The following is a 51,456-nucleotide window of genomic DNA, read 5'->3' as shown; positions in this document are numbered from 1 at the left end:
CGGCTCGTCATGACGAGCCGACCCGACACAGGGGAGGTGCTGGATCAGCTGCTCTGACGGGCGGCGCGGATCTGCTCGATGAGGATGTCTCCGTGACCGGCATGGCGGGCCAGCTCCTGGACCATGTGCACGTAGACGAAACGCAGCGTCACCTGCTTCCCGTGCCAGGGGAACTCCTCGTCCAGCTCATGTGCGGCGGCGACCTCGCGGGAGTGCTCGCAGGCGGCCAGGTAGGCGGCTCGGACGGACTCGACGGTGTCCTCCGGAGCGAGCACGAAGCTCTCGTCGACCGTGTCGGGCAGCCCGATCTCCTTGCGCGGCACGTTCGCGACGCGCGAGTGGAACCACACCTTCTCCACGAAGGTCGCGTGCTTCACCAGCCCCAGGGGCGTGGTCAGCGACGGGACCAGCTTCCGCCGCGCCTCCTCGTCGTCGAGATCCTCGAGGATGCCGCTGATCTCACCGCGCTGGAGGTCGACCATTCCTTCGAGAAGTGCGCGCTCGTCAGCTTGTCCGATGCTCATACGCGCAGGTTAGTGCCCTACCGTGAAGGTCTGAGCCGTAGCCTGATCCGATGTCGACGACCGAGGACGCCGGACCGATCTTCGATGGTGTGAAGATCGGCCGACCGGCAACAGGGGCGCTGCTGGCGGCGGGTCATCGCACGCTGTGCGATCTGCCCGAGGACCTGGACACTCTGCTGCCGCTCCACGGCGTCGGGCCCAAGGCGGTGCGCTTGCTGCGCGAGGCGCTCAGCAGCGCTTCCTGACGTACGCCGTGGCCTGTCGGCGATCCCAGCCACGCGCCTCCTCGAGCCCGCGAACGAGCATCGAGACGTACGCAGCCGACGGCAAGGTGTGCGGGACCGCGTCGAAGCCGTGCGGCGCGGTGAAGGTGAGCATCGGGAGCCCGTCGCGGCGCCCGACCTCGATCAGGGTCTCGTAGTGCCCCGGTCCCGCCTCGTGGCGGCCCTCCTCGAGCCCGTCGATGACGACCTTCTCGATCGGGTCGCCGTGGGCGGGCAGCCGGTCCATCTCCTGAGCGGCGATGTCGGCGAACTGCTCGGCGGTCATCCGGAAGGCCCGGGCAGCGGTCCACGATCCGGCCGCGTCGTGGTCGTAGAACGCCACCCCGCCGGTCCACGTCCTCGACTCGCCCGCGAAGTAGAGGCGTCCGGGAAGGTCGACGGCGACGTCGTCGACCGGCATGGCAGGCGTACGGGCCCCGACGTACGACCGCAGCGCACCCACCGGTTGGCCGCCGAGGAGGTAGGCACCGAGACGGTCGCGGCACATGTTGGATCCGTAGCTGACGTACCAGACCTGTGAACTCATCGCGGCGCAGCCTACCGAGGGCGAGGACCGAGGGGGCTGCCACCTAGAGAACGGCGAGCACCCCGTCGGCGTACTTCTCCAGCTTCGCCTCGCCGATCCCACTGATCGTCCCGAGCTCGTCGCGGCTGGCCGGCAGCCGGGTCGCGATCTCGCGGAGGGTGGCGTCGTGGAAGACGACGTACGCAGGCACGCCCTGCTCCTTGGCGACCTCGCCGCGCCATGCGCGCAGGCGCTCGAAGACCTCGGCGGCCTCCGGGGACAGGTCGGCGGCTGCCACCTTGGGCTTGCGCTCGCCGGAGCTGCCGCGTCGGGCCTGCCGCGGCGGCTCCTTGCGGAGCATCAGCTGCTGCTCCGAGCGGAGCACCGGTCCGGCGGCGTCGGTCAGTGAGAAGACGCCGTAGCGGGGGTCGACCGCGAGCATCTCCCGGGCCAGGAGCTGGCGGATGACCGAGTGCCAGTCGCTCTCGGCGATGTCGGTGCCGATGCCGAAGACCGAGAGCTCGTGGTGGCGGAACTGGCGGACCTTCTCGGTCTCCTTGCCCCGCAGGATGTCGACGATCTGCCCCGCCCCGAAGCGCTGTCCGTTGCGCTCGCGGTCGAGCCGGATGACGGTGGAGAGGACCTTCTGGGCGGGGATGGTGCCGTCCCAGGACTCCGGCGGCGTCAGACAGGTGTCGCAGTTGCCGCAGGGCTCCGTGGCCTGGCCGAAGTAGCGCAGCAGCTGCACCCGCCGGCAGTCGACTGTCTCGCACAGCGCCAGCATCGCGTTGAGGTTCTGGCCGAGCCGGTGCTTGTGGGCCCGGTCGCCCTCGGAGGTCTCGATCATCTGCCGCTGCTGGACGACGTCGGCCAGCCCGTAGGCCAGCCACGCCGTCGACGGCTGTCCGTCACGCCCGGCTCGGCCGGTCTCCTGGTAGTAGCCCTCGACCGACTTGGGCAGGTCGAGATGGGCCACGAAGCGTACGTCCGGCTTGTCGATCCCCATCCCGAAGGCGATCGTGGCGACCATGACGATGCCGTCCTCGCGCAGGAAGCGGGACTGGTTCTGCGCGCGGGTCCGGGTGTCGAGGCCTGCGTGGTAGGGGAGCGCGGGGATCCCGGCGCCGACCAGGGTCGCGGCGGTGCGCTCGACCGAGTTGCGGGAGAGGCAGTAGACGATGCCGGCCTCGCCGGGGTGCTCGGTGCGGATCAGGTCGAGGAGCTGCTTGGCGGGCTTGTCCTTCGGGGCGATCCGGTATTGGATGTTCGGCCGGTCGAAGGAGGCCACGAAGTGGCGGGCGTCCTCGAGGTTGAGCCGTTGCGCGATCTCGCGGCGGGTCTCGGCGGTGGCGGTCGCGGTCAGCGCGATCCGCGGCACATCAGGCCAGCGCTCGTGCAGGTGGGAGAGCTGCAGGTAGTCGGGCCGGAAGTCGTGACCCCACTGGGAGACGCAGTGGGCCTCGTCGATCGCGAACAGCGAGATCTTGGCCTGGTCGAGCAGTCGCCCGGTCTCGGGCACCCGCAGCCGCTCCGGGGCCAGATACAGCATGTCCAGCTCACCGGCGAGCAGTGCCTTCTCCACTTGCTGTCGCTCGTGGGGCATCTGGGTGGAGTTGAGGAAACCGGCGCGCACCCCGAGGGCCGAGAGCGCGTCGACCTGGTCCTGCATCAGCGCGATCAACGGCGAGATGACGACCCCGGTCCCGGCCCTCACCAGGGACGGGATCTGGTAGCACAGCGACTTTCCGCCACCGGTCGGCATCAGGACCAGCGCATCACCGCCGGTCGCCACGTGCGCGACGATCTCGGCCTGGTCGCCGCGGAACTCCTCGTATCCGAAGACACGGCTAAGGACATCCGAACCGACGTCGTCGCGAGGAACGAGCGACGGCGTAACGTGAGGAGGTCGAGCGAGCGCAGCGGGTGAGCCTGCGAACCCGCGAAGCGGGTCGAGACCCAGTTCAGGAGTGTTGTCGGGCACGAGGCGACCCTATCGGCCGCCACCGACGGTCCTGTGCCGCAGACTCAGACGCCGACCTTCTCGTGCTTGACCGTGGCCCCGTCGACGGCGGTGGAGCCGTGGGCGCGCTCGAGCGCGGCACCTTCGACGTCCATGTTCGGGAGGATGCGGTCGAGCCACTTCGGCAGCCACCACGCGGAGCCGCCGAGCAGATGCATCAGGGCCGGCATCAGCAGCATCCGGACGATGAAGGCGTCGAGCAGCACACCGAGGGCGAGGCCGAAGCCCATCGACCGGATCATCACCGACTCGGCGAAGACGAACCCGCCGAAGACCGAGACCATGATCAGCCCGGCCGCGATGACGACCGAACGCCCGGCGCGGAAGCCCTGGGCGACGGCGAGTCGGGCCGGCGCACCGTGGACGTACGCCTCCCGCATCCCGGAGGCCAGGAACAGCTGGTAGTCCATCGCCAGGCCGAAGAGGATCCCGACCAGCAGGATCGGCAGGAAGCTCAGGATCGGTCCGGTGCTGTCCAGGCCGATCAGCTCGGCGCCGATGCCCTTCTGGAAGACCGCGACCACCACGCCGTACGTCGCCAGCAGCGAGAGCACGAAGCCACCGGTCGCGATGAGCGGGACCAGGATCGAGCGGAAGACCAGGATCAGGATCAGCAGAGAGAGTCCTACGACGACGCCGAGGTAGGGGAGGAGTACGTCGGTGAGCCCCTGGGACACGTCGATCGCGACCGCGGTGGCGCCGGCGACGCCGAGGGTGATGTCGCCGTTGACCGCCGGCATGTCCCTGATCGCGTTGACCAGCTCGTTGGTGGAGACGCTGTTGGGGCCCTCTTCGGGAACGACCTGGAAGGCGGCCGTACGGCCGTCCTCGGAGACCGCGACAGGAGCCACGGCGCGGACGTCGTCGAGGTCAGCCAGCGTCCTGGCGACCGTCAGCTGTGCCTGCTGCACGCCGGACTCGCCGAGCCCGTCGGGCAGCTCGGCGGCGACCAGCAGCGGGCCGTTGGCGCCGGCGCCGAAGCTATCCTCGGTGATCGTGTAGGCGGTCTTGGCCGGCGAACCCTCGGGCTCCGAGCCGCCGTCGGGCAGGCCGAGGCGCATGTCGAGAGCGGGGACCGCGAGAGCGAGCAGGGCGATCACGGAGGCGACGACCGCGACCAGCGCGCGCCAGGTCGGCATCGGCTTGGCGTGGGCCTCGGCGGCGTCCTGTGCGCTGACCTTCTTCTTGGCCCGCTTGGAGACGATGCGGCCGCCGACCAGGCTGAGGATGGCCGGGGTCAGGGTGATCGCGACCAGGACGGCGATCGCGACGCAGGCGGCACCGACCGAGCCCATCAGGCCGAGGAACGGGATCCCGGTCATGTTGAGCGCGACCAGCGCGACGATCACGGTGGAGCCGGCGAAGACGACCGCGGTGCCGGCGGTGCCGTTGGCGAGCGCGATCGACTCCTTCACGTCGGAGCCGTGGAGCAGCTGCTTGCGGTGCCGGTTGAGGATGAAGAGCGAGTAGTCGATGCCGACGGCGAGACCGAGCATCAGGCCGAGGATCGGGGTCATCGAGGCCATCTGCACGACGCCGGAGAGGGAGAGCGCGCCGAGCGCACCGATGCCGACGCCGGTCAGCGCGGTGACCAGCGGGACGCCTGCGCCGATGATGGTGCCGAGCATGACCAGCAGGACGATCGCGGCGACGCCGACACCGACGATCTCGCCCGGGCCCATCGGGTTGGGTGCCTCCTGGGAGAGGTCGGCGGAGACGCCGATCTCGACCCCGTCTACGGGCGAGTCGGTGAAGTGGTCGACGGTGGCCTTCTTGGTCTCCTCGGACATCTCCAGACGGCCGACGGAGTAGGCGACGTTGGCCAGGGCGGCCGAGCCGTCCGCGGAGACCATCCGGATCTCCTCGGAGAGCTCCAGCAGCTGGGCGCCGTTCTCGGCCTCGGCGGCACTGGTCTCGAGGTCGGCGGCGCTGTCATCGAGCTTCGACTGCTGCTTGTCGAGGGCGGCCTGCTGGGCGTCGATCTGGGTGGTCGGCAGCCCGGCTGCCTCCGTCTGGGCGCGAGCCTCGTCGATGTCGGCCTGCGCCTTGTCGAGCTTCGCCTGAGCACGCTCGAGCTTGCTCAGGCCGGCCTCGATCCTGGCCTGTCCATCGGCGACCTTCTCGGCCTGCGCCTCGCGCTGGGCCTCGGTCTGGAACGGGTCGGTGACCGCAGTGACGTCGGGGAGGTCCTCGGCGCTGGTGATCAGCGCCTGGATCTCCTGCTTCTGGCTGGAGCTGAGCGGGCTGCCGTCCTCGGTCCGGAAGGCGATGGTGCCGGACCCGCCGGCCAGATCGGGCAGCCCCTCCTGGAGCTCGTCGACCACCTCGGACGAGGGCAGGCCTGGGATGTCGAAGCTGGTGGTGAGCTCGCCGGACCAGGCGACGTACGCCCCGGCGGCGCCGGACAGCGCCAGCACCCAGGCAAGGATCACCAGCCAGGCGCGGCGCGCGGCCGTCTTGCCCAATCGATACAACAGCTCCGCCATGACGGCATCCCTCCGGTAATTCGCAACGGTGCGTCCAGTTAATCACCTGTGTCCTGACGGACAAGGATCGTCGAGGGAGTGATGGGTCACATCCAAGTCTTCGCCATGGGATGGTGAAGGCTCTTAGGATGCCGTCATGCCAGCGTCAACAGGAGCTCGCCGTCGAGGCGCCGTACGCAGCGAGGAGGCTCGTCTCGCGGTGCTCGAGGCGACCGGGCGGCTCTTCGCGGCCCGGGGCTATGACCACCTCACCATCGAGGGCATCGCGGCCGAGGCGAGTGTCTCCAAGCAGACGATCTATCGCTGGTGGTCGTCCAAGAGCGCGGTCGTGGCCGACGCCCTGATCGAGGACATGCTGTTGCCTGACCGCCCGGTCGTACCTGACACGGGGGACATCCGTGCCGACTTGATCGCGTGGATGCAGGACCTGGTCGACCTCGTCGCCCAGCCCGGAAACGACGGTCTCGTCCGTTCGCTCGTCGCTGCAGCCTGCGAGAGCCCCGACATCGGCGCCCGCCTCAACGACGCCCTCGGCATCACCGCCACCGTCTCCACCCGCATCGAGGCTGCCGTCGCGGTCGGCCAGCTGCCGGCCGATCTGCCGGTCATGGAGTTCGTGCGCGCGCTCGTCGGTGGTTTCGTGCTCCACTCCCTCGAGCGCACCGAGCCCGCGCCGGATGCTGCCGAACGCCTGGTCCGGGCCCTGCTTCACTAGGAACTACCCAAGAAAGAGGGCGTGCGGGCCTTACGTCCCGGGTTACGGTGGAAGGCATGCCGAAGGTGCCTCCGCCCGTCTATGTCGCAGTGAGCCTGGCCGCCCAGCATCTGCTCGCTCCGCGCCGCCGGCCGACGCCGGTCAGATCTGTCGCCGCTGGTGCCGTCGCGGCCGGATCGGTCTATGTGGCGGTCAGCGCGGTGCGTGCGTTCAGTCGCAAGCACACCACGGTGAACCCGCTGGAACCCGAGCGCAGCACCGCCGTCGTCACCGAGGGCCCGTTCCGCTACACCCGAAACCCGATGTACGTCAGCATGGCCGGCGTCCTCACCGCCCATGCGCTGCTGCGCGGCGGCTGGCTCCCGCTGGTCCCCGCCGCCGCGTTCGTCGCCGTGATGGACCGAATCCAGATCCCCGCGGAGGAGCACGCGCTGGCGTGGAGCTTCGGCCGGACCTACGAGGACTACCTCGGCACCACGCCCCGCTGGCTCGGTCCGCCCCGGAGGTGAGGCGGGGCGGAGCTGCTCCGAACCGTCGTCGACACCACCGACGTACGCCGTCTCGCGGAGTTCTACCGCCATCTCGTCGGTCTCGTCCTGTCATGGCCTGACCGGCGTCGTGTCTCCTGAATCTTCGTCGGGTGAGACATCCCGCCCTCGCTGGTCGAGCTTGTCGAGACCCCACCTCCGCTGGTCGAGCCGCCGGAGCCGCTAGGCGGAGGCGTGTCGAGACCAACACAGCTCCTTACCGGGACGACCGGCCTCGGTGGTCGAGCTTGTCGAGACCTCCCTGCCCTCGGTGGTCGAGCCTGTCGAGACCCCCTGCCGGAACGTCCCACCCTGAGGCTGGCGTGGGCCGCCGACCCTTCTTCGAGGGTGTTCTCGACATGCCCCGGAGTCAAGGACGGCCTTCGGCCGCCGGCTTCGCCGGCCGCTTCGCGGTCCTGGACACCGGACCATGTCGAGAAAAAAGATGGCTGGCTATCGGGGCGGCGGCCCGGGTGTGGCGCAGCGGAATCTTGCTTCGGAACGGTGATGCGCGTGGGGTGAGAGGGTGGCCCTTCGGGCCACTTACCATCCACAAGTGCGGGGTCGTTCGCTCACCGCGAAAACAGTGGTTGACCTGCGAAGATAGGTGGCATAGATGCTGGTGAAAGGGGTAGAATCAGACCCATCACGACACGCCTCTGAACACACTCGGAGAGGAGGGGCGGCGATGAGTCTCGAACCCGAGATCAACCACTGGGGCACCAACCCCGGCGACCCGATCGACGCAGAGCTCGCCGCCCTCGAGTCCTCCCTCGACACCCTGCTCGCCCGAGACCCCGCCTACTGGCGCACCGGTGAGAAGAAGGACCGGTTGAAGCGGCTGGAGATCATCCAGGCCAAACAAGCCGCGCTGAGACTGCGGATCCTCGCTGTCGCCGGTGACATCGCTGAGGAGACCGGTGCGAGAGACGTCTCCGGGTGGATGTGGACCGAGCTCTTGGTCGACAAGAAGGTCGGTCGTGCCGAGGTGAAGCTCGCCGCCGGAGTCGCGAGGTACGAGCTCGTCGCCGCGGGCCTGGCTGAGGGTGTGGTGTCTCAGGACAAGGCCCGGGTGATCGTCAAGGCGCTCGAGGCGGTCGAGGCCGACCCGGTCGCCACTGCTGAGGACCTGGCCCTCGCAGAGAAGCTGCTGGTCGACTACGCCACCCAGATGAGCGCCAAGGAGCTGAAGACCATCGGGAAGCGGATCCTGTTCGAGGTCGACCCCGAACGGTTCGAGGCCGCCGAAGCCAAAGCCCTCCAACGCGAAGAAGAACGCGCCCAACGCCGCACGTTCTTCACCTCCCGTGCCAACGGTGACGGGACGGTCGACATTCACGCCCGGGTCTCGCACGCGGTCGGCCACCGTCTCCGGACCATCTTGGACTCGTTGGCGCAGCCGAGGAAGCTCTCGGCTGAGGACCGTGGCCGCAAAGCGCCCTATGACCGGTTGCTGGGCCAGGCCTTCGCCCGGGTCATCGAGACCTACGACGTCGACCAGCTCCCCCGTCATGGAGGGCATGCGACCACAGTGTTCATCACGATGAGCGTTCAGGACCTCCGCAACGACCTTGGTGCCGCCGCGTTGGGGTTCGACGGCGACAAGGTCAGCGCCGGCGAGGCCCGCCGGATGGCCTGCAACGCCGACCTGATCCCGGTAGTGCTGGGGACCGGCTCGGAGATCCTCGACTTCGGCCGCACCACAAGGCTGGCCCACCCGGTCCAACACCGTGCACTCCGGTTACGGGACAAGTGCTGCCAAGCCGAAGACTGCGACGCACCAGCAGCCTGGACCGAAGCCCATCACCTGAAACCCTGGTCGGCAGGCGGCCGAACCGATCTAGCCAACATGGTCCTGTTGTGTTCCAGCGATCATCGTCGGACCCACGACCCCAACTACGACTATGAACGCCTCCCGGACGGACGGATCCGGTTCACCCGCCGCGTCTGACCTGGCTGCGGCCTGCTCCGGCCTGCTCCGGCCCACCCCGTCTGCCGGGGTCGGCCTTGTGAAGGATTTCACGAACTCGGACCCTCTGCCATAGCCGACGACCTGTGGCCTCCGGCAAGACACGGGAGCGCTCCCTTGTGAACGATTCACAAGGTGTCATCGGCTAGTACAGCGCCCCGACGAACCTCCTCTGGCAGGACCGCTCGCCTCCGATCCCCAAGCCCGCACCCAACCCAAACTCGCTGCACCAAACCCCGCCGCCGACCCGATAACCAGCCAAATTCTCGACGGATCCCGGTGTCAAGGATCGCCGTAGGCGACCGGCGAAGCCGGCGGTCGAAGGCCGTCCTTGACTCCGGGATCCGGCGTGAACACCATCCATAACGGGTCGGCGGCCCCAACCCAACAAAGACGACCAGCAACAAAGCGCCCCTCAGTCCGCCGACAAGCGGAGAATAGGCGCGTGAGCGAGATCGAGTACGTAGACAACCCGGCCCAGCATCGTTACGAGATCCGCGACGGCGAGACCGTTGCGGGGCTGGCGGCCTATCGCCTGCCGGACGACACGCACGTGGACTTCGTGCACACCGAGGTGGACGAGGCCTACAACGGGCAGGGGCTGGCTTCGAACCTGGTGGCGTTCGCGCTGGCCGATGTGAGGGCGAAGGGGAGGCGGATCATCCCGCATTGCCCGTACGTCGCGAAGTGGCTGAAGCGGCATGGCGAGGAGTTCGCCGACATCGCCGACTGTCCGGCCTGATCAGAAGGTTCGATCACAAGGCTCGATCAGGGGGAGTCCGCCGACTTCCGCGGCTCCAGGCCGAGCTTGGCCAAGGGGGTGCGGGTCATGTGTGCGGAGGGCCAGGCCTGACCTTTGGCTGAGCCGCGGGAGTACGGCCTGGCGCCGGACTGGTAGGTCACGTAGAACTCGTCGCCGACCTCGGCGATGCCTTCGGCCAGGTTGGGCAGCCACTGCACCGCACGGGGGCGAATCGTGACCCGGTCCTGCACGATCAGCTGACTGCGTTTGGCAGGGCCGCGGGAGACGCTGAAGACGTACTCCTCCTCGCGGACCACGACGCCTTGGGTGCCGACAGGGGTGCGTACGCCGATCGGGGTCTTGATCTGCCAGCTGTCGTCCTTGCGGATGTACTTGTAGATGCGGTTGTTGGCGTGCGACCCCACGTAGAGCAGATCCTTCGTGGCTGCGAGGTAGGAACCGGCGGCGAGCGCGACCAGCGGGGAGACGGTCGAGACGGTCGAGAGCGGTTCGGCGTGGATGATCTGCGCCAGTGAGTAGCGGTAGAGGCGGGGCGGGTTGCCCTCGCGGCACACGAAGACCTCGTCGCCGATGACCGCGACGCCGCCGGCGTTGACCGGGCCGCTGACGCTGCCCTTCGGGCCGCCCAGGTAGACGGCGCTGATGAGCTCGCCCGACGGCTTGTCGATCAGCGCGAGCGCAGAGCCGAGCTTGTCGCCGTAGTAGCCCTGCAGCAGGAGCTCGGCCTCGGGCGAGTACGCCAGGCCCTGCGGGATCCAGCCGTGGTCCTCGTCCCCGATGAGCACTCCCGCGGTGGCGATGTGCGGGATCAGCGGGCCGAGGCTGCTGCCGCTACGGCTCAGCCAGGACTCGGTGCGGTCGATGCCGCGTTGGACCCACTTCTGCTGCCTCTTCGCGGTCATCTTGGGGTCGATCACGAGCAAAAAATCTATCCGCTCGGAAGCCGTTCGGCGGCGGCTTCGGGGTGCGAGTCCGACAACTGTCCACCAGGCGGAACGGTCGGGCGACAGGTTCTATGTACCCGCCGGTATAGAAGGTGGCAGGATCTGCCGACATGACCAAGCACGCCGACGTGATCGTGGTGGGAGCCGGCCTCGCCGGCCTGGCGGCAGCGGCTGAGGCGGCCGATGCAGGAAAGAGTGTTCTGCTCGTCGACCAGGAGCCGGAGCAGTCCCTCGGCGGCCAGGCCTTCTGGAGCCTCGGCGGACTCTTCCTCGTCGACAGCCCCGAGCAGCGCCGGATGGGGATCAGGGACTCACCCGAGCTGGCGCTCCAGGACTGGATGGGATCGGCTCAGTTCGACCGTGACGAGGACCTGTGGCCCCGGCGCTGGGCCGAGGCGTACCTCGACTTCGCGGCCGGCGAGAAGCGATCCTGGCTGCGCGAGATGGGCCACCGGTTCTTCCCGGTCGTCGGTTGGGCCGAACGTGGCGACGGCCGCGCCGACGGCCACGGCAACTCCGTGCCTCGCTTCCACATCACCTGGGGGACGGGGCCGGGCGTCGTCGAGCCCTTCGAGCGGCGGGTGCGCGCCCACGCGGACACCGGCCGGATCACCTTCGCCTTCCGCCACCGCGTCGACCAGGTGCTGGTCGAGGACGGCGCGGCGGTCGGCGTCAACGGCAAGGTTCTCGAGCCCAGCGACATCGAGCGTGGGCACGCCTCCTCGCGCACCGAGGTCGAGGACTTCGAGCTCCGTGGCCAGGCCGTGATCGTCACCTCCGGCGGCATCGGCGGCGACCACGACCTCGTCCGCAAGCACTGGCCGTCCCGGCTCGGCACCCCGCCCAGCTCGATGGTCTCGGGTGTGCCTGCGCACGTGGACGGCCGGATGCTCGAGATCACCGCGGCGACCGGTGCCCGGATCATCAACGACGACCGGATGTGGCACTACGTCGAGGGCATCCGCAACTGGGACTCGATCTGGGCCAACCATGGCATCCGGATCCTCCCCGGTCCCTCGTCGCTGTGGCTGGACGCGAGCGGCAAGCGGCTGCCGGCGCCGTTCTTCCCGGGGTTCGACACCCTCGGCACCCTCAAGCACCTGCGCCAGACCGGTTACGACTACTCCTGGTTCGTGCTGACCGAGAAGATCATCAAGAAGGAGTTCGCGCTCTCGGGCTCCGAGCAGAACCCCGACCTGACCGGCAAGGACTTCAAGCTTCTCGCTGAGCGCGCGCGCAAGGGGCCCGGTCCGGTGAAGAGCTTCATGGAGCACGGCGAGGACTTCGTGGTCGCCGAGAACCTCACTGCGCTCGTCCACGGCATGAACGGCCTCGCCGAGAAGGACCCGGCCGGTCCGCAGATCAACGAGGGCGAGCTGCGCCGGATCATCGAGGCCCGCGACCGCGAGATCGCCAACAACTTCACCAAGGACGCCCAGGTCACCGCGCTGTACGCCGCTCGACACTACCGCGGCGACAAGCTGCAGCGCACCGCCAAGCCGCACCGGATCCTCGACCCTGAGGCCGGTCCGCTGATCGCGGTCAAGCTGCACATCCTCTCCCGCAAGACCCTCGGTGGGCTCGAGACGGACCTGTCCGGCCGCTGCCTGACGTCGGCCGGCACCCCGCTGCCCGGGCTCTACGCGGCCGGCGAGGTCTCCGGCTTCGGCGGGGGCGGGATGATGGGCTACAACGCGCTCGAGGGAACCTTCCTCGGCGGCTGCCTGTTCTCGGGGCGTACGGCAGGACGGGCCGCGGCCGCCGCGATCTGACTCTCCCCGGTGGTCGAGCTTCAGTGAGCGCCGGAGAGGTTCAGCCCGACCACGCCGACGACGATCATCGCCAGGAAGCCGGCTTTGGCGGCGGTGAGGTGCTCCCCGAGGAACATCACGCCGATGCCCGCGACCAGGGCGGTGCCGAGGCCTGACCAGATGGCGTACGCCACCGAGACCGGCATCCGCTCCACGACGAGCGACAGCAGCCAGATCGAGGTGCCGTAGCCGGCCAGGACGGCGATCGACCAGCCGAGGTTGCGAAAACCTTCGGTTCGAGGGAGCAGTGCGGTGCTGACGACCTCGATCGCGATCGCGACGACGAGCAGCGTGGCGGCGTACATCTACGGGGCCTCCTCAGACGTGTGTAGCGACCGCTACATCTCTGAGAAATGTAGCAGTCGCTACATGGTTGGGCATAATGCTTTCCATGGATCGCAAGGAGGAGCTCCTCGAGCAGGTCGTCGCGCACGTGCTCGAGCACGGGCTGATCGGGCTGACCCTGCGTCCGCTGGCGGCCGCGATCGGCACCAGTGACCGGATGCTGATCTACCACTTCGGTGGCCGCGACGAGCTGGTCGCCGCCGTGGTGGCGCGCACCAACGAGCTCTCCGTGGCGGCGGTCGGAGCGCTGGAGCCGGCCGACGGCGTACGCGCCGGGGTCGAGGCGCTGTGGCGGGCCTACCGCACCGACCCGCTGCACAGCTGCCTGCAGATCTACCTGCAGGCGGCCGCGACCGGGTTGATCGGGATGGAGCCCTACCGCTCGGTCGTCCGAGAGACCAACGAGCTGTGGTACGCCGCGCTCCGTGAATACATCACCGGCTGTGGCGCACCCACCGAGCGTGCGGGCCGGATCGTCACGCTCGTCGACTCGTCGCTGTTCGGCTTCCACCTGGACCTGGCCACCGATCGACCGGACGAGCTCGCCGCCGGTGTGGCGGATCTCGCCGTCGCCGCGGGGGCGATCGCCGAGGGATGACTCGGGTGCGCCGCTCGATCATCTAGGGTCTGCCACGTGGAGTGCCCCAAGTTCGCGGTGAGCGTCGATCTCGTTGTGCTCACCGTCCGTGACGAGGCGCTCTGCGCCCTGGTCGTACGCCGCGGCCTCGAGCCCTATCGAGGCGCCTGGGCGCTTCCTGGAGGGTTCGTCCACGATGACGAGGGCCTCGAGGAGGCGGCAGCGCGCGAGCTCGCCGAGGAGACCGGCATGCGGCTGGGGAGCGTGCACGTCGAGCAGCTGGCGACGTACGGGGCTCCGGGGCGGGACCCACGGGCTCGGGTCGTGACGGTCGCCTATCTCGCGCTGGCGCCGGACCTTCCGGTGCCTGCCGCGGGATCGGACGCGACGGACGCGCAGTGGTGTCGGGTCGACTCGCTGCTGGCCGACGGTTCGGCCGACGGTCTGGCCTTCGACCATGCCGCGATCCTCCGCGACGGTGTCGAGCGTGCTCGCTCCAAGCTCGAGTACTCGCCCCTGGGCGCGGCCTTCTGCGCCGTGGAGTTCACCGTCGCCGAGCTGCGCCGGGTCTACGAGATCGTCTGGGGTGAGCGTCTGGACCCGCGCAACTTCCATCGCAAGGTCACCAAGACCGAGGCTTTCCTCGAGCCGACGGGCAGTACGACGACCCGCGACGGGGGTCGCCCGGCTCAGCTCTTCCGACGGGGCTCCGCCGAGCACCTGCATCCGCCGTTGCTGCGCCGTACGACCTGATCGGCCAGCCCCCGAACCCCTCGAAGGGAGCTCGTTTCCGATGTGACAGGGGTCAGAAGCCGGCAGCGACGGCGAGCAGGTCGCGGTCGCGACCGGGGGCGGCGATCAAACACAGACCGGCGGGGAGCCCGGTCGGGGTGCGGACGGGGATCGAGACGGCCGGGAGGCCGGCGATCCCGGCGATGCAGGTGAGCCGCAAGGTGTCGTCGCGGACCTCGGCCGCCTCCGCCACGGTCGGTGCCACCGACGAGGCGCTGGGGAAGGCGAGAACGCGGTCGCCGACGACGTCGAGGATCTCCGCACGGGCCTGCGCGAGCACGGCGCGCGCTTCCGCGGCCTGCTCCCGGGTCACGGCCCGAGCCATCTCGAACCGCCCGCGCACAGCCTCACCGAGGGTGTCCAGCCGAGTCTCGAGCCAGGCTCCGTGAGCCTGCCAGGCCTGGTAGGCCTGCCCGGTGACGAAGGCTTGGCACCACTCGTCCAGCGACGGCGCCCAGGCCAGCGGCTTGGCGTCGGGCAGCGCGTCGCGCACAGCGGTGGCGACGTCGTCGTCGGCGAGCCCGACCAGCGATGGCAGAAGCTGGATCTCGTCCACGGCGCCCACCGGCGACTCCGGCAGCAGTACGTCCCCCACCGCCTGCAGCAGGAATGCGGAACGCGTCATCCACCCGACGGTGTCGAAGGCCTTGGCGAGCGGGTGCAGCCCCTCACGCGAGACGGCCCCGTGGGTCGTACGGATCCCGTAGAGGCCCTGGTAGGCGGCCGGCACCCGGATCGAGCCGCCGGTGTCGGTCCCGAGCCCGATCGAGGCCTGGCCGAGCGCGACCGCGGTCGCCGACCCCGACGAGGAGCCCCCGGGGATCCGGCCGGGAGCCTTCGGGTTCGGCGGTGCCCCGTAGTGGGCGTTGAGCCCCGACAGCGAGTAGGCGAACTCCTCGGTGCGCGCGATCCCGCGGACCGATGCTCCGGCGTCCAGCAGGGAGGCGACGACGGCGGAGTGCGAGTCGGCCACCGGGGCCTGCTCCAGCCACGCCGGGCTCCCGGCGCCGACCGCGAAGCCGGCGACCGCGTAGAGGTCCTTGACCGCCACGGTCTCGCCCGAGAGCGCCCCGTCGGCGGTGTGCGAGGAGATCAGCGGGTCGCCGACGATGCGCCAGATCCGGCTGTCGAAGGCCGGCTCGGGCGCCGAGACGTGCGCCGCGGTGACCTGCCAGCCGGCGTACTCGATCCGCACCGGGTCCCGCGCCCACAGCTGCGTCTGCAGCCCGCGGCCACCGCGGTCGAGCTCCGTGACGGCGACGATGAGGGCGTGGTCCTCGTCGATCACCTGGACGTGGGTCTGCACGATGCGCCGTCTCGGCGCGCCGCCCCGCGCCGCGCGGAAGGCGGAGATCTGCTCGTGCCCGACGAGCAGCCCGGCCGCGTCGCCGCGCAGCGTGGTCGGTGAGTCGGCGAAGAGCGCGTCCAGAGCGGCGACGTCGTCCGACATCAACGCGCTCTCGTACGCCCGGAAGGCCTGCAGCAGCCCGTGTGGGACCGGCTTGAGCTGGGTCATAGGGCGAAGTCTGCCCTGCCGAGCATGACGGGCGCGCGATCGACGGGCCAGGCGGAGCCGGCCGGTGGGTCAGAGGACGAGCGAGACGCCGAGCAGCACGCCGACCAGCAGCAGCGCCCCGGCCAGTACGAACCCTGCGGTGAAGGCGGGAAGGGGGCGGTGCTCCCGCATCGCACGCTCGACCCGTGCCCAACGGGCCATCGCGAGGATCGTGCACAGGATCGCGGTGAGGACCAGCGCCACGATCAGCCCGTCGCGTACGACCTCGTTGGTGGGCACCTGGAACGAGTGCAGCGCGACCGCCCCGGCAAGCAGGCCGAGCACCGTGCGCGCCCAGGCCAGGAACGTACGCTCGTTGGCCAGCGTGAACCGAGGATCCGGCTCGTCGCCGTGGCCGTAGACCCAGCGCGGGTGACGGGGGTCTTCCGCATTCGACTCTGGCCTCGACCCTGGTTTCGACTCTGGCTCGCCCATGCCCCCATCGTCCACCACATCGAGTCCCGATCTAGATTTCTCCCATGGCTGAGAGCGCGCAGGTTTCCGAGTTCGACCGGGACATCGAGATCCGCAGGACCGACGAGAAGACGTACGCAGCCGAGCTCGCTCCCGGCTGGGTGGTCGGCGGCGGGGTCAACGGCGGCTACCTGCTCGCGGTCATCGGCAACGCGCTGCGGGCCCACCTGCCGCGTCATCCGGACCCGATCGTGCTGAGCGCCTTCTACGCCGGCGCGAGCACTCCGGGACCGGCGGAGGTCCGCATCGAGACCAAGCGCGACAAGGGTTCGCTGGCCATCGCGACCGCCGAGCTGTGGCAGGGTGACGAGCTGCGGATCACCACCACGGCGACGTACGCGGACCTGGACGGCCTCCACGCCAAGAGCAGCGGCTTCGAGCGGGTCACCGCGACCGAGCCGGAGCTGCCGCCGCTCGAGGAGTGCCTCTCCTCGACCACCGCGCCCGAGCAGGTGAAGGAGTTCGTGCCGATGCTGGACCGCTACGAGCTCTGCGTGCCGAAGGAGCAGTTCCTCTGGGGCGGCGCGAAGCCGAGCGGCGAGGCCGTCTTCACCGGCTGGTTCCGGCACCACGACCGCGAGCCCGACCCGCTCTCGCTGCTGCAGGTGCTCGACGCGCTCCCGCCGGTGACCTTCGGTCTGGAGCTCCCGGGCTGGGCGCCGACCCTCGAGCTCACCTGCCACATCCGCCACAAGCCGGCACCGGGCTGGCTCAAGGTCACCCACTTCTCCCGCAACCTCTCGGGCGGCATGTTCGAGGAGGACTGCGAGGTGTGGGACTCCGCCGGCACGCTGGTCGCGCAGGCACGGCAGCTGGCGCGTCTGCCGCGCGCCTGACGGTTCACACCGGGCGATCACATCGGCGCGCAGCGGTCCTTCCCGCCGTAGGCGTCCCAGTGCCAGGCCTCGACCGAGTACTGCTTCAGTCCGAAGGCCAGCGCCGTCTTGTTGAGGAACGACCACACCTCGCTGCTCGGCTCGGAGGCCCGTGTCCCGCAGGTCTTGCCACCGGTCACGCTGGGCTCCTCGAAGTCGATGGCGATCCCGAGCTGGTGGGACGAGTGGCCGGGCTGTGCGGTCAGCGTGTAGTCGCCGGTGGGGCAGCCGCCGGTGGCGTCCTCCTTGCACAGCGCCTTCTGCTTCTTCATCGTCCGGAACGAGCTGCTCGCGACCAGGTCGACGCCCTGCTTCTCGGCCTTGTCGACCAGCGCCGCCGCGGCCCCGGAGATGCGTGCGTTGACGATGGTCAGGCCGTCGGCGCCGTCGATGAAGTAGGGGTCGCCCTTGGTGCTCTCGGTGCCCGTGTTGGGTAGCCCCTCGACCGCGCAGAGCCGGACCGGGATCAGCTTGCCCTGGTCATAGCCCTCGCCCTCGCCCAAGTCCTTCGTCCCCGGCGAGCACACCAGCGCGGTCGAGTCGGCGCGTACGTTGCCGACGGGCCTCGTCGGTGCCGCGACCTCGAGGATCTTGCCCTCGGTCGCACCGGCGGCGCGCTGCTCGGACGCCTCCACGGCCAGCTCGGCGAGGTGACCGGTGACCCCGCCGGACTCCGCGTCGGCCTGGCCGGCGTCCGGCGCCGTCTCCGGGACGTCGTCGGGACAGGCGGTGATGGTCTCGTTGAGCGGCTTCTTGGTCCCCGCCCCGAGGGTGATGTCCGCGCACACGACGGTGGTGTGGTCGCGCTTGGCGTAGGTGTCCTGCCAGGTCCGATAGCCCGCGACGGTGAAGCCCCCGGTCGCCTCATCGGCCTGCAGCGTACGCATGCTCAGACCGTCGCCGTAGGCACCCGGCTGTTCCAGCCAGGTCCCGATGTCCGCGGCGGTGACCTCCCAACCGACGCTGCGCAGCGACGCGACGGCCACCGACAGGTCGCTGCCGACGCCGTTCATGTCGTCGGTCGCGGTCTGCTTCCACCTCTGCATCTGCTCATAGAAGTCGTACGCCCCGTAGCCACCGACTCCGACCAATGCGAGCACCAGCAGGCCGACGAGGACCTTCGGCCAGCGCCGCTTCTTCGGCGGCTCGGGGTCGAACCGGCCACGACCGGGGCCCTGGTGGTACGCCGGGGGCTGCTGGCCCGGGTAAGGCTGGCCCGGGTAAGGCTGCCCCGGGTAAGGCTGCTCGGGGTAGGGCTGTTCCGGATAGTGCTGCGCGGGGTAAGGCTGCTCCGGATAAGGCTGCTCCGGATAAGGCTCCGGATAAGGCTCCTCGCCATAGGGCCGCTGCTCCGGTGGGTAGGGCCGTTGCTCGGGGTAGCGCTGCCCGTCCGGATGGGGCCGCTGCTGACCGGGATGCGGTTGCTGACCGGGGTACGGCTGTCGGGGCCGCCCTGGCGGTGCCTGTGGTTGGTGGGGCTCCCGGGGGCCCGGGTAGGGCTGCTGACCTCGGTAGGGCGAGCGCGGCTCGCCGGGGCGCCGCGGGGGCCACTGCTGACCGCTCATGGTCGGCCCCGGGGTAGGAGCGGGCGGGTGAAGAGCAGCAGAGGGTGAGGCACGGCGTTGGAGCGTACCCAAGAGACCATGCTTTCCGGGCGTCTAGGGAAGAATCTCACACGTGAACAGCCCCAAGACCGTAGTGGCCGCGGCGATCCTCAGCGCCGACGGCAAGCAGGTGCTGGCCGCGAGGCGTACGTCCCCGCCCGAGGCCGCCGGACGCTGGGAGCTCCCCGGCGGCAAGGTCGAGGACGGGGAGACGCCCGAAGCGGCCCTCGTCCGAGAGATCGGTGAGGAGCTCGGCTGCCTAATCGAGGTGCTCGACTGGATGGAGGGGGAGTCGGCCATCGGGGTCTCGACAGGCTCGACCACCGGGGCCCGCCTGATCGCCGCGACCGCCCGGGTCGTGGCCGGTGAGCCGAGACCGCGCGAGCACGACCAGATCCTCTGGCTGGCGGCCGAGGACCTCGACTCGGTCGACTGGCTCGAGCCCGACCGCCCGTTCCTCGATGCGCTCCGTCACGTACTCGGCGTGCCCGATGGGCCCACTCTGCGCGGCATCTTCTTCGAGGAGGAGGACGCCCGGGCCGCCGCGGCGACGCTGGAGCACGAGGGCTGGACGGCCCGGATCAGCCGGGAGCGCTACCAGGGCGAGGATGACGACGAGGACCACCCGTGGTCGGTGGAGACCGACGCCCCCGAGCTGGTCTTGGAGCTGCTGGTGGACGAGCACGACGGCTGGCTCGACATCCCCGAGGACCCGCCGGACGACTCGATCGCCCCCGAGCCCGTCGACCTCCCCGACAATCCAAAGAGAATCAAGCGACCTGACTTGGGCGACTTCTAAGATCGAGCACGTGACTTCTCAGAAGAGCCTCCTGCTCGTTCATGCCCACCCCGACGACGAGACGATCGCGACTGGGGCGACGATGGCGAAGTATCTCGCCGAGGGCGCCCGCGTCACCCTGGTGACCTGCACGGCAGGAGAGATGGGCGAGATCCTGGTGCCCGGGCTGGCCCACCTCGCCGCCGATCAGGAGGACGGTCTGGGCGAGCACCGCCGCGGCGAGATCGAGAACGCGATGGCGGCGCTGAAGGCGCCCGATGGCAGCGAGGTGGACCACCGCTGGCTGGGTGGCTTCGGCAACTACCGCGACTCCGGGATGACCTGGAGCGAGGACCGCACCCATGCGCTGCCGGATCCCGACGCCCGGGAGAACGCCTTCTGGTACGCCGATCTCAACGAAGCCGCCGACCATCTCGTCACGATCATCCGCGAGGTGCGTCCCCAGGTGCTGGTCACCTACGACGAGTTCGGCAACTACGGCCACCCGGACCACATCCAGGCGCACCGGGTCGCGACGTACGCTGCCCACCTCGCCGCCGTCCCGACCTACAAGAAGGAGCTTGGCGAGGCCCACGAGATCGACCGGGTCTTCTGGACCGCGATCGCGGAGAGCTGGATCCGTGAGGGTCTGCGTGCTGCCCGGGACGCCGGCGACGGGGATGCGCTCGGCGGGATGGACCCCGAGGGGCCGCTGCCGATGGCCACGCCCGATGTCGACATCGCCGCCGCGATCGACGGCACCACGTACGCCGACCAGAAGGTCGCCGCGATGCGTGCCTATCCCACTCAGATGGACATGGAGCAGGGCATGTTCGCGATGACCAACAGCCTCGGTACGACCGCGTGGTCCCAGGAGCACTTCCGGATCGCCAAGGGGCACCTCGAGGGCACCGGTCTGACCGATCTCTTCGCCGGGTTGTGAGACCGCTCGGCGGGCTGGCTCGCTGTGGGGCCGGTCTCCTGACCGGTCTCCTCGTCGGGGTCGCGGCGGTCGCGGTCCACCCGTGGTGGTGGGGCCTGCTGCTCGCTGTGGCCGCGTCCTCGGCGACGTTGCTCGCCCTCCCACGTGGAGTCGCGCGGGTGGCGTACGCCGCGGTCTGGGGGATCGTGGTCGCGTTGGCCGCGACGCCGCGGCCGGCGGGCGGGTACGCCGTCGCGGGCGACCTCGCGGGATACCTGATGATCTTCTGGGCCGTGCTGATGATCGTGGTGGCGACGGCGACTGTGTCAAGGGCCACTTCGCGGGTCGATCGCGCCCAGCCCGACAAGTGACGAACGTCCCAAGATGGGCTACGGGTTCGGCCCAGGGGGGTATAGGTCCTAGGCTCTGCCGCATGTCCACTGAGCGTGAGGCCTCCAAGGCCCCCGAGCCTGCGATGCAAACTGACGCGGCCGGGTCCAACGCCAGCCAAGCTGGCGCGGACGATGCCGCCGTCGAGACGATCATGATCCCGCAGATCGAGATCGACGCTCGCGTTGCCGAGTCCGCAGGCGCCAAGCCGGTCGCAAATGTGCCCGACGAGCCCGACGGCGCGACCCGGCTCGTCTCCGCCGAGGCAGTCTCACCCGTTGACTTCGACGAGGATCCCGCCGAGGAGACCCTGCTGCGCAGCACGATGCTGCGCTCAGAGCTGCCGAAGCGTGCGCCACTGCCGGAGGACGACAACTACCTGTTCGTCTCGAAGAACCGCGAGTTCGCTCCTGAGCCGGACGTGGTTGCCGCTGCGCCCGACCTGGCTGACGACGCGGAGACCGAGATGGCGTTCTACCCTCCGGCCGACGCGAGCCCGGACTTCGACGAGCCGCTCGAGGAGACCGTGATCGGCGTCGGCCCGTTCGTGGTGCGCGACCCCGCGCAGGACGAGGGCGACCACTCCGCCTACCAGCCCTACGCGCAGCCCGGCGATGCCCAGCCCGGCTATGCCCAGCCAGATTACGCGCAGCCCGGCTACGCGCATCCGGACTATGCGCAGCCGGACTATGCGCAGCCGGTCGCGGCCGAGAGCAAGCCGCTCGGCACCGGGGCCAAGATCGCGGTCGCCGTCGCCGGTGGCGTCGCCATCCTGGCCTTCGCCGGCTGGGCCGCCGCGTACGCCGTCGCCGGGGAGAAGATCCCCGACGGCACCACGGTGGCCGGCGTGGACGTGGGTGGAATGACGGCCGCCGAGGCGACGCCACTGCTGGACCAGAAGTTCGCGCCTGCCCACAGCCAGCCGATCGACGTGTCCGCCGGTGACAGCAAGACCGAGGTCAACCCAGCCGAGGCGGGTCTGAGCTTCGATGCCGAGGCGACGATCGCGAAGGCCGACGCCTCGCGCAGCTGGAACCCGGTGAAGCTGTGGAAGCACTTCACCGGAGGCGGCGAGATCGAGCCCGTCATCAAGGCCGACGACAAGCTGATCGCCAAGGTCGCGGCCAAGGTGAACAAGCGCGCCGGGACCCCCTTCAAGGACGGCGACGTCGTCATCAAGCGCGGCAAGATCAAGACCACCCAGCCGGTCGCCGGTGAGGGAGTCAGCGACGAAGCGCTCCAGAGCGCACTCGCCGGTCAGCTGCTCGTAGAAGGCGACCGCAAGGCCGATGTCCCCCTCGAGGAGCTGACCCCGGACGTCGACGAGACCGACGTCAAGGAGGCCGTCGACAAGGTCGCGACCCCGGCGGTCTCCGGCCCGATCACGCTGAAGTTCGAGAAGACTCCGGTGCAGCTGTCCCCGAAGGAGTTCGGTGACGCGATCCGCTTCGACCCCAAGGACGGCGAGCTGCAGGCTTCGGTCGCGCCCAGCAAGCTGAAGAAGGTGCTGAAGAAGTCCCTCGCGGACGATGCCGCGAAGCCGGTCGACGCGACGGTCGAGATGGTCAACGGCACCCCGAAGGTGGTGCCCGCCAAGCCCGGCGTCACCTTCAACCAGAAGGACCTGGAGGCCGTCTTCCTCGACGTCGTCACCGCGCCCAAGGGTGAGCGCACCGTCGAGGTGAAGTCGAAGGTCGCCAAGCCCAAGGTCACCACCGAAGAGGCCAAGGCCTGGGGCATCAAGGAGAAGGTCTCCTCCTTCACCACCAACTTCCCCTACGCCGAATACCGCAACGTCAACATCGGCCGCGCCGCCGAGCTGATCAACGGCACCGTGCTCGCACCGGGCGACACCTTCTCGATGAACGGCATCGTCGGCGAGCGTACGGCCGGAAACGGGTTCACCAAGGGCTGGATGATCCAGAACGGGATCTTCCGTGAGGACTACGGCGGCGGTGTCTCGCAGATGGCGACGACCACGTTCAACGCGATGTTCTTCGCAGGGCTCCAAGACGTCGAGCACAAGGCGCACTCCCTCTACATCAGTCGCTACCCGATCGGTCGAGAGGCCACCGTCGCCTGGCCCTCGCTGGACCTGAAGTTCAAGAACAACACCAAGTACGGCGTGCTGATCCGCTCCTGGGTCAACCCCGCCGGTGGCAGCAGCCAGGGCTCGGTGACCGTCGAGATGTGGTCCACCAAGATCTGGGACATCAAGACCCGCACCGGTGAGCGCTACGACTTCAAGACTCCGGGCAAGCGGAAGATCACCGACGGCAACTGCGAGAACACCGTCGGCGCCAAGGGCTTCTCGATCAACGTCTGGCGCGACTTCTACAAACCCGGCACGAGCTCGAAGGTCGACACCGAGACCTTCAAGACCGTCTACAACCCGCAGGACGAGGTCGAGTGCACCGACGAGGCGGAGAAGCCGCCGCCCGCCGACCCCAACTGAGCCGAGTCGGCCGGTTCTGACCGAAATTCTCGCCGAGTCGGCGCGTTCCAACGCGCCGACTCGGCGTCGGTTTTCGTCAGGATGAGCCGACTCGGCACGAGCTGTCAGGGGGACAAGCGGTGCAGGTCCCGCGGGAACAGCGTGACCTCGCGGATGTTGGTGGCCCCGACGAGCCGCGCCACCCAGCGCTCCAGACCCAGCGCGAAGCCGCCGTGGGGCGGCATCCCGTGGGCGAAGGCCTGCAGGTACGGGGCGTACGCAGGCGGCTCCTCGCCGCGCGCCCGGAGCGCCTCCTCGTAGTCGGTGAGCCGGTGCAGGCGTTGCCCGCCGGTGACCAGCTCCAGGCCACGGAAGAGTAGGTCGAAGCTGTTGCTCCCGTCCCCTGGTGGTCGAGCCTGTCGAGACCAGGGGTGGGTGTAGAACGGCCGCTTCCGCATCGGGTAGCCCTCCACGGCCAGGAAGTCGGAGCCGTGGGTCTGCTGTGCCCACGCCCCGAGCGCGCGCTCGTGCTCGGGAGCGAGGTCGGGCTCGTCCGCGGGCGCCCCGACCAGCTTCAGCGCCTCGGCGAAGTGGATGACCGGGATCTCCTCGGGCACGACCGGCAGGTCGAGCCCGAGCCGCTCTACGGCGCCGGCGGCATGGGTCTTGATCCCCGCACGCATGCCGGCGATGACCTCGCGGAGCACCGAGAGCACGTCGCGGTGGTCGCGGACGAAGCCGAGCTCGACGTCGAGGCTGACGTACTCAGCGAGGTGTCGCACCGTGTCGTGCGGCTCGGCGCGGAAGACCGGTCCGATCTCGTAGACCCGCTCGAAGATGCCGACCAGCTGCTGCTTGTAGAACTGCGGTGACTGGGCGAGGTAGGCGGGCCGGCCGAAGTAGTCGATCTCGAAGACGTTCGCTCCGGACTCGGTCGCCGACTCCACGATCTTGGGGGAGTGGACCTCGGTGAACCCCGCGGAGTCGAGCGTCGTCCGGAAGCCGCGCAAGGATGCGGCGGCGATCTCCCAACGTGCCCGGACAGCCGGGTGACGCCAGGTCACCGGCGCGTGGTCGAGGAGCGTCGGCAACCCGGCCGCGAGCTCTGGTCGCCACAGCTCGACCGGCGCGGTGCGTGCCGGCGCGGAGAGCGCCGTGACCACAGGTGAGGTGACCTCGACCCCTCCCGGCGCCTGTGAGCTGGCGGTGGCGATGCCGACCACCTCGACCGGAGTCTCCTCGGGAGGGACCTCCTGCCCGTCGGCGGGCTTGATCACCACCTGTGCCAGGCCGCTGCGGTCACGCAGCACGAGAAAGGTGACGGCGGCGAGCTCGCGGCGCCGGTGCACGTGCCCGCAGAGTCGAACGGTCTCGCCCGGCGTGACGGCGGGAAGGTGGCCGGTCAGCGTACGGTCCATCGATTTCATCTTTTCCTCCAGGTGGCGAGGCCCTGGAGGTGTGGGCGGGGGCTAGGTCGCGGTGCCACCACACCTTCGCTGATGTGTCATCAGCCTCTCGTCGATCCGCCGTACGCGCGGGCGCCTCCCTGCCATTGGCTGAGGGTCGTCACTCCTCGGCGGTGCCGCTCACGATCGTAGATGTCGCCACGAGCCGGTAGCCAACGAGTTTTCCTCGTGACGTGGGTCACATCAGTTCGTTGACATTGTCATGCGCCCGTTCCTGCTGAGCATTCTCGCCGCCGTCGCACTCGTCCTCGTCCCGGTCTCCGCCTCCGCTGAGGGGACGAGCCGGAGCGGGATCCCGCTGCCGGGCTCGCCTCTCGGTGATCCCGTCGGCGCCAACGACTGGGCCTGCGCGCCCGCGGCTGAGCGCCCGACGCCGGTGATCCTGGTGCACGGCACCTTCGGCGACCGTCGTTCGCTGCTGGACCCGATCTCGCTGGCCATGAAGCGGGCCGGGTTCTGCGTCTACTCCCTCGACTACGGCAACCGGGCCACCGGCGACATCCGAGACTCGGCCGCCCACCTCGGTGAGTTCATCGAGCGCGTGCGCGAGGTCACCGACGCCGAGAAGGTCTCGCTCGTCGGTCACTCCCAGGGCGGGATGATGCCGCGCTACTACATCAAGAACCTCGGTGGAGCCGCCTACGTCGAGGACCTCGTCGGCCTGGCGCCGTCCAACCACGGCACCTCGATCCTGATGGACGGGGGCGCGACCGAGGCCACCGGACTCTGCGTGTCATGCGCTCAGCAGACCGCCGGCTCGCAGTTCCTCGCCGACCTGAACGCGGACGACGAGACCCCGGGCGACATCTCCTACACCCAGATCGTCACCGCCACCGACGAGGTGGTCGTGCCCTACACCTCCGGGTTCCTCGCCGAGGGCCCGAACACCACCAACGTACGCATCCAGGACGCCTGCGCGCTCGACCTCTCCGAGCACCTGCTCATCCCGATGAGCGCCTCCGCCATCAAGCTCACCCTCGACGCGCTCACTCGCGAAGGCCCCGCGACCCCAGCCCTGAAGACCTGCTGACCACCCGTCCGGGCCTACCGTTCACCCATGCACCTGGACCTGGTCACGATCGTCGTTCCCGACTACGACGAGGCGGTGGAGTTCTTCCGCGACGTGCTCGGCTTCGAGGTCACCGAGGACGCCCCGTCGACCACCAACGACGGGCGCCCGAAACGATGGGTGGTCGTGCGTCCGCCGGGCGGCGGCACCGGCTTCCTGCTCGCCCGGGCCGACGGCCCGGCGCAGACCGCGAGGGTCGGCGACCAGACCGGCGGCCGAGTGACGTTCTTCCTGCGGGTGGACGACTTCCCGGCGGCGTACGAGAGGCTGGTCGCCGCCGGGATCGAGCTCGTCGGGCCGGTGCGAGAGGAGTCCTACGGCACCCTCCAGGTCTTTCGTGACCCCTTCGGGAACCTGTGGGACCTGTTGTCAGGGTAGGCGGACGAGCGCCTGGACCGGGGTGTGGTCGCTGGGCCAGCGACCGTCCTTGGTCCAGGTGTTGATCGCGGCCGACCTCACGGTGATGTCGGGTGTCGTGAGGACCCAGTCGATGCGGGTTCCGGCCGGGTTCGGGGTGCCGTGGTTGGGGAAGGTGCCGACCTGCGGGGTCAGCTGGGTGCCCGCGAGGCTGGTGTCGACGGGCCCGCCGTCGGTCACCAGCCTCGTATAGGGAGCCGAGGCCTCGGCGATGGCATTGCAGTCTGCGGTGAACACGGCGGGGAGCCCGGTGTCGGCGATGAGAGAGCGGACGACCTCGGCGCTCCGGACCCGTGCGTTCTCGGACTGGTGGTCGAAGTGGGAGTTGACGTGCAGGAACTCGGTGCCGGTCGCCAGATCCCGGAACCGAACCCAGGTGACGATCCGGGTCCCCGAGCTGCCCCAGGTCGCCGAGCCGATCACGTCGGGGGTGTCGGAGAGCCAGAACTGGTCCCAACCACCGCGCCTCGAGCCGGGTGGCGTCGGACGGCTCTGCTACGGAGTGGGCGAGGAGTAGTAGCGACAGCGGTGGTGCTCGGTGAATCCGAGGCCTTCGTAGAGGGCATGGCCGGCATCGTTGTCGGTCTCCACGTGCAGCCAGGCGGCGCGGGCACCACGCTCGGCGCCCCACTCCAGCAGGGTGGCGAGGGCCTTGGTGGCGATCCCTTGGCGACGGTGTGGTTCGGCGACCTCGAGGTCATGGATGGCCAGCCAGTCGTTCTTCATCGTGCCCATGATCCGCGCGGTGTCGCCGAGGTTGATCAGCACCTGCGCGTCGTTCGCCTGTAGGTCGACTGCCTGTAGGTCGACGCGGGCGTCCTCGACGGGCGGAGGCAGCAGGCGCCGGGTGGCGGCGAGCCCGGCGAGCAGGAACTCGACGGTGACGTCCTCGACCCAGCCGCGCTCGACCACGGCCTCCTCGGCCGCGGACCCGACCTCGACCTTCACCCGGGGGTGCTTGTGGCGGCTCCGGTAGTAGCTCTCGACCCTGTCGAGCGCCGCCGTCGGTTCGATGCCGGGGTCACCGATCGCCAGCGCCGAGTTGGGCCGCCGACGGACCGAGACCTCGTGGTCGAAGAGCACCCACTCGCCCAAGGCCTCGGAGGTGGTGCCGGGGAAGATCGCGGCGCTGAGCAGCTCGGCCTCGCGTACGCCGATCCGCAGGCGTACGTTCGGACGCGGTGGCACCGGCTTCCCGGAGACGATCTCGGCGATCGGAACCCTCACCTGCTCCCCGGATTCACGCTCGATGACCGCGGTGCCGTCGGCCCAGGACGTACAGACGCCGAGGATGTCGGTGAAGGCGGGGCCGCCGGTGGGCCCGGTCTGACCGGGCACGAGGCGGCGGACGACGATCCGCTTGCCGACGACATGTGGTCCCAGGAGATGAGCAGGCACGTGGGGATACTAGGCTGTCCTCGGAAGGGCCAGTCGCGCCCCTCTGACTTTCGTGAAACCGCTTGGAGGAGCCCCGAATGACGTACGTCATCGCCCAGCCCTGTGTTGACGTGAAGGACAAGGCTTGCGTCGACGAATGTCCGGTGGACTGCATCTACGAGGGCAAGCGGATGCTCTACATCCACCCCGACGAGTGTGTCGACTGCGGCGCCTGCGAGCCGGTGTGCCCGCCCGAGGCGATCTTCTACGAGGACGACACCCCCGAGGAGTGGAAGGAGTACTACGACGCCAACGTCAAGTTCTTCGACGACCTCGGCTCGCCCGGTGGTGCCGCTCGCATGGGTGAGATCGACAAGGACCACCCGTTCGTCGCCGCGCTGCCCCCGCAGAACCAGGACTGATGCCGACCCCGTACGCGGCCTCGGTCCCGGTCTCGCAACGGCTGCCTGACTTCCCCTGGGACAAGCTCGCCTCGTTCAAGGAGAAGGCGTCCGCGCACGACGGTGGCCTGGTCGACCTCTCGGTCGGGACCCCGGTGGACTCGACCCCGCAGGTCGTGCAGAACGCTCTGCGGGGGGCCGCTGACTCCCCGGGCTACCCGACGACGATCGGTACGCCCGCGGTGCGTCAGGCCGCGATCGACTGGCTCGCGCGCAACCACGGGGTCGACGGCCTCGGGCTGGACAACGTGCTGCCGGTGATCGGCTCCAAGGAGCTGATCGGATCGCTGCCGCTGCACCTCGGCGTCGGGCAGGGCGACCTCGTCGCCTACCCGGAGCTGGCCTACCCGACCTACGAGGTCTCGGCGGCTCTCGTCGGTGCCGACACCGTCGCCACCGACTCGCTGGTCGCGCTGGGGCCCAGGGCGCCGAAGATCCTGTGGATCAACTCGCCTTCCAACCCGAGCGGGCGGGTGCTCCCGGTGGAGCACCTGCGCAAGACGGTCGAGTGGGCCCGCGAGCGCGGCACGCTGCTGATCTCGGACGAGTGCTACATCGAGTGCGCCTGGGAGGCCGAGCCGGTCTCGGTGCTGCATCCCGATGTCTGCGGCGGCACGTACGAGGGCATCCTCGCCGTCCACTCGCTCTCCAAGCGCTCCAATCTCGCGGGCTACCGCTGTGCCTTCGTCGCCGGAGACGCCGCCGTCCTCGGTGAGGTCCTCGCGGTCCGCAAGAATCTCGGCCTGCAGATGCCCGGCCCCCAGCAGGTCGCCATGGTGACCGCGCTGAGCGACGACCAGCACGCCAAGGAGCAGCACGCCCGCTACGCCGCCCGGCGCACCAAGCTCAAGGCCGCGCTGGAGTCGGCCGGCTTCCGCATCGATCACTCCGAGGCATCGCTCTACCTCTGGTCGTCTCGTGACGAGGACTGCTGGACCACCGTCGACTGGCTCGCCGAGCGCGGCATCCTCGCCGCCCCCGGCGCCTTCTACGGCCGCGCCGGCCGCTCCCACGTCCGGATCGCCTTCACCGCCACCGACGAGCGCGTCGACGCCGCGGTCTCCCGTTTGACCGAATAGACCCCGCCGAGACGTCACTTGCGTCGGCCGAGTGGGCATTGGATTGCCAACTCGGCCAGCGGGAGTGACGTCTCGGCTGTCAGTCGGCGACGTCGACGTGGACGTGGTCGCGGTGCTCGAGGATCGACATGTCGCCCTTGCGGGGCGGGAGGTCGTAGTCGCGCCAGCCGGCGGCGGAGCGGAGCTTGGTCCAGATGCGGTCGTCGAAGATGACGGTCTCGATGTCGAGGCGGTCGGCGTTGGCGACGAGATACTGCGCCACCGCCCAGCCCTTGATGTTGTTGCGCGCGTTGACCGGCCGGAAGAAGTAGTCGACGGCGCGGCCCTCGTAGTGGGCGGAGCCGACCATGTGCCCGGTCGAGACGCCGCCCGGCTGGAAGCCGCCTTCGGGGAGGCGGCCGAAGTCGCCGCGTACGTCCTCGCGCAATGCCTCCGCACGAGAGGTGAGTCCGGCTCCGCTGAGCTCGCCGGGGGCCTCGTCGGCGCTGCCCTTGACGACGCAGGAGAACGCCTCGGGGGTGTTGCCGGTGAGCGCGGAGGCGAGAGCCCGTGCCTCCGGCTCGGCGTCGCGGTAGGAGTCGCGGGAGCCTTCGCCGATCTGCTGGGCGACGCCCGGCACGGACTGCTGGCGATAGTCGGCGACGCCGGAGAGCCGGTCGTAGAGGGCGGACGCCTCCGAGGCCGGTCGGTCGAGATCGTGGTCGGCGAGCTCGACCGTCATCACGACGGAGGCCGCGCGGGCGGGGAGCCCGCGGCGTACGGCTTCGGCGGCGATCGCCGAGGCGTGCTCGGCCTGCTCGGTGGAGAGGTCGTAGGTCTCGCCGTCGGCGGTGACGGTGCAGCTCTCGGAGGAGAAGACCGGGATGCCGCTGATCCCGACGCCCAGCACACGCAGGCCCGCGAAGACCAGCGCGACGGCGATCACGACGCCGAGGACGATGAGGTGCTTGCGCACCGGCCGGAGCTGCTTCCTGGCAACGCGTGCAGACTTGCGCATCGCCTCGCGCGCCGGCTCCGGCAACCGCGGGGTCGAGGGCCGCCCGGGTGGGGGTGTCGCACCCGGGGGCGGACTGGTCGGCGGACCACCGGTTGCGCTCACGTCACCAATCTTCACGTACGGAGCAAGTCATGCCAGAGTGATGACGATGCGCTCGCCGCTGGCGTCGGGGGTCTTGGCCCACGTCTCTTCCTTGCCGGCCGACCAGGTGCGACCGTCGTAGGCGATGGAGGTGGCGCCGAACTCGCTCGCCCGGGCGAGTGCGTAGTGAGCGGCCGTCCAGCCGCCGCGCTGACCGGTCTTGCCGGCGTCGACCGGGATCACCACGGTCGATCCCTCCACCCGAGCCCGGCCGACCCTGCCGCCGAGCAGCTGGTTGATCTCGGTCTTGGTCGCCTGGGGCTTGCCGGACCCGGCCTCCGGCTCATCGATCCGGCAGGTCAGTGCGGCGGGGGAGTAGCCGCTGATCGCGGAAGCGATCGCGCGGCCCTCGCCCTCGTGGTCGGCGTACGCCTCGGGGAACGCCGAGCGCTGCACCTCCTGGGCCGCCTCGGTGACCACCATGTCCTCGTAGCCGTCGATCTTCACCAGTGCGTCGTAGAACTTGTTGGTGGCGTAGATCGGGTCCTGGACCTGCTCCTCGGTGCCCCAGCCCATCGAGGGACGCTGCTGGAAGAGGCCGAGCGAGTCCCGGTCACCGTGGCTGATGTTGTAGAGCTTCGACTCCTGGATGGCGGTCGCGATCGCGATCGTCGCCGCCCGCGCGGGCAGGCCCCGCTTGAAGCCGAGCGCGGTGATCACGGCCGCGTTGCCCATCTGCTCGGGGTCGAAGCGTGCCTCGTACTCGCCCGCTACCGCGGTGCAGTGCTGCAGGTCGGGCAGGAACGAGTCCAGCTTGTCCGTCGCGGCCTGGACGACCCAGTAGATGCCACCGGCGATCACGCCGAGTACCACCAGTGTGGTGACGAGCTTCTTCAACGGAGCACTCTGGTCTTCGGGGCGGGTCAGTTGGCGTGGAGGGCGGCGTTGAGCTCGATGCCCTCGCCCTTCCACGGAACGGCCTCGATGGCGCCGCTGACCGAGTTGCGGCGGAAGAGGATGTTGGACGCGCCGGAGAGCTCACCGGCCTTCTTGACGGTGCCGTCCGGGAGCGTGACCTTGGTCCCGTACGTCACGTAACACCCGGCCTCGACGACGGCGTCGTCGCCCAGGGAGATGCCGAGGCCGGAGTTGGCGCCGAGCAAGCAGCGCTTGCCGACGGAGATCACGGCCTTGCCGCCACCGGAGAGGGTGCCCATGATCGAGGCGCCGCCACCGACGTCGGAGCCGTCGCCGACGACGACCCCACCGGAGATCCGGCCCTCGACCATCGAGGCGCCGAGGGTGCCGGCGTTGAAGTTCACGAAGCCCTCGTGCATCACGGTGGTGCCGGAAGCCAGGTGGGCGCCGAGGCGGACGCGGTCGGCGTCGCCGATCCGGATGCCGCTGGGCACGACGTAGTCGACCATCCGCGGGAACTTGTCCACGCCGTAGACGGTCACGTGCTGGCCCGCGGCGCGCAGGCGTGCGCGGGTGAGCTCGAAGCCCTCGACGGCGCACGGACCGGCGCTGGTCCACACCACGTTGGTGAGCAGGCCGAAGACGCCGTCGAGGTTCTGCCCGTGCGGCTGCACGAGGCGGTGGGAGAGGAGGTGGAGCCGCAGCCAGACGTCCTCGGTCGTCTCGGGCGCGGTCTCGAGGTCCTTGACCTCGACGAGGGCGACCCGCTTGGTGACCTGACGGACCTCGTCGGTGCCCTCGAGGGCGGTGAGCTCGGCCGGCGCGGTCGCATCGGCGGGCTTCTCGCCCAGCTGGGGCGCGGAGAACCACACGTCCAGCACAGAGTTGTCGGCGGCGTACGTCACGAGGCCGAAGCCCCAAGCTGCATTCGTCACGGGGCGCAGTCTAGTGGCCGAGCCTGAGTGTCCCCTTATCGACGGGGCCCGGTGGTCGAGCTTGTCGAGACCACGAGACGTGGGAACATTCTGAGGTGAGCAAGAAGAGTGCGCCGCCGACGCCCCAGCTTCTCCAGGCCGACGACGGCACCTGGACCCTGGAGGTCCCCGGTGTGGCGACAAGCAAGGGCCACCCTGCGCCGGAGTGGGCGATGGCCAAAGGCGTCGAGGTCGTACGCCGCGCCGCCTCCGACATCGTCCGTAGCTGGATCAACGGCAAACCGGTCAGCGACGCTGAGAAGCAGGTCGTCCTGCTCGTGACCCGAGGTGACTCGCAGGTCTACGCCTGGCTCGACGCCGCCTTCGCCGACGACAACCCGCGCTGACCACCCCCTCTGCCGAGTCGGCGCGTTCTGACGAGCCGACTCGGCAGAGAATCACGTCAGGACGAGCCGACTCGGCCGGCGTCGGCGATGGCGCCGACTCCAACGGGTCCGGTGAGCGCACCGGGCAGCAGCGGGAGCTCGAGGAGTGGAGTGTCGGGAAGCGCCTCGCGCAAGGTGGCGGTCTCGGCGTCCTCCAGCCGTCGCCGCCCGGCGAGGAGCGCCCCTGCCTCGGCGGGGGAGCGGCGGTTCACGACGACACCACCCACGTCGACGCCGAGCTTCACCAGCTGCTCGTGGAGCGCGAGCGACTCCAGCACGGGCAGTCGTTCGGCGATCGTGACGACGACGAACGAGGTCAGGCCGGGATCCCGGATCGTGTCGCGCAGGGTCGCGAACCGTTCCCGGCGCCGGACGAGCACTCGTCGCAGCTCGGCGTCGCGGTCCGCACCCCGGTCCTGGCCACCGAGGCCCTGGATCGCAGCCCCGAACCTCTCCGCCCGGTCCCGGCTGGCGAGCAGGCTCTCGGTCCAGCCGGTCAGGTGTTCCGGCATCGCGAGCAGCCGCAGGGTGTGGCCGCTCGGTGCGGTGTCGTAGACGACCAGGTCGTAGTCGCTCAGCCCGGTCGCCAAGGTCTCCGCGACTCGGTCCACGATCGCCGACTCGTGGGTGCCCGGCGCCTCGCGGGCCAGCTCCAGATGGCGATCGGCGGCAGGCCACAGCCGGTCCGGCAGCATCCGGTGCATCGTCTCGCGCACCGCAGCCAGATGGGTCGACACCACGCTCTCGGGATCGATCTCGATCCCGTCGACGAGACCGGTCCCGGGAGAGGCGAGCCGGGTCGCGTCGTCGCCCACCGGGAGATCCCACAGGTGACCCAGGTTGTGGGCCGGGTCGGTCGAGACCACCAGCACCCGCGCGCCCTCCCGGGCGCGTGCCAGCGCGACGGCCGAGGCGACCGAGGTCTTGCCGACCCCGCCCTTGCCGCCGACGAAGAGGACCCTTCGCCGGCTCGTGAGACTCAGCAGCACCCGATGTGCTCCAGCGGTGAACGTTCCAGCCCGATCCGTCGGTGCCAGGCGTGGAACTCCGGATAGACCGCGGGGAGCAGGTCCGCGTTGTGGTAGGCCGCCGGATCAGGCACACCGAGCGCGTCAGCCAGCACCACCAGCATGAAGAGGTCGTCCTCCTCGCGTCGAGCGCGGGCGAACGTACGCCGGTAGGGCCCGGCGTAGAACTCCTCCAGCCCGGCGCGGAACCTGCTCCACCACGAGCTCACTTACCGACGCCCTCCTCGGCGCTGACGAGATCGGCGTCGTCCGCTTCCGGCTCGACGCGCAGCATCGCGATCACTGCCTCCACCGCGACCCACAGGGCAGCGATGATGATGACGACGTCGATGACGAGCAGCAGCCAGTCCTTGGCCTCTGCCAGGTCACCGAGCTGCACGAGCGCGGCGTAGAAGGACATCACGAACACGAAGGCCAGCGGGATGAGTGCCGGCCAGGGGTTTCGGCGCTTGCGCAGCAGCATGACTGCCACGATCGACAGCGTCAGTGAGGCCAGCAGCTGGTTGGTGGTGCCGAACAGCGGCCAGATCCGCAGACCACCCTCGCCGCCGGCCCCCTGGCTGAAGGTCAGGCCGAGCGCGATCGCCACCGCGACCAGGGTCGCGGCGATCTTCGGGATCCTCACGTTGATCAGATCGCCGGCCTCCTGGACGACGAACCGCTGCAGACGGACACCGGTGTCCATCGTGGTCGCCGCGAAGAGCACCGCCATCGTCGCCAGGATCGTGGCGCTGAGCGAGACTGGGATGCCGAGGCCCTGGTTGACCAGGTTGCCGCCGCCGGTGACGAAGGCGCCGACGCCGCCCTGGCCGAAGGCGGTGTAGACCGCCTCCCAGTCGCGTACGGTCTGGAACCCGGCCGTGGTGGCAAGGATGGCTCCCAGCGCGAGCATGCCTTCGCCGACGGCCCCGAAGTAGCCGACGAATCTCGCGTCGGTCTCCTTGTCGAGCTGCTTGGAGCTGGTGCCGGAGGAGACCATGCCGTGGAACCCGGAGATCGCACCGCAGGCGATGGTGACGAACAGCAGCGGCACCAGGCCTGGGGTGCCTTCGGGAACGGCGTCGTTGAAGGCCGGCGCGACGATCGTCGGCGACCCCAGCAGCACCGCGCCGTAGAGGATCCCCAGGCCGATGAAGAGCTGGACTCCGTTGATGTAGTCACGCGGCTGCAGCAGGATCCACACCGGCAGTGTGGAGGCGATGCCGGCGTAGACGAAGAGCGCCAGGATCCAGAAGGTGGCCGGGGACATGCCCAGGATCGGGTCGGGCAGCTCGACCGGAACGCGGTCGCCGAGGATGATCAGTCCGTAGAGCGCGGCGACGCCGAGGACCGTGGTGAGCAGCAGGTTCACCCGCCAGCGGTAGATCATCTGGCCCACGACCAGGGCGACGAGGATGGCCCCCCAGGCCGGGATCACCGCGGTCGGGGTGCCGATCAGCAGGTTCGTGATGACGACGGCGAAGGCCGCGTTGACCATCAGCAGCAGCAGGAAGATGACGACCAGGAAGAGGACGCGCCCGCGCGGACCGATGTAGCGGCCCGACAGCATCCCCATCGACTGGCCGCGGTTGCGGGCGGAGGCCCAGAGCGCTCCGAGGTCGTGCATGCCTGCGAAGAAGACCGTGCCGATCGTGACCCAGAGGAAGGCTGGGAGCCAACCCCAGATCACCGCGATCGCGGGTCCGACGATGGGCGCGGCGCCGGCGACCGAGGTGAAGTGATGACCCCACAGGACGAACTTGTTGGTCGGCACGTAGTCGACGCCGTCGCCCATGGTGTGTGACGGGGTGGAGTACGCCTCGTCCAGCTTGTAGATCCGGTTGCTCAAGAACTTTGAATAGAGCAGGTATCCGCCCGCGAACATCGCGAGCCCAAGCAGCATCAGCAGTATCGAGTTCATTCCTGCGCCCTCCTAGCCGCGGTGTGCCGAGCTGCCCGGTGGGCGGCGGGGGACGGCACACTTCGTACGCACATCCTGCTCGTGATGCTCATCACACGTCTACCCGGGGTCGGTCACTGTCCGGTACGGCCGTCGATGACCTCGCGCAGCAGGTCGGCGTGACCTGCGTGGCGGGCGTACTCCTCGATCATGTGGATCAGGATGTCGCGGATGCTGATCGGCTCGTCGCCGCGGCCGACGTCACGGGTGTCGCCGAGGATGGAGTCGTCGATGGTGTCGAGCCACTCGTCGGCCGCCCCGACCTGCGCGCGCCAACTCGCGAACGCCTCCTCGACCGACTCCTGGGTCGGTGCCACCTTGTGGAAGCCGCCGGTGGGGTCGTCTGCGTCGAGCCGCGGCAGGTCGAGGTCCTCCTTCAGCACGCGCTGAAACCAGCTGTGCTCGACCCGGGCCATGTGGCGGATCAGCCCGAGCAGGCTCAGGTCGCTCGGCGGCACGCTCTGCTTGACCAGGTCCTCCGGGCCGAGATCCTGGCACTTGAGCTCGAGGGTGAGCCGGTAGTGGCGCAGATAGTCCCGGTAGGTCGCCAGCTCGCCGACGGAGGGCTTGTCCTGGTGGCGTGGGTCCTCGCTGTCGGGAAGCCAGACGCCCTTGAAACCCACCTGCCGCTGATCGTTGCTCATGTGGCCACCCTCGCTGAGAGCCCGGCCCTTGGCCAATGATTTCAGGTGATTTCAGGAGTCGATGTCTCAGGCTCCGAAGCTCGGTCGGCGCTTCTCGAGGAAGGCGTTGATGCCCTCGCGGCCGGAGGCCGAGGCACCGAGCGCGGAGATCGACTCCGCCTCACGGCGCAGGGCCGACTCGGGGCTGGGGTCGGCGACGTCACGGACGAGGCGCTTGGTGCGGGCGAGGGCCTCGGGCGACCCGGCCAGGAGGGTCGCGACGACCTCGTCGACCGCGGCGGCGAGCTCCTCGGCAGGTACGACGCGGGCGACCAACCCGGCCTCGAGCGCCTCGGTCGCGGACAGCATGTCGCCCAGCAGGGTCAGCCGGAGCACCCGGTGCAGGCCCAGCGTGTGCACGAGGAGCGACCCACCGCCGTCGACCGAGAGCCCGACCTTGGCGTAGGCGAGGCTGAACTTCGCCTTGTCTGCGGCGATGACGATGTCGGCGGCCGCGGCCAGTGGGAATCCGACCCCGGCGGCAGTGCCTTGGACGGCGCTGACCACGATCGCGTCGCAGCGGACGAGCTCGGTGATCATCCGGTTGGCACTCTCGGCCAGCTCGAGGATGAACGGCCCCAGGTCGTCGGCGGCCGCGAACCCGGCCAGGTCGCCGCCGACGGAGAAGTACTTCCCTTCCGCCGCCAGCACGATCACCCGCGCCGAGTCGGCCTTGGCTCGCAGGATCGCCGCCAGCATCTCCTCGCCCGCCTCGGGCTTGAAGACGTTGCCCCGGTCCGGGTTGGTCATCGTGATGCGCGCGCAACCATCGGCGTACTCGTAGCGAATCAGGCTCATGCGCGCATCCTGCCAGGTGCTCCGGCCTGACTTCGCGTGCTGACGAATATCTCCTACGTCGCCGCTGCGCGCCGCTATCGTCGCGGCGTGGCGTCACCGAACGAGTTCACGATCGCCCGGGTCCCGGCCGCCGAGACCTATCCGCTGCGCGCGCTGGTGCTCCATGGCGGTGCGCCTCCCGAGGCGGCGAAGGTGGCTGGTGACGATCATCCAGAGGCGGTCACGTTTGCGGCTCGAGACGTCGACGGCGTCGTGGTCGGATGCGCGGGGCTGTTCTCAGAACCATGCCCTGACCTGCTCGATCACGGTGGCCAGGGGTGGCGCATCCGGAGGGTTGCGACCGCGTCGGAGTGGAGAGGCCGGGGCGTTGGTGCCGCCGTTCTCGGCGCGGCCATCGCCCACGCCGCAGGCCTTGGCCCGGGGCTGCTGTGGTGCAACGCGACGCCGGCCGGGTCCCGTCTCTTCGCCCGTGCTGGGTTCGAGCAGATCGGTGAGCAGTGGGTGGACCGGGAGTTCGGCGTGAACGTGCGGATGTGGCGCGCGGTCTGACGCGCGGTCCGAATCGGGTTAGCGCGGTGGGTGCCGGGCGGCGTACTCTCTTCCTTATCAGCGTTTGAGCCGTCATCAGCGGCGAGCTCCGGGAAGAACGGCTTCGGCTCACTAGACCCCGGCGGGTAGGCCCGTCACAGCCGCGAACGGAGAGGTCCGGGCACGGGCAAGCAGGGTGGTACCGCGGTCGAAAGATCGTCCCTGTGGTGAAGACAACCCACTACCACCCAGCAGGAGATGCCGCCGATGACCTATCCCAAGGTCAGCTCAGCCATAGTCCCGGCCAGCCCACGCTTCCCGGAGATCGAGACGCAGGTTCTCGACTACTGGAAGAAGGACGGGACCTTCCAGGCGAGCATCGACAACCGCGACGCCGGCAAGAACGGCGAGAACGAGTTCGTCTTCTACGACGGCCCGCCGTTCGCCAACGGCCTGCCGCACTACGGTCACCTGCTGACCGGCTACGTCAAGGACATCGTCCCGCGCTACCAGACGATGCGCGGCAAGCGCGTCGAGCGGCGCTTCGGTTGGGACACCCATGGCCTGCCCGCCGAGCTCGAGGCGATGCGCCAGCTCGGCCTGAAGACGACCGACGAGATCGCCGAGATGGGCATCGACAAGTTCAACGCGGCCAGCCGTGCGTCGGTGTTGAAGTACACCGGCGAGTGGCGCGACTACGTCACCCGCCAGGCCCGTTGGGTGGACTTCGACAACGACTACAAGACCCTCAACCCGGACTACATGGAGTCGGTGATCTGGGCGTTCAAGACGCTCTACGACAAGGGCCTGGTCTACGAGGGCTTCCGCGTCCTGCCCTACTGCTGGCAGGACGAGACCCCGCTGTCCAACCACGAGCTCCGGATGGACGACGACGTCTACAAGGAGCGTCAGGACCCGGCGGTCACGGTCGGCTATGCGCTCGACGCGACCGGGGAGGACGAGGTCCTCGACGGCGCCCACATCCTGATCTGGACCACCACGCCGTGGACTCTGCCGTCCAACCTCGCCGTCATGGTCGGCTCCGACATCGACTACGTCGTGGTCGAGGGCCCGGTCCCGGGGACTGAGGAGACGGCCAAGTACGTCCTCGCGGAGGCGCGCGTCGCGGCGTACCAGAAGGAGCTCTTCCCGGAGGCGGAGGAGGCCACGATCCTGGGCCGCTACAAGGGCGCCGAGCTGCTCGGCCGCACCTATCAGCCGCCGTTCTCCTACTACGCCGGCCACCAGAACGCCTTCCGGGTCGTGGCTGCCGACGACGCCGTGACGACCACGGACGGCACCGGGGTCGTGCACACCGCCGGCGCCTTCGGTGAGGTCGACAAGGAGGTGACCGACCGCGAGAACATCGAGGCGGTCATGCCGGTCGGCAAGGACGGCCGCTTCACCGCGCCAGTGGTCGACTACGCCGGCGTCCAGGTCTTCGACGCCAACCTGCAGATCATCGATCACCTCAAGGCGGTCACCCGCGGGGTCTCGACAGGCTCGACCACCGATATCGGGTCGGTCACCGCGGGCACGATTCTGCTGCGCCGCGAGTCCTACAACCACTCCTACCCGCACTGCTGGCGCTGCCGTCAGCCGCTCATCTACAAGGGTGTGAGCAGCTGGTTCGTCGAGGTCACCAAGATCAAGGACCGGATGCTCGAGCTCAACCAGCAGATCCGCTGGGTTCCCGAGCACATCCAGGACGGCCAGTTCGGCAAGTGGCTGGAGAACGCGCGCGACTGGTCGATCACCCGCAACCGATTCTGGGGTTCGCCGGTGCCGGTGTGGAAGTCCGACGACCCGGCCTACCCGCGCCTGGACGTCTATGGCAGCTTCGCGGAGCTCGAGCGCGACTTCGGCACGCTGCCGAAGGACGCCGAGGGCAACCCCGACCTGCACCGTCCGTACGTCGACGACCTGGTCCGTCCCAACCCGGACGACCCGACCGGCAAGTCGATGATGCGCCGGGTCTCCGACGTCCTCGACGTCTGGTTCGACTCCGGGTCGATGTCGTTCGCCCAGAACCATGTCCCGTTCGAGAACGAGGAGTGGTTCCAGCATCACTTCCCCGGCGACTTCATCGTGGAGTACATCGGCCAGACCCGCGGCTGGTTCTACACCCTGCACATCCTGGCGACCGCGCTCTTCGACCGCCCCGCGTTCTCGAGCTGCATCAGCCACGGCATCGTGCTCGGCTCCGACGGGCAGAAGATGTCCAAGAGCCTGCGCAACTACCCCGACGTCAACGAGGTCTTCGACCGCGACGGTGCCGACGCGATGCGCTGGTTCCTGATGTCCTCGCCGATCCTTCGCGGCGGCAACCTGGTCGTCACCGAGCAGGGCATCCGGGACTCCGTACGCCAGGTGATGATCCCGCTGTGGAACAGCTGGTACTTCTTCCAGCTCTACGCCAACGCGGCGGACCTGGAGACCACCGGCTCGACGGCGTCCGCGGACCCGCTCGACCGCTACGTCCTCGCCAAGCTGCGCGACTACGTCGCTGCGATGACCTCCGCGATGGACGACTACTACGTCGCCGAGGCGTGTTCGGCGACGAGTGAGTTCATCGACGTGCTCACGAACTGGTACATCCGGCGTAGCCGGGAGCGGTTCTGGAACGAGGACAAGGCCGCCTTCGACACCCTCTACACGGTGCTGGAGACGGTGACCCGCCTGGTCGCCCCGCTGCTGCCGCTGACCACCGAGGAGATCTGGCGCGGCCTGACCGGCGGTCGCTCGGTGCATCTGGCCGACTACCCGGTCGTCGAGGACCTGCCGGCCGACGGCGACCTGGTCGCCCGGATGGACGCGGTGCGCGCGGTCTGCTCCTCGACCTCCGCCCTCCGCAAGGCGCGCAAGCTCCGTAACCGGCTGCCGCTCGGCGGTCTGACCGTGGTCGGCGCCGACATCGCGGGCTTCGAGGAGATCGTCGCCGACGAGGTCAACGTCAAGTCCGTCCGGCTGCTCGCCGCCGACTCCGACGAGGCCGGGACCTACGGGATCGAGCAGCGGCTCGCCGTCAACGCCCGTGCCGCCGGCCCGCGGTTGGGCAAGGACGTCCAGAAGGCCATCAAGGGCGCCAAGTCCGGTGACTGGTCGGTGTCTGAGGCAGGTGTGGTCACCGCTGGTGGACTCGAGCTGATCGAGGGTGAGTACACCCTGGAGACCGTCGCCGGCGCCGCCACCGACGACATCGCCGTCTCGATGCTGAGCACGTCTTCGGGCGCAGGCGGCTTCATCGTCCTGGACACGGTCGTCACTCCCGACCTGGCCGCCGAAGGCCTCGCCCGCGACCTGGTCCGCGCGGTCCAGCAGGCCCGCAAGGACTCCGGCCTCAACGTCGAGGACCGCATCACCCTGTCGGTGACCGGCTCCGAGACCGTACGCCAGGCAGCCACCACCCACGCCGAGCTCATCGCCCGCGAGACCCTCGCCACTACGTACGACGTGGTGGACTCGCTGGACGGCAACCCGGTCGACCTCGGTGACGGCGAAAAGGCGCAGATCGCGGTCGCTAAGGCCTGAGGATCGTTGAACCCTAGGAGGGTGAGTCACGCTGGATGTGACTCACCCTCCTAGGGATCCTCCTGCTGTGGTCGCGCATCAGTAGCGTGTGATCGTGGCCAGCCAGAAGGACATCGACCGGCAGATCCGGGCCTACTACGGGGGCCCCGACTGGGATGAGGGAGCTCGGCTGACCAGCAGGTCGGCCCAGGGGAGCCTGGAGTTCGTGCGTACGCAGGAGCTCATCGCGGAGCGGATCCGAGCGGGATCGCAGATCGCCGATATCGGTGGCGCGACCGGGGTCCATGCCGCGGCGCTCGCGGATGCTGGGCACGAGGTCACGCTTCTGGACCCGGTCAGCGAGCAGGTCGAGCAAGCTCGGGCGTACGGGACTTTCGAGGCGCTGGTTGGCGACGCGCGTGGGCTGCCACTCGAGGACAGGAGCGTCGATGTAGCCCTGCTCCTCGGACCGCTCTACCACCTGTCCGAGCGTGAGGACCGGCTTCGGGCGCTGCGTGAGGCGATCAGGGTGGTGCGGCCGGGTGGGTGGGTCTTCGCCGCAGCGATCCCGAGACTGGCAAGGCTCGCAGCGTTGTCCGGCGGGGCCGGGATGCCGCGAGGGTGGGAGGATCTGATCGAGCATGGAACGTCGCCTGCCGGCGGACGATTCCCGGGCGGACACTTCCACACCGGTGCCGAACTGGCGGCCGAGTTGAATGAGTCTGGGTTGTTGCAGGTCGAGGTGGTGGGCGTCGAGGGACCTGCCGGCTTGGCCTTTGAACAGCTGACCGAGATCGACCCAGAGCTCTATTCGGCCGCACTGACTGTCGCGCGCGCCGTGGCCGGGCAACGGGGAGTCCAGGATCTCTCCAATCACCTACTCGCGGCCGGGAGGCGACCTTAGGAGGGTGAGCCACGGCTGGCGTCACCCTCCTAAAGTCCGGCTCCTCGGGGCCGCGGGTGCGATAACTGTGGTGTGGACATCTCGGAATCCAGGGGTGAGCGGGAGCATGCCGCGCGGCTGATGGAGGCCTGCCTCCTCTGAGTCTGCCGACGCGACGGGCCGGCACCACCTATCGTTGAGGCGTGGAAGGACCGACGCTCAAGGAGCTCGCCGTCCAGGCGCTGTCATCGGTAGAGCGCGGCTATGACCTGCTGGCGCCGAAGTTCGACGCGACGCCGTTCCGTACGCCCGAGCCGTTTCTCGCCGCCACCCGCGATGCGCTGCGGGAGCACGGGCCGTTCGAGCGTGGCCTCGACGTGTGCACCGGCACCGGCGCCGGGCTGGGGGTGCTCGCGGAGCTGACCGCGGAGCCGCCGACCGGGGTCGACTTCAGTGCCGGGATGCTCGAGCAGGCCGGCGCTGCCCATCCGGAGGCGGACCTGGTGCGGGCGGATGCTCGCGCGTTGCCGTTCGAGGCGGCGTACGACCTGGCGGTGAGCTTCGGGGCGCTGGGGCACTTCCTGCCGGAGGAGCGGCTCCCGCTCTTCGCCGGCATCCACCGGGCGCTGAGGCCGGGTGGGATCTTCGCGCTGCCGGCCGGTCAGGGGCCGAGGCCGACCCATCCGGCGTACTGGATGCTCACCGGGTTCGACCTGGCGATGCGGGTGCGCAACGCGGTGTGGCGGCCGAAGTTCGTGATGTATTACCGAACCCACCCCCGTCCGGCCCTGCTGAGGGACCTGGCGGAGGTGGGTTTCGTGGTCGGCACGACCCCGATGCCCGGGGTCGGGGAGCTGATCGTCGCTCGCCGCGGCTCGCTCAGCCCCGGCGCGGGTTCGTCTCCGACAGCCGGGCGGCGATGATCGGGACGATCACCACGGCCGCGACCAGGTGGGAGATGACCAGCATGATGTTGGTGGCGTAGGAGTCGGTGACGGCGACCAGGCTCGGGACGCACGAGAGCGCGGTCAGCGTCCAGGCGGTGCGCTTCCAGGTCGAGCGCGGACGCTTGGCGAAGCGGGCGAGGCAGACGGCGATGATGATGCCGATCAGGCCGAGCTCGGCGACGGCCCAGGCGAGCCCGGTCGCGGGGATCGCGGCGGGATCGACGCCGGTGCCGGGGAGGGCGACGTTGAACGGCACCCCGACCGCGCGGGCGGCGAACTCGAAGACGCCGGTGACCAGGGCGCCGACGAGGACGACGGCGGCGCTGACGAGCCAGACCGGCATCCGTGCGGCGAACTGGCGGGTGGTGGCGGTCGTCGTGTCCTGGGTGTAGGTGCTGGTGCTCATGGTGGTGCCTCTCGTCTCATGGTTCTCGGGGTGTTCTGTCGCGGTCCGTACGGCCGCTTCTCACCTACTCCACGAACGGTCCGACGCCGATCCGACAGCTCTCCCGAAAAATATTTCAGCCGAGTCGCCGGAAGGTGCGCATGGACAGCGGGACGAAGATCGCCAGCAGGACCGTGGGCCAGGCCAGCGCGAGCAGCATCGCGTGGTCGGCGAGCAGCCCGGAGGTGATCCCGGTCGGGTTGCCGAAGAGGTCGCGAGCGGCGGTGGCAGTGGCCGAGACCGGGTTCCAGGCGGCCAGGGTGCCGAGCCAGCCGGGCATCGTCTCTGGCGAGACGAACAGGCTCGAGCAGAATCCCAGCGGCCACACCAGCACCTGCACAATCATCAGCGCACCTTCCATCCGCAGGGTCAGGCCCAGGAAGATGCCCAGCCACAGCATCGCCAACCGCAGCCAGAGCAGGAGCCCGACCGCAGCGGCCCCCTCCAGGAACGAGCCCTCGATCCGCCAGCCGATCAGCAGCCCGCCGATCATCAGGACCCCGAGCTGGACCGCCGAGTTGCCGAGGTCGGCGACCGCGCGCCCCAAAGGCACCGCGACGCTGCTCATCGGCAGCGACCGGAACCGGTTGGTGACTCCGCGCTTGGTGTCCTCGGTGACCACGGCCATGATGCCGTCGACCCCGAACATCATCGTCAGCGCGAGCACCCCGGGCAGGAGGTAGGGCAGGTACGCCCCGCCGCCCGGCATCTCGATGGCGCCGCCGAACAGATATCCGAAGATCAGCAGCATCATGATCGAGAACAGGATGCCGAACACCGGGCCCCACGGCTCGCGCTGCCAGTGCTTGAGGTCGCGGAGCGTGATGACCCAGGTCTGTCGCAGGGTCGAGGAGAGGGCGGTCATCGGGCGGCTCCTTCGTGCTGGTGCTCGGTGTGGGGTGCGGTCAGGTGGAGAAACACCTCGTCCAGGGTCGGCCTGCGCATAAGCACGTCGTCGACGGTGATGCCGGCGGAGTCGAGGGTTCGTACGACGTCGACGACCGCGGCGCCGCCGCCGGCCGCCCCCGCCTCGACGGTGACCTCGAGCCGGTCGGTGTCGATGTTGGCCGCGGCGCCGAGCGCACCGGCCATCCGGTCGAGGTCGTCCGGCTCGGTCGCGGTGATGATCACCCGGTCGCCGCCGAGGTCGCTCTTCAGCGAGGACGGCGTGCCCTCGGCGATCACTCTGCCTGCGCCGAGCACGGTGACCCTGTCCGCGAGTTGGTCGGCCTCGTCCAGATACTGCGTGGTCAGCAGCACCGTCGTGCCGTCGGCGACCACCCGTCGCACCAACTGCCAGACCTCGTGGCGAGCGCGCGGGTCCAGCCCGGTGGTGGGCTCGTCGAGGAAGAGGATCCGCGGTCGGATGACCAGACCGGCCGCGATGTCGAGGCGTCGCCGCATTCCGCCGGAGTAGCCCGAGACCTTCCGGTCGCCGGCCTCGACGAGGCCGAAGGCCTCGAGGAGCTCAGCGGAGCGGCGTACGGCATCGGTCTTCGACAGGCCGTGGAGGCGCCCGAACATGACCAGGTTCTCCCGGCCGTGGAGAGCCTCGTCGAGCGCGGCGCTCTGTCCGACCAGCCCGATCGTGGAGCGGACCCGGGCGGGGTGGCGTACGACGTCGTGGCCGCCGACGCGCACCTCACCGGCATCGGGGCGGGTCAGCGTCGCGAAGACGTTCACCGCGGTCGACTTGCCGGCGCCGTTGGGCCCGAGCAGGGCATGCACGGTGCCGGCGGCGACCTCCAGGTCGAGGCCGTCGAGCGCCTGGGTGTCGCGGAAGCGCTTGCGCACGCCCCGCGCGGTGAGGGGAGCCGTGGTCATCGGGCCACCTCGATCCGGAACACGCCGCAGCGACCGACGAGGGCCTCGAACGCCTCCGGTGTCACCGCGGTGACGACCCCGGCATCGAGCATGATCTTCGCTCCGTCGGCCATCCGTTCCGGCCATGCCCTGAGCACGGTCAGCGCCTCCTCCTGCTCGACCTCCACGAGGCGCACCTCCTCTGTCTTCCGGCCGACCCGGAGCGTGGCTCGGCCGGCGGCGGCACGGACGTTGCGGGCCCAGTCTGCTCCCGGGAACCCTTCGAGCAGATAGCGCTGCCCGTCGAGATCCAGCACCGAGAGCGGCGTGCTGCGGGGCTTGCCGCTCTTGCGGCCCGGCACGGTCAGCACCGGCAGCTCCTTCATCCCGATCCCGGTCTTCGACAGGGTCATGAAGACCTTGTTCATCGGCTTGAGCCATCGCGGCGGGACCGGCTTCGAGTCGTTCTGCATACACGCTCCTTCAATTTCGTACGCTGTACGAAGATGTCAACGGAGTGACTGTAGCATTTGTTCCGTACGGTGTACGAAATTTTTCTGAAGGAGGTTACGATGAGCGTCGTGCCGGAGCAGCCAGACCACCCAGACCAGTCGGACCCGTCCCTGCGCCTGCTGTGGCGCCATCGGACCGCGTCGCCCGAGGAGCCGAAGTCGAAGCGGGGCCCGAAGCAGAAGGTGAGCCTCGACGAGGTCGTCGACGCCGCGATCGACCTCGCCGACGCCGAGGGCCTGCCCGCGGTGACGATGCGGGCGATCGCCCAGCGCTTCGGCCTCGGGGCGATGACGCTCTACTCCTACGTGCCGAACCGAGACGCGCTGCTGGTGCTCATGGCCGACCAGGCGACGGGTCGCGCCGTGCTGCCGGAGCTGCCCGAGGACCCGCGCAAGCGACTCGAGCTGGTCGCCAGGCTCCAGTACGACGAGCTCCGCGCCCACCCCTGGCTGCTCGAGGTGCAGGACGTACGCCCCTGGCTGGGGCCGAACATGAGCGATCGCTACGAGTGGCAGCTGCAGGCCGTCGACGGCCTCGGGCTCTCCGACCTGGAAATGGACCAGACGGTCGCGGTGCTGATGGGGTTCGCGGGCAACATCGTCCGCAGCGAGCAGATGTTGCGGCGTGCCGAGAAGGTCACCGGGATGACGGAGGCGGAGTGGTGGGCCGCCAACTACGACACCTTGAGCGAGGTCATGGCCGGCAGCCACTATCCGCTGGCCAACCGGGTCGGCACCGCCGCGGGGGAGGCCTACCAGGCTGCCACCGACCCGGCCCGCGAGCTCGATTACGGGCTGGCCCGGATCATCGACGGTGTCCTCGCGCACGTCGCCGAGGGGTCCCCTGATTGACTAGTGCCATGGCGAAGCTCGACCTGACCACCGACGTGGTGACCCTGACCCGGCAGCTGATGGACATCGACTCGGTGAGTCTCAACGAGCTGGAGCTGGCCGATGCCGTGGAGCAGGCGCTGAGCGTCTACGACCATCTCGTCGTCGAGCGGCGGGGCAACTCGATCGTGGCCCGCACCGACCTGGGCCTGCCGGAGCGGGTGGTCATCGCGGGGCACCTCGACACCGTGCCGGTCAACGGCAACTTCCCGAGCCGCCTGGACGAGGCCACCGGCATCTTGCACGGTCTCGGCGCCTGCGACATGAAGTCGGGAGACGCGGTCATCCTCAGGCTCGCCGTCACCTTGGCGACGCCCAATCGCGACGTGACGTACGTCTTCTACGACGCCGAGGAGATCGAGGCGGTCCACAACGGTCTGGGCAAGCTGGCCGCCAGCGACCCCGACCTCCTCGCCGGCGACTTCGCGATCCTGATGGAGCCCTCCAACGCCGGCGTCGAGGCCGGCTGCCAGGGCACGCTGCGGGTCGAGGTGCGCACCACCGGCGAGCGGTCCCACAGTGCCCGCTCCTGGCGCGGTGTCAACGCGATCCACAAGGCCGGAGAGGTGCTGCGTCGTCTGGAGGCGTACGACCCGCGCGAGCCGGTCATCGACGGGCTCCAGTATCGCGAGGGTCTCAACGCCGTCTTCGTCTCCGGTGGAGTGGCCGGCAACGTGATCCCCGACGAGTGCGTGGTGACGGTCAACTTCCGCTTCGCCCCGGACCGGAGCGAGGAGGAGGCGCTGGCGTTCGTCACCGAGTTCTTCGAAGGCTACGACGTCACTCTCACCGACTCCGCGCCCGGTGCGCTGCCCGGCCTGGACCGCCCGCCTGCCAAGGCCTTCATCGACGCCGTCGGCGGCGAGGTCGGGCCCAAGTTCGGCTGGACCGATGTGGCGCGGTTCACCGTTCTCGGCATACCGGCGGTCAACTATGGTCCAGGTGACCCGATGTACGCCCACAAGGCCGACGAGCACGTGAACATCTCCGAGATCATCACCTGCGAGCAGGCCCTTCGTGATTGGTTGACCGCATGACCCGACGTAGCGGCTCCGGACCGCGCCCCACCAAAGGACGCCCCGCCGGCAGCACCACCGACCAGCGACTGCTCGACAGCTCCGGCCACGGCGACTGGGTCCACACCGATCCGTGGCGGGTCATGAAGATCCAGGCCGAGTTCGTCGAGGGGTTCAACGACCTCTCCGAGATCGGCCAGGCGATCAGCGTCTTCGGGTCGGCGCGCACGCCGAAGGACCACCCGACCTACGCTCAGGCCGAGGCGGTCGGGCGCGGTCTGGCCGAGGCCGGCTTCGCGGTGATCACCGGCGGTGGGCCGGGCACGATGGAGGCGGCCAACAAGGGTGCCCTCGAGGCCGGGGGCGAGTCGATCGGCCTCGGTATCGAGCTGCCCTTCGAGGCTCGGCTCAACGACTACGTCGGCTTCGGGCTCAACTTCCGCTACTTCTTCGTGCGGAAGATGATGTTCGTCAAGTACTCCCAGGGCTACGTAGTCATGCCCGGCGGGCTCGGCACGATGGACGAGCTCTTCGAGGCGATGACGCTCTCCCAGACCAAGAAGATCACCCAGTTCCCGATCGTCCTGATGGGCGTCGAGCACTGGGAAGGGCTGCTCACCTGGATGCGCGAGACGATGCTGTCCGACGGGCGGATCAAGCAGAGCGACCTGGACATGATCACCCTCACCGACGACGTGGACGAGGCGGTCGAGCTGATGCTGAAGGCGCGTGACTGAAGGATGGGCTGGATCTTCGCGGCACTGATCGTGCTGGCTCTCGGAGGAGTCGCCCTCGTCGCAGCCGGAGCAGGTGCGCCGTTGGGGGAGGAGTACGGCGACCAGCCGGACGCTCTGGTGCCCCGTGACCGCGTTCTCGAGGCGGCAGACCTGCGCCGCGTACGCTTCTCGGTGGGGTTCCGCGGCTATCGGATGGCCGAGGTGGATTCCCTGATCGCGCGCCTTGCCGAGGAGGCAGAATGGCGTGAGTCGACCGCGGGCGGGCATGCCGGTGCCGAGGTCGGAGCCGCCGGACTGACCACATACACGCCCGAGCCCGATTCGGGCTCGACCGACGTCTAGGACAGAATCGCTGCCGTGAGCTTCGCTGCCGTACTCGTCTACGCCGTCACCGCACTCGTTGCGGTGATCGTCGCGCTCACCTATCTCAAGCCACACCTCCTGCAGCCGCAGCGGGTGGGGCTGCCGCAGAAGATCCACCTGTACGCCGGCATGGCCGGCCTGCTGGTCTGGGCGCTCTTCCTGATCTCGCCGCCTTCCTTCTTCCTCGGCGGGGACATCCCGGGCGTCGTCGGACTCTTCGGGATCTGGCTCGCCGCGATCGCGGGTCTCTACCTGCTCGCCCGGCGCCTCAAGGAGCAGCGTGCCGGGGTCGCCGAACACGATGCCTACGGCTACGACGACGCCTACGACGAGGGCTACGGCGACGTGTACAACGGGGTCTACGACGAGGCGTACGCCGCCGAGGATGGTTACGGCTACGGCGAGCCTGGCTACGCCGATGCCGGCTACGACGCTCCTGTCGAGCTCGACGACCGGGCGGGCTATGCCGACCCGCGCCGACCGGTCCAGCAGCCGATTCAGCAGCCGATTCAGCAGCCGGTGTCGCAGCCCGTGTCGCAGCCCGTGTCGCAGCCCGTGCCGCAGTCTGTTCCTCGACCGGAGGCCCAGCCGGTCGCTCAGCGGGGACGCCCGGCCGATCGCCGGCCCGAGCCCCGACGGGCGGCCCCAGGCGTCGACGAGACCGCCGTGATGGCCCCGGTGGAGCGTGGCTCCGCGCCCGCCCCGGCTCCGGCCCCCGCCCCGGCTCCGGCCCCCGCGCCGGCCCCCGCTCCCGCGCCGACGCGCGAGGGGCGGAGCGGTCGTCGCGTGGCAGGGCGTCCGGCTCCGGTCCCGCCGGCCCCGCAGCAGCCTTCCGCGCCGCAGCCGCCGGTCCCGGACGCACCAGTGCGTCCGCGGCAGGAGCGGCCGCGGCAAGCGCCCCCGGCGCCCCCGGCGCCCGCGCGCCCAGCGCAGGAGCGGCGGGCTCCGGAGCAGCCGGCGCGAGAGCGTCCACGGCCTCCGCGTCCGGCGCCCGAGGAGCCTCAGCCGCGCCCACCCGCGCCCGACCGGACCCAGGGCGGCCAGGACCCATGGGGTCGTCGTCAGGAGCCGCCGCAGCGGAGAACACGTGGCTACGACGACCGCTACGACGACCGCCGCAACGACAGTCACGACGAGTTCGCCGATCGTCGATACCGCCGCGACAGCAGCTACTCTGACTACCCGGGCGAGCAGCCGAGCCCGCCGCGAGCCCCACGGCCTGCTCCGCGCCCCGCGCCCCGCCCGGAACCCGCGCCCGCGCCTGCACCGCGCCCGGCCCCTCGCCCCGCATCCGCACCCGCTCCGGCCCCAGCCCAAGCTCCATCGCCCGCGCCGCGCCGCGCCCCACGACCTGAGCCGCGCCCGGCCCCACGGTCCGCGCCGCGCCCAGCGCCCGGCCCCGACCTCGTGCCGGCTCCCCAGCCGGCACCCCGGCCGGCGCCACCGCAGGACCCGAGCCGTCGGCCCGCTCCTCGGTCGGGACAGGAGCCTGAGGCGTACGATCCGTACTCCTTCGAGTCCTACGGCCCGCAGGAGCACGACCAGGCGCAGGACCGCGAGCAGGACTGGGCCGAGCCTCCGGCCCCGGCCCCGCGCGCACCCCGACCGCAGCCGGGTCGACGTCGGCAGGACCAGGGCTACGACGAGCCTGTCTATGCCGGATACGAGCAGGGCTACGACCAGGCCTACGAGCAGCCGTACGACCAGGGTTACGACTACGACGAGGCCTACGGTCACGGCTATGACGACCGTTACGACGATGCGTACGACCGATCCGCCGGAGGCGACCGTCGAGAGCGTGGCGGAGCATTCTTCGAGGCCTCCGGCGCGGCGATCGTGGTCCACCTCACGCTGGTGATCCTCGCGATCTGGCTGACCTGGGCCTACGGAACCTCGGTCATCTGACAGGTTCAAGGCAGGTCAACCCGCCGAAACCCCCACCTTGCCGTCAGGTCTGCTGACCTGATGAGGGATAATGGAGAAGCAATGCGCGCTCCGAGGCCATCCGGCAGGTGAGCGCCGACACGCGAGACACGGAAGAAGGTGCCGCATGGCGGCGATGAAGCCGCGGACGGGAGACGGTCCGCTGGAGGTCACCAAGGAAGGTCGGGGCATCGTGATGCGCGTCCCGCTCGAGGGTGGTGGCCGGTTGGTCGTCGAGCTGAACGCCGACGAGGCCGCAGCGCTCGGCGAAGAGATCAAAGGTCTTGGGCTGAACGCGTAGATGACCACAACGCTGCCGTCACAGGCCCTGCCGCCGCAGGTCGGGCCGCCCACCTTCACGCTGAGTCCGCTCGGTCCGGAGAGCCACGATGCCGAGATCATCGCGCTGCCGGTCATTCCTGGCGACGACGCGCTGATCATCGGCCCAGGGGCCGCCGACCTGGGCGATCACCACGACCTCCTGGGTCACCTCGAGTTCGAAGGTGCCACCGGCAGCGCCGGCGAGGTGACGACGTACGCCGTCACCGGCTCCGGCACCCTGCGGCAGATCCTCCTGATCGGTGTCGGTGCGCAGCGTCGCGACGATTTCCGGCGGGCGGGGGCGGCGCTGGCTCGCGCCGTGCGGGACAGGTCGGATGTGGTCACCACCATCGCGGCGACCGATCCCGAGGTCGCGCTGGAGCCGTTCGTGGCCGGCGCGACGCTGGGGTCCTTCCTCTTCCACTGGCGATCCGAGGGTGCCCCGTGGACGCCGGTGGAGACGATCATTCTCGCCGACCTGGGCGATGACCAGGCGGAAGCGTTGGACCGAGCCCAGGCGATCGCGCGCGCCGGTTGGCGTCCGGCTCCCAGTCGAGGCCGGGGGTCGCATGCACGACCATCTGGTTGCCTGGACCCTTGGTCGCCATCC

The 51,456-nt window shown here is 69.6% G+C and carries 53 protein-coding genes; 29 read left to right on the top strand and 24 right to left on the bottom strand.

What is annotated here, in order from left to right; genetic code table 11:
- Window positions 1-44: 44 nt before the first annotated feature.
- A complete protein-coding gene (locus ABZZ22_RS18145; protein ID WP_354933832.1) occupies window positions 45-524 on the bottom strand; it encodes a DinB family protein in 480 nt (159 codons plus the stop codon).
- Between the two features lie 50 nt (window positions 525-574).
- Here ABZZ22_RS18145 and ABZZ22_RS18140 point away from each other — a divergent pair, with 50 nt between their 5' ends.
- Window positions 575-769, top strand: coding sequence for a helix-hairpin-helix domain-containing protein (locus ABZZ22_RS18140; protein ID WP_354933830.1), 195 nt, complete (start codon window positions 575-577; stop codon window positions 767-769).
- Here the strand turns inward: ABZZ22_RS18140 and ABZZ22_RS18135 are convergent.
- Genes ABZZ22_RS18135 through ABZZ22_RS18125 form a run of 3 tightly spaced genes read right to left on the bottom strand, consistent with a single transcriptional unit; the run spans window position 753 to window position 5,819 of the window.
- Window positions 753-1,334, bottom strand: coding sequence for a histone deacetylase (locus tag ABZZ22_RS18135; RefSeq protein ID WP_354933828.1), 582 nt, complete (start codon window positions 1,332-1,334; stop codon window positions 753-755). The two genes, ABZZ22_RS18140 and ABZZ22_RS18135, sit on opposite strands and share 17 nt — an antisense overlap.
- Window positions 1,335-1,377: 43 nt before the next feature.
- On the bottom strand, window positions 1,378-3,294 hold the full coding sequence (gene recQ / locus ABZZ22_RS18130) for a DNA helicase RecQ (protein ID WP_354933826.1): 1,917 nt from the start codon (window positions 3,292-3,294) through the stop codon (window positions 1,378-1,380).
- 44 nt (window positions 3,295-3,338) lie between these two features.
- Window positions 3,339-5,819: an MMPL family transporter gene (locus ABZZ22_RS18125; protein ID WP_354933824.1), complete on the bottom strand. Its 2,481-nt coding sequence runs from the start codon at window positions 5,817-5,819 to the stop codon at window positions 3,339-3,341.
- 136 nt (window positions 5,820-5,955) lie between these two features.
- Between ABZZ22_RS18125 and ABZZ22_RS18120 the strand changes: the two genes are divergently transcribed.
- From ABZZ22_RS18120 to ABZZ22_RS18105, 4 genes are all read left to right on the top strand, one after another.
- Window positions 5,956-6,534: a TetR/AcrR family transcriptional regulator gene (locus ABZZ22_RS18120; RefSeq protein WP_354933822.1), complete on the top strand. Its 579-nt coding sequence runs from the start codon at window positions 5,956-5,958 to the stop codon at window positions 6,532-6,534.
- A gap of 56 nt (window positions 6,535-6,590) precedes the next feature.
- Window positions 6,591-7,043 carry an isoprenylcysteine carboxylmethyltransferase family protein gene (locus ABZZ22_RS18115; RefSeq protein ID WP_354933820.1) on the top strand — a complete coding sequence of 151 codons (453 nt, stop codon included), beginning with the start codon at window positions 6,591-6,593 and terminating at the stop codon, window positions 7,041-7,043.
- A 706-nt stretch (window positions 7,044-7,749) separates the two neighbouring features.
- Window positions 7,750-9,012 carry a DUF222 domain-containing protein gene (locus tag ABZZ22_RS18110; protein ID WP_354933818.1) on the top strand — a complete coding sequence of 421 codons (1,263 nt, stop codon included), beginning with the start codon at window positions 7,750-7,752 and terminating at the stop codon, window positions 9,010-9,012.
- 463 nt (window positions 9,013-9,475) lie between these two features.
- Complete coding sequence (locus ABZZ22_RS18105; RefSeq protein ID WP_354933816.1) at window positions 9,476-9,772, top strand: GNAT family N-acetyltransferase; 297 nt, start codon at window positions 9,476-9,478, stop codon at window positions 9,770-9,772.
- Window positions 9,773-9,798: 26 nt separating this feature from the next.
- On the opposite strand, the gene ABZZ22_RS18100 is transcribed toward ABZZ22_RS18105, so the two are convergent.
- Window positions 9,799-10,710, bottom strand: a complete 912-nt coding sequence (locus tag ABZZ22_RS18100) for a hypothetical protein (RefSeq protein ID WP_354933814.1) — start codon at window positions 10,708-10,710, stop codon at window positions 9,799-9,801.
- Between the two features lie 137 nt (window positions 10,711-10,847).
- Between ABZZ22_RS18100 and ABZZ22_RS18095 the strand changes: the two genes are divergently transcribed.
- A complete protein-coding gene (locus tag ABZZ22_RS18095) occupies window positions 10,848-12,509 on the top strand; it encodes an FAD-binding dehydrogenase (RefSeq protein WP_354933812.1) in 1,662 nt (553 codons plus the stop codon).
- Between the two features lie 20 nt (window positions 12,510-12,529).
- Here the strand turns inward: ABZZ22_RS18095 and ABZZ22_RS18090 are convergent, their stop codons facing one another.
- Window positions 12,530-12,853: a multidrug efflux SMR transporter gene (locus ABZZ22_RS18090; protein WP_354933810.1), complete on the bottom strand. Its 324-nt coding sequence runs from the start codon at window positions 12,851-12,853 to the stop codon at window positions 12,530-12,532.
- An 86-nt stretch (window positions 12,854-12,939) separates the two neighbouring features.
- Here ABZZ22_RS18090 and ABZZ22_RS18085 point away from each other — a divergent pair, with 86 nt between their 5' ends.
- Together ABZZ22_RS18085 and ABZZ22_RS18080 are read left to right on the top strand one after the other, a co-directional pair.
- Entirely contained in the window at window positions 12,940-13,491 is a 552-nt protein-coding gene (locus tag ABZZ22_RS18085; protein WP_354933808.1) for a TetR/AcrR family transcriptional regulator, read from the top strand.
- Window positions 13,492-13,527: 36 nt separating this feature from the next.
- Entirely contained in the window at window positions 13,528-14,223 is a 696-nt protein-coding gene (locus ABZZ22_RS18080; RefSeq protein WP_354933806.1) for an NUDIX domain-containing protein, read from the top strand.
- A gap of 52 nt (window positions 14,224-14,275) precedes the next feature.
- Here ABZZ22_RS18080 and ABZZ22_RS18075 read toward each other — a convergent pair whose 3' ends face one another.
- Both ABZZ22_RS18075 and ABZZ22_RS18070 read right to left on the bottom strand, forming a co-directional pair.
- On the bottom strand, window positions 14,276-15,778 hold the full coding sequence (locus ABZZ22_RS18075; RefSeq protein WP_354933804.1) for an AtzH-like domain-containing protein: 1,503 nt from the start codon (window positions 15,776-15,778) through the stop codon (window positions 14,276-14,278).
- 69 nt (window positions 15,779-15,847) lie between these two features.
- Window positions 15,848-16,252, bottom strand: coding sequence for a DUF202 domain-containing protein (locus tag ABZZ22_RS18070; RefSeq protein ID WP_354933802.1), 405 nt, complete (start codon window positions 16,250-16,252; stop codon window positions 15,848-15,850).
- Between the two features lie 44 nt (window positions 16,253-16,296).
- Between ABZZ22_RS18070 and ABZZ22_RS18065 the strand changes: the two genes are divergently transcribed.
- Window positions 16,297-17,127, top strand: a complete 831-nt coding sequence (locus tag ABZZ22_RS18065; protein ID WP_354933800.1) for a thioesterase family protein — start codon at window positions 16,297-16,299, stop codon at window positions 17,125-17,127.
- A 17-nt stretch (window positions 17,128-17,144) separates the two neighbouring features.
- Here the strand turns inward: ABZZ22_RS18065 and ABZZ22_RS18060 are convergent, their stop codons facing one another.
- Entirely contained in the window at window positions 17,145-18,731 is a 1,587-nt protein-coding gene (locus ABZZ22_RS18060) for a D-alanyl-D-alanine carboxypeptidase family protein (protein WP_354933798.1), read from the bottom strand.
- Window positions 18,732-18,843: 112 nt separating this feature from the next.
- Here ABZZ22_RS18060 and ABZZ22_RS18055 point away from each other — a divergent pair, with 112 nt between their 5' ends.
- The 4 genes from ABZZ22_RS18055 to ABZZ22_RS18040 all read left to right on the top strand — a co-directional run bounded on the left by ABZZ22_RS18055 (window position 18,844) and on the right by ABZZ22_RS18040 (window position 23,315).
- Window positions 18,844-19,569, top strand: a complete 726-nt coding sequence (locus ABZZ22_RS18055) for a (deoxy)nucleoside triphosphate pyrophosphohydrolase (protein ID WP_354933796.1) — start codon at window positions 18,844-18,846, stop codon at window positions 19,567-19,569.
- Between the two features lie 10 nt (window positions 19,570-19,579).
- A complete protein-coding gene (gene mshB / locus ABZZ22_RS18050) occupies window positions 19,580-20,491 on the top strand; it encodes an N-acetyl-1-D-myo-inositol-2-amino-2-deoxy-alpha-D-glucopyranoside deacetylase (RefSeq protein WP_354933794.1) in 912 nt (303 codons plus the stop codon).
- Window positions 20,488-20,841: a hypothetical protein gene (locus ABZZ22_RS18045; RefSeq protein WP_354933792.1), complete on the top strand. Its 354-nt coding sequence runs from the start codon at window positions 20,488-20,490 to the stop codon at window positions 20,839-20,841. Before mshB ends, ABZZ22_RS18045 begins: the two co-directional genes overlap by 4 nt.
- Before the next feature lie 62 nt (window positions 20,842-20,903).
- Complete coding sequence (locus tag ABZZ22_RS18040; RefSeq protein ID WP_354933790.1) at window positions 20,904-23,315, top strand: VanW family protein; 2,412 nt, start codon at window positions 20,904-20,906, stop codon at window positions 23,313-23,315.
- A 104-nt stretch (window positions 23,316-23,419) separates the two neighbouring features.
- Here the strand turns inward: ABZZ22_RS18040 and aspS are convergent, their stop codons facing one another.
- Window positions 23,420-24,721: an aspartate--tRNA(Asn) ligase gene (gene aspS / locus ABZZ22_RS18035; protein ID WP_354933788.1), complete on the bottom strand. Its 1,302-nt coding sequence runs from the start codon at window positions 24,719-24,721 to the stop codon at window positions 23,420-23,422.
- Window positions 24,722-24,962: 241 nt separating this feature from the next.
- Here aspS and ABZZ22_RS18030 point away from each other — a divergent pair, with 241 nt between their 5' ends.
- A complete protein-coding gene (locus tag ABZZ22_RS18030; RefSeq protein WP_354933786.1) occupies window positions 24,963-25,790 on the top strand; it encodes an alpha/beta fold hydrolase in 828 nt (275 codons plus the stop codon).
- Between the two features lie 27 nt (window positions 25,791-25,817).
- Window positions 25,818-26,207 (top strand): VOC family protein, encoded by a 390-nt coding sequence (locus ABZZ22_RS18025; protein WP_354933784.1) that lies wholly within the window; start codon window positions 25,818-25,820, stop codon window positions 26,205-26,207.
- On the opposite strand, the gene ABZZ22_RS18020 is transcribed toward ABZZ22_RS18025, so the two are convergent.
- Together ABZZ22_RS18020 and ABZZ22_RS18015 are read right to left on the bottom strand one after the other, a co-directional pair.
- Entirely contained in the window at window positions 26,199-26,669 is a 471-nt protein-coding gene (locus tag ABZZ22_RS18020; protein ID WP_354933782.1) for an endonuclease/exonuclease/phosphatase family protein, read from the bottom strand. The genes ABZZ22_RS18025 and ABZZ22_RS18020 overlap by 9 nt on opposite strands.
- Before the next feature lie 72 nt (window positions 26,670-26,741).
- Window positions 26,742-27,644 (bottom strand): GNAT family N-acetyltransferase, encoded by a 903-nt coding sequence (locus ABZZ22_RS18015; RefSeq protein ID WP_354933780.1) that lies wholly within the window; start codon window positions 27,642-27,644, stop codon window positions 26,742-26,744.
- Between the two features lie 77 nt (window positions 27,645-27,721).
- Between ABZZ22_RS18015 and fdxA the strand changes: the two genes are divergently transcribed.
- Window positions 27,722-28,045, top strand: a complete 324-nt coding sequence (fdxA, locus tag ABZZ22_RS18010) for a ferredoxin (RefSeq protein WP_008358813.1) — start codon at window positions 27,722-27,724, stop codon at window positions 28,043-28,045.
- Window positions 28,045-29,163, top strand: coding sequence for a succinyldiaminopimelate transaminase (gene dapC, locus ABZZ22_RS18005; RefSeq protein ID WP_354933777.1), 1,119 nt, complete (start codon window positions 28,045-28,047; stop codon window positions 29,161-29,163). The genes fdxA and dapC overlap by 1 nt, the downstream gene beginning before the upstream one ends.
- Before the next feature lie 79 nt (window positions 29,164-29,242).
- On the opposite strand, the gene ABZZ22_RS18000 is transcribed toward dapC, so the two are convergent.
- The 3 genes from ABZZ22_RS18000 to dapD are packed head-to-tail and all read right to left on the bottom strand — an operon-like array spanning window position 29,243 to window position 32,094.
- A complete protein-coding gene (locus ABZZ22_RS18000; protein WP_354933775.1) occupies window positions 29,243-30,262 on the bottom strand; it encodes a hypothetical protein in 1,020 nt (339 codons plus the stop codon).
- A gap of 27 nt (window positions 30,263-30,289) precedes the next feature.
- On the bottom strand, window positions 30,290-31,138 hold the full coding sequence (locus ABZZ22_RS17995) for a hypothetical protein (RefSeq protein ID WP_354933773.1): 849 nt from the start codon (window positions 31,136-31,138) through the stop codon (window positions 30,290-30,292).
- A 26-nt stretch (window positions 31,139-31,164) separates the two neighbouring features.
- Window positions 31,165-32,094 carry a 2,3,4,5-tetrahydropyridine-2,6-dicarboxylate N-succinyltransferase gene (dapD, locus tag ABZZ22_RS17990; RefSeq protein WP_354933771.1) on the bottom strand — a complete coding sequence of 310 codons (930 nt, stop codon included), beginning with the start codon at window positions 32,092-32,094 and terminating at the stop codon, window positions 31,165-31,167.
- A gap of 95 nt (window positions 32,095-32,189) precedes the next feature.
- Between dapD and ABZZ22_RS17985 the strand changes: the two genes are divergently transcribed.
- Window positions 32,190-32,480, top strand: coding sequence for a hypothetical protein (locus ABZZ22_RS17985; RefSeq protein ID WP_354933769.1), 291 nt, complete (start codon window positions 32,190-32,192; stop codon window positions 32,478-32,480).
- 56 nt (window positions 32,481-32,536) lie between these two features.
- On the opposite strand, the gene ABZZ22_RS17980 is transcribed toward ABZZ22_RS17985, so the two are convergent.
- From ABZZ22_RS17980 to ABZZ22_RS17960, 5 genes are all read right to left on the bottom strand, one after another.
- Window positions 32,537-33,508 (bottom strand): ArsA family ATPase, encoded by a 972-nt coding sequence (locus ABZZ22_RS17980; RefSeq protein ID WP_354933767.1) that lies wholly within the window; start codon window positions 33,506-33,508, stop codon window positions 32,537-32,539.
- Entirely contained in the window at window positions 33,499-33,756 is a 258-nt protein-coding gene (locus ABZZ22_RS17975) for a cory-CC-star protein (protein ID WP_292652616.1), read from the bottom strand. Before ABZZ22_RS17975 ends, ABZZ22_RS17980 begins: the two co-directional genes overlap by 10 nt.
- Window positions 33,753-35,447, bottom strand: a complete 1,695-nt coding sequence (locus tag ABZZ22_RS17970) for a carbon starvation protein A (protein ID WP_354933765.1) — start codon at window positions 35,445-35,447, stop codon at window positions 33,753-33,755. Before ABZZ22_RS17970 ends, ABZZ22_RS17975 begins: the two co-directional genes overlap by 4 nt.
- A gap of 113 nt (window positions 35,448-35,560) precedes the next feature.
- The gene (locus tag ABZZ22_RS17965; RefSeq protein WP_354933763.1) at window positions 35,561-36,130 is read right to left on the bottom strand and encodes a DinB family protein; all 570 of its coding nucleotides are present in this window, start codon (window positions 36,128-36,130) and stop codon (window positions 35,561-35,563) included.
- A gap of 66 nt (window positions 36,131-36,196) precedes the next feature.
- Window positions 36,197-36,967, bottom strand: coding sequence for an enoyl-CoA hydratase-related protein (locus ABZZ22_RS17960; protein ID WP_354933761.1), 771 nt, complete (start codon window positions 36,965-36,967; stop codon window positions 36,197-36,199).
- An 87-nt stretch (window positions 36,968-37,054) separates the two neighbouring features.
- Between ABZZ22_RS17960 and ABZZ22_RS17955 the strand changes: the two genes are divergently transcribed.
- The 4 genes from ABZZ22_RS17955 to ABZZ22_RS17940 all read left to right on the top strand — a co-directional run bounded on the left by ABZZ22_RS17955 (window position 37,055) and on the right by ABZZ22_RS17940 (window position 42,811).
- Window positions 37,055-37,516: a GNAT family N-acetyltransferase gene (locus ABZZ22_RS17955; protein WP_354933759.1), complete on the top strand. Its 462-nt coding sequence runs from the start codon at window positions 37,055-37,057 to the stop codon at window positions 37,514-37,516.
- 246 nt (window positions 37,517-37,762) lie between these two features.
- A complete protein-coding gene (gene ileS, locus ABZZ22_RS17950; protein ID WP_354933757.1) occupies window positions 37,763-41,026 on the top strand; it encodes an isoleucine--tRNA ligase in 3,264 nt (1,087 codons plus the stop codon).
- A 94-nt stretch (window positions 41,027-41,120) separates the two neighbouring features.
- Window positions 41,121-41,909 (top strand): class I SAM-dependent methyltransferase, encoded by a 789-nt coding sequence (locus ABZZ22_RS17945; protein ID WP_354933755.1) that lies wholly within the window; start codon window positions 41,121-41,123, stop codon window positions 41,907-41,909.
- A 182-nt stretch (window positions 41,910-42,091) separates the two neighbouring features.
- Window positions 42,092-42,811, top strand: a complete 720-nt coding sequence (locus tag ABZZ22_RS17940) for a class I SAM-dependent methyltransferase (RefSeq protein ID WP_354933753.1) — start codon at window positions 42,092-42,094, stop codon at window positions 42,809-42,811.
- On the opposite strand, the gene ABZZ22_RS17935 is transcribed toward ABZZ22_RS17940, so the two are convergent.
- The 4 genes from ABZZ22_RS17935 to ABZZ22_RS17920 all read right to left on the bottom strand — a co-directional run bounded on the left by ABZZ22_RS17935 (window position 42,768) and on the right by ABZZ22_RS17920 (window position 45,556).
- Entirely contained in the window at window positions 42,768-43,241 is a 474-nt protein-coding gene (locus ABZZ22_RS17935; protein WP_354933751.1) for a DUF6069 family protein, read from the bottom strand. The two genes, ABZZ22_RS17940 and ABZZ22_RS17935, sit on opposite strands and share 44 nt — an antisense overlap.
- A 115-nt stretch (window positions 43,242-43,356) precedes the next feature.
- Complete coding sequence (locus tag ABZZ22_RS17930) at window positions 43,357-44,145, bottom strand: ABC transporter permease (RefSeq protein ID WP_354933749.1); 789 nt, start codon at window positions 44,143-44,145, stop codon at window positions 43,357-43,359.
- The gene (locus ABZZ22_RS17925; RefSeq protein ID WP_354933747.1) at window positions 44,142-45,104 is read right to left on the bottom strand and encodes an ATP-binding cassette domain-containing protein; all 963 of its coding nucleotides are present in this window, start codon (window positions 45,102-45,104) and stop codon (window positions 44,142-44,144) included. The genes ABZZ22_RS17930 and ABZZ22_RS17925 overlap by 4 nt, the downstream gene beginning before the upstream one ends.
- The gene (locus ABZZ22_RS17920; protein ID WP_354933745.1) at window positions 45,101-45,556 is read right to left on the bottom strand and encodes a nitroreductase family deazaflavin-dependent oxidoreductase; all 456 of its coding nucleotides are present in this window, start codon (window positions 45,554-45,556) and stop codon (window positions 45,101-45,103) included. Before ABZZ22_RS17920 ends, ABZZ22_RS17925 begins: the two co-directional genes overlap by 4 nt.
- Before the next feature lie 99 nt (window positions 45,557-45,655).
- On the opposite strand from ABZZ22_RS17920, the gene ABZZ22_RS17915 reads away from it, so the two are divergent.
- The 7 genes from ABZZ22_RS17915 to ABZZ22_RS17885 all read left to right on the top strand — a co-directional run.
- Entirely contained in the window at window positions 45,656-46,447 is a 792-nt protein-coding gene (locus ABZZ22_RS17915) for a TetR/AcrR family transcriptional regulator (protein WP_354933743.1), read from the top strand.
- Window positions 46,448-46,455: 8 nt separating this feature from the next.
- Window positions 46,456-47,523: a succinyl-diaminopimelate desuccinylase gene (gene dapE, locus ABZZ22_RS17910; RefSeq protein WP_354933741.1), complete on the top strand. Its 1,068-nt coding sequence runs from the start codon at window positions 46,456-46,458 to the stop codon at window positions 47,521-47,523.
- Entirely contained in the window at window positions 47,520-48,239 is a 720-nt protein-coding gene (locus tag ABZZ22_RS17905; protein WP_292652602.1) for a TIGR00730 family Rossman fold protein, read from the top strand. The genes dapE and ABZZ22_RS17905 overlap by 4 nt, the downstream gene beginning before the upstream one ends.
- Window positions 48,240-48,242: 3 nt before the next feature.
- Window positions 48,243-48,581: a DivIVA domain-containing protein gene (locus ABZZ22_RS17900; RefSeq protein ID WP_354933739.1), complete on the top strand. Its 339-nt coding sequence runs from the start codon at window positions 48,243-48,245 to the stop codon at window positions 48,579-48,581.
- A gap of 15 nt (window positions 48,582-48,596) precedes the next feature.
- Window positions 48,597-50,507, top strand: a complete 1,911-nt coding sequence (locus ABZZ22_RS17895) for a hypothetical protein (RefSeq protein WP_354933737.1) — start codon at window positions 48,597-48,599, stop codon at window positions 50,505-50,507.
- Window positions 50,508-50,652: 145 nt separating this feature from the next.
- Window positions 50,653-50,826, top strand: a complete 174-nt coding sequence (locus ABZZ22_RS17890) for a DUF3117 domain-containing protein (RefSeq protein ID WP_141781546.1) — start codon at window positions 50,653-50,655, stop codon at window positions 50,824-50,826.
- Window positions 50,827-51,456, top strand: a 630-nt coding sequence (locus tag ABZZ22_RS17885; protein WP_354933734.1) for a M17 family peptidase N-terminal domain-containing protein, incomplete at its 3' end; no start/stop codon positions are given. It lies immediately after the preceding gene.

The organism is Nocardioides sp. NPDC006273 (genome assembly GCF_040613495.1).
GTDB lineage: Bacteria > Actinomycetota > Actinomycetes > Propionibacteriales > Nocardioidaceae > Nocardioides.
The sequence above is the reverse complement of the archived record's forward strand: the minus strand, read 5'-3'. Positions and strand labels throughout refer to the sequence as shown.

Excerpts from the sequence above, each read along its gene's own strand:
- ABZZ22_RS18145 (WP_354933832.1), bottom strand. The coding sequence starts at position 524 with ATGAGCATCGGACAAGCTGACGAGCGCGCACTTCTCGAAGGAATGGTC.
- ABZZ22_RS18140 (WP_354933830.1), top strand. The coding sequence starts at position 575 with ATGTCGACGACCGAGGACGCCGGACCGATCTTCGATGGTGTGAAGATC.
- ABZZ22_RS18135 (WP_354933828.1), bottom strand. The coding sequence starts at position 1,334 with ATGAGTTCACAGGTCTGGTACGTCAGCTACGGATCCAACATGTGCCGC.
- ABZZ22_RS18125 (WP_354933824.1), bottom strand. The coding sequence starts at position 5,819 with ATGGCGGAGCTGTTGTATCGATTGGGCAAGACGGCCGCGCGCCGCGCC.
- ABZZ22_RS18120 (WP_354933822.1), top strand. The coding sequence starts at position 5,956 with ATGCCAGCGTCAACAGGAGCTCGCCGTCGAGGCGCCGTACGCAGCGAG.
- ABZZ22_RS18115 (WP_354933820.1), top strand. The coding sequence starts at position 6,591 with ATGCCGAAGGTGCCTCCGCCCGTCTATGTCGCAGTGAGCCTGGCCGCC.
- ABZZ22_RS18110 (WP_354933818.1), top strand. The coding sequence starts at position 7,750 with ATGAGTCTCGAACCCGAGATCAACCACTGGGGCACCAACCCCGGCGAC.
- ABZZ22_RS18095 (WP_354933812.1), top strand. The coding sequence starts at position 10,848 with ATGACCAAGCACGCCGACGTGATCGTGGTGGGAGCCGGCCTCGCCGGC.
- ABZZ22_RS18090 (WP_354933810.1), bottom strand. The coding sequence starts at position 12,853 with ATGTACGCCGCCACGCTGCTCGTCGTCGCGATCGCGATCGAGGTCGTC.
- ABZZ22_RS18085 (WP_354933808.1), top strand. The coding sequence starts at position 12,940 with ATGGATCGCAAGGAGGAGCTCCTCGAGCAGGTCGTCGCGCACGTGCTC.
- ABZZ22_RS18075 (WP_354933804.1), bottom strand. The coding sequence starts at position 15,778 with ATGACCCAGCTCAAGCCGGTCCCACACGGGCTGCTGCAGGCCTTCCGG.
- ABZZ22_RS18070 (WP_354933802.1), bottom strand. The coding sequence starts at position 16,252 with ATGGGCGAGCCAGAGTCGAAACCAGGGTCGAGGCCAGAGTCGAATGCG.
- ABZZ22_RS18065 (WP_354933800.1), top strand. The coding sequence starts at position 16,297 with ATGGCTGAGAGCGCGCAGGTTTCCGAGTTCGACCGGGACATCGAGATC.
- ABZZ22_RS18060 (WP_354933798.1), bottom strand. The coding sequence starts at position 18,731 with ATGAGCGGTCAGCAGTGGCCCCCGCGGCGCCCCGGCGAGCCGCGCTCG.
- ABZZ22_RS18040 (WP_354933790.1), top strand. The coding sequence starts at position 20,904 with ATGTCCACTGAGCGTGAGGCCTCCAAGGCCCCCGAGCCTGCGATGCAA.
- aspS (WP_354933788.1), bottom strand. The coding sequence starts at position 24,721 with ATGAAATCGATGGACCGTACGCTGACCGGCCACCTTCCCGCCGTCACG.
- ABZZ22_RS18030 (WP_354933786.1), top strand. The coding sequence starts at position 24,963 with ATGCGCCCGTTCCTGCTGAGCATTCTCGCCGCCGTCGCACTCGTCCTC.
- ABZZ22_RS18025 (WP_354933784.1), top strand. The coding sequence starts at position 25,818 with ATGCACCTGGACCTGGTCACGATCGTCGTTCCCGACTACGACGAGGCG.
- fdxA (WP_008358813.1), top strand. The coding sequence starts at position 27,722 with ATGACGTACGTCATCGCCCAGCCCTGTGTTGACGTGAAGGACAAGGCT.
- dapC (WP_354933777.1), top strand. The coding sequence starts at position 28,045 with ATGCCGACCCCGTACGCGGCCTCGGTCCCGGTCTCGCAACGGCTGCCT.
- ABZZ22_RS17970 (WP_354933765.1), bottom strand. The coding sequence starts at position 35,447 with ATGAACTCGATACTGCTGATGCTGCTTGGGCTCGCGATGTTCGCGGGC.
- ABZZ22_RS17965 (WP_354933763.1), bottom strand. The coding sequence starts at position 36,130 with ATGAGCAACGATCAGCGGCAGGTGGGTTTCAAGGGCGTCTGGCTTCCC.
- ABZZ22_RS17960 (WP_354933761.1), bottom strand. The coding sequence starts at position 36,967 with ATGAGCCTGATTCGCTACGAGTACGCCGATGGTTGCGCGCGCATCACG.
- ileS (WP_354933757.1), top strand. The coding sequence starts at position 37,763 with ATGACCTATCCCAAGGTCAGCTCAGCCATAGTCCCGGCCAGCCCACGC.
- ABZZ22_RS17935 (WP_354933751.1), bottom strand. The coding sequence starts at position 43,241 with ATGAGCACCAGCACCTACACCCAGGACACGACGACCGCCACCACCCGC.
- ABZZ22_RS17930 (WP_354933749.1), bottom strand. The coding sequence starts at position 44,145 with ATGACCGCCCTCTCCTCGACCCTGCGACAGACCTGGGTCATCACGCTC.
- ABZZ22_RS17925 (WP_354933747.1), bottom strand. The coding sequence starts at position 45,104 with ATGACCACGGCTCCCCTCACCGCGCGGGGCGTGCGCAAGCGCTTCCGC.
- ABZZ22_RS17920 (WP_354933745.1), bottom strand. The coding sequence starts at position 45,556 with ATGCAGAACGACTCGAAGCCGGTCCCGCCGCGATGGCTCAAGCCGATG.
- ABZZ22_RS17915 (WP_354933743.1), top strand. The coding sequence starts at position 45,656 with ATGAGCGTCGTGCCGGAGCAGCCAGACCACCCAGACCAGTCGGACCCG.
- dapE (WP_354933741.1), top strand. The coding sequence starts at position 46,456 with ATGGCGAAGCTCGACCTGACCACCGACGTGGTGACCCTGACCCGGCAG.
- ABZZ22_RS17905 (WP_292652602.1), top strand. The coding sequence starts at position 47,520 with ATGACCCGACGTAGCGGCTCCGGACCGCGCCCCACCAAAGGACGCCCC.
- ABZZ22_RS17900 (WP_354933739.1), top strand. The coding sequence starts at position 48,243 with ATGGGCTGGATCTTCGCGGCACTGATCGTGCTGGCTCTCGGAGGAGTC.
- ABZZ22_RS17890 (WP_141781546.1), top strand. The coding sequence starts at position 50,653 with ATGGCGGCGATGAAGCCGCGGACGGGAGACGGTCCGCTGGAGGTCACC.